This is a genomic window from Candidatus Hinthialibacter antarcticus (genome assembly GCA_030765645.1).
Classification (GTDB): domain Bacteria; phylum Hinthialibacterota; class Hinthialibacteria; order Hinthialibacterales; family Hinthialibacteraceae; genus Hinthialibacter; species Hinthialibacter antarcticus.
The window spans coordinates 1-42179 of sequence record JAVCCE010000037.1; the positions used below are offsets into that span (position 1 = coordinate 1).

Sequence of the window (42179 nt, forward strand, 5' to 3'; positions counted from 1 at the left end):
CGATTTTTGGATCAATGGATCGCCGAAGCCAAGGCATCCGACGTTCGAATGCTGTATGGAATGGCGAAGACGCTGGAACGGCATCGAGACGGCTTGTTGAACTATTACCGCTTCCCGATTTCAACCGCTCCACTCGAGGGAACCAACAATAAAATCAAAACCATGAAACGCCAAGCCTATGGATTTCGAGATCAAGAATTCTTTAAACTCAAAATCATGGCCATCCATCAATGTAGGTACTCATTTACCGGATGAACCATAAATCTAGTCTAGATTTTATCCGATATTCTAATCGCACAGCGACCTTTTAGTTGGACAATGTTATGTTAAGCAAAATTTTAATTATTGATGATGACGAAACAACCCGGCTTCTTTTGGAAAGCCACTTAGCCGGTTCGGGCTACGAAGTACGGTGTGAAGGCAGCGCAGAAGGGCTGCGGACCGCTCTGACTGAAGACGACTTCCAGGCAATCCTCCTCGATGTGCAGTTGCCTGACGGCGACGGCATAGACCTGTTGGATGAAGTGAAACAACTGTCGTCTACAACGCCAGTCATTATGATTACGGCCCACCGCAGCGTTGAAAAAGCGGTCGAGGCGATACGCAAAGGCGCGTATAATTACTGTCCGAAGCCAATCGACCTCAATCGTCTCACGGTGTCCGTCAAAAATGCGTTAGACCGCTATGACCTGCTGCAAAAGGTTACGCAATTCGAGCGGGCTAAGCGCAACCATTTTTACGAAATGATCGGCGGTAGCGCCGCCATGCAGGTCATTTATCATATTATTGAAAACGTCGCGCCAACAAAAGCAAATGTTTTAATCACGGGCGAAAGCGGCACGGGTAAAGAACTCGTCGCCCGCGCGATCCACGATTTGTCTGACCGAAAAGGCAAAGAGATCATCGACGTCAATTGCGCCGCCATCCCCAAGGATTTGCTGGAAAGTGAACTCTTTGGACATGAAAAAAGCGCATTCACCGGCGCAGCCAAACGTAACATTGGACGTTGCGAACAAGCCCACCAGTCAACGCTTTTTTTAGATGAAATCACCGACATGAATATGAATTTGCAACCGAAACTTCTTCGGTTTTTGCAAGATTATTCTTTCTATCGCGTAGGCGGAAAAGACAAAATCCAAGTGGACGTTCGCGTTGTATCAGCGAGCAACCGCGATCCCATGGAAGCGATCGAACAAAGCCGCTTACGTGAAGATTTATATTACCGATTAAATGTCGTAAATGTTCCCATTCCCCCGTTGCGTGACAGAAAAGAAGATATTCCTGAATTGGCCGAAATATTTTTACAGCGCTACTCCCAGGAAAATCAAAAATCGTTTGAGGAGTTATCATCAGACACTCTCGAAGCGCTCTGTAATTACGATTGGCCGGGCAACGTACGCCAACTCCAGAATTGCTTGCAACAATGCGTGGTGTTAGGCGATAACAAAATATTAGAAGCGGACATGCTACCTGATATAGTACGCAACTCCGCCCCCACTCATTTTTATAGCAAATCTCTCGTGGATGACGACTATAGCGATCTCGATGAAGCCTCGACCGGGCATCTCTCAACAGATGCGCCAAGACGCGGCGGCAAAATTCGTCCGCTAATAGACATGGAGCAAGAAGCCATCGACGGAGCATTGCAAATCACGCATGGAAATGTTGCCCTAGCTGCTTCTGCATTACAAATCAGCACAGCAACCTTGTACCGCAAAGTTCGCGAGTACGGCTTCCAAATTAAAAAATACAAAGATGTGGTACTCGATTAGGAATAGAGAGATTTCCCCATGAGAGTCATCGTCACCGGAGCCAGCAAAGGAATCGGGCGTGGAATCGCAACCTACTTGGCAAAACAAGGGTACAGCGTTGGCCTTTTAGCCCGTTCTCAATCCTTACTTGATGAACTCCGCAATGAAATTATTCAAGACGGCGGCAAAGCGGAATCAATTGACGCTGATTTGCGAGACCCGAACCGCGTAGAAGAAGCCATCGACGGCCTTGTGAATATCCTGGGCGGAATTGATGCGCTGATTAATAACGCGGGGCTGGTCATTCGCAAAGATGTGTTTTCACTGTCTCCGTCCGAGTGGACCGCAATGATGGAGACTAACGTCAACGGTCTGTTCTATTGCACGCAATCAGCGCTCCGATATATGAAAAAGCAACAGAGTGGTCATATCATAAACATCTCATCAATTTCAGGTTATGTCCCTCTCCCTGGTGGAAGCGGCTACGCTGCGTCTAAGTATGCCGTCACAGGGTTTTCTGAATCTCTCTTCCATGAAGTGCGCGACTTCAACATCAAAGTTTCAACCGTATTCCCCGGTTCGGTAGATTCTGAGTCACACCGCCATGACGCTGAACAAAACCATTCCTGGAAGATTTCGCCGGAAGAAGTTGGTCAAGCATGTTTTAATATCTTAAATACTGAGCCAGGCAACTGCATTAGCCGCGTAGAAATTCGTCCTTTAAAACGACCTGTCAAAAAATAAATTTTTTGATACTTTCTATTTTATCACTCCCTTTTATTTAAATTGCGGTTATTATTAATAGCCGTAATAAATTCAAATCTAATGTGGTTGTTCCCACAAATCTCGAATGATGAGAGCGCTGAATGCATACTGATAACGCACGTCCATTGATTTTAAAAGGAGCCGTAGCAATCACGCCGTTCAGGCGCGAGGAAGGCGTTACTCTTGTTCTTAAAGAAGGCAAAATTGACCAGATGGGGCGTCCCGAAGACGTCTCGATCCCCTCAAACGCCCAAGAACTCGACTTGCATGGCAAGTATATCCTGCCTGGATTTATCGACATTCACGTCCACGGCGGCAAAGGATATGACTTCTGTGATAATGATACTCAAGGGTATGAGGAAATCAGCCAGTTTCATGCCTCGCATGGAACCACTTCAATTATTGCAACCATCTACCCTCAACCGAAAGAGTCGCTGATTGAATCTGTCGTATGCCTTCGTGATTATTGCGAAGCGCAAGGCCCCGAACGAATCATTGATGGAATTCACTTGGAAGGGCCGTTTTTAAACCCAGAGATGCACGGCGCCATTCGCCCTGATTATATGTGGGAAGCAACCGAAAATTCCTACGAGGAATTGTGTAAGATAGGCGGCAGATGGATCAAGGTCATGACGATTGCGCCTGAAATTCCCGGGGCGATTGAAGTCATGCGCGCTGCCTCTCTCCGTGCGGTATCCAATGGCTCTCATCATCCGATACACTTGTCGATTGGCCATTCAAACGCCAATTATGAACAAATCGCCGAAGCCATCGATAACGGCCTCGAAGGCGTTACTCATATCTTTAACGCAATGCCGAGTATGCACCACCGCAAACCGGGCGTCTTAGGCGGAACGCTTTTGCGCGACGAACTCTTCGTCGAAGTCATCGCCGATGCGGTTCACGTACACCCGGCCATTTTGCAGTTACTGTTGAAAGTGAAAAAATATGACCGCATTATCCTCGTCAGCGACGCGATCCGCGCAGCGGGACAACCAGACGGCGTCTTCGATTTCAGCGGTCAAAAAGTCCTGATGAAAAACGGGCGCGCTTATCTAGAGCACGCTCCTGAAACATTAGCGGGAAGCACATTGACAATGGACCAAGCTTTACGCACGATGGTAGAGTTTGGCGGCGCCAAATTGGAAGAAGCAGCCCAAATGGCGTCGCTAAACGCAGCCCGTATCCTGGAATGGAAATACAAACGCGGTATCCTTGCAGTCGGTAAAGACGCCGACTTGGCGATTCTTGATGAGAATCTGTCAAACCGTATGACCATTAAATCAGGACGTATCGTGTGGAGCGCAACTGAATGAACGATGTAGACAGCACAACGGCAACTCGAATTTCATGGCTTTCACTTTTTTTCCGTTCTGACATTTTCACCTTTGGCTTCGGTATTACCGTTTCCATGTGGTCAATCGGGTATGTCTTTCACCTACCCGGGCTATCGCTGCCAAGCCCGGTGATGTTTTTCCTTTTTCTTTCTTGCCTTTTCTTTGGCGGATTCTGGGCGTCGCGTCGAACGCCTGCTGGATGGCGCGCGGGTCTGGCTTCCGGCTTTCTATCGTCCATTCTCAATCTGTTGGTGCTTGGAAGCGTACTGAGCGACGCTACGTCTAGCGCAATCGTTCCGTCTGCGGCGATTTTTATTCCCGGGTTTATCCTGGCTTCAACCCTAATCGCCGCGATTGGCGGCGTAATCGGCGCCGTCTGGGGGCTTGCTAAAGAACCAACGCTCAAAGGTGACGCGGGCATAGCAATCGTCAGTTGCCTTGCGACGTTTGTCTTATTAATCGCTGGCGGATTGGTGACCAGTTATGACGCCGGATTGGCCGTTGTTGACTGGCCTAATACGTTTGGCAACAACATGTTTCTGTATCCACTCTCGCGCATGACCGGCGGCATCTACTACGAACATACGCACCGCTTGATTGGCTCATTAGTCGGACTGACGACAATTGCGGTTTTCATCAGCGTGATTGCCCGTGATTCACGCAAGTGGATTATCAGCCTCGCGGGTTTTGCGCTACTTCTCGTCATCGTCCAGGGAATCATGGGCGGACTGCGCGTTACTGGCAATTTCACTATGAGCAATAATGAAGCCGACATGGCGCCGAGTATCGTTCTTGCCATCATTCACGGCGTAAACGGACAATTGTTCTTCGGTTTGATGATTGCCTTGTCCGCTTTTTTAAGCCTCAGATGGTTATCCGATGAGAAGCCTGCGTACCATTCATCATCCAGCATTGACCGTTGGCTAACGATTATCACCCTAATTATCATCGTCATACAATTGATCTTTGGCGCCGTGTTGCGCCATGTTTCATCGCTTTTGCTGCTTCACATAACTTGGGCGGGAATTGTTCTGACTCTCGTGTTAGTTGTTGGAATCCGCGCTTGGGGACTCTATCCACAAAAGACACTCATCACCCGGTTGGGGCTTGGGCTTATCGCAGTAACATCACTGCAACTGGCGCTTGGGTTTGTCGCTTTAATGGCGATCCATGAAAACGAAGAGACCAAGGCCTACACCGCGTTGGAAGTCATCGCGCCAACCGCTCACCAAGCCGTCGGCGCCATGGTGCTTGGAATGATTGTCTTGCTCGCTGTTTGGATTTTCCGCCTAACGACCTCAAACCAAGAAGCGTCTAGTTAGACAGCGCAGCCGTTGCATCCATTTCGACTTCAACGCCTTTCGGTAGCGCCGCAACTTCAACGGTTGCGCGCGCGGGTTTGCTTTCGCCAAAATACTCTTCATAGATGGCGTTCAGTTCGCCGAATTTCCCCAAATCGGTCACAAAAATCGTTACCTTAACGACATCGTCCAGAGAGGCGCCGCCTGCTTTGAGAACACAACGCAAGTTATCAAGCGTTTGTCTAACTTGGGCTTCGAATGAATTCAACACCAGTTCCCCGCTCTTGGGATTTAAGGGGATTTGGCCGGAGACAAACAAGAATCCGTTTGCCGCAACGGCGGGCGAATACGGGCCGACGGCGGGAGGGCCGTCTTTTGGAATAATCAATTTTTTTGACATCGAAAACACCTCACCTGTTGAAACGATAGAATCTATATTGTTTATGTTGTGATTTCTTTCTCTACGCAAAAGAGCAAAACAATTCATAATCACTCAGAATTGACAAGAATTTATGACCGTTAAACAGAGTTGTGAAAATTTATGTTTTTTTGTTTAAAACTCCCCGAGAAAGTGCTTGCAATTATATCGTTTTCATATTATAAAATATAATGTTAGGGTCGTTATTAATTGATATTTTTTCTAGACATTCTGTTTAAGTTCACATTCAATCAAACTTAACCAAAGTTTGTCATTTCATAAGATATTGGGGAAGATGACATGAGAAAAGGCTTTACACTTATCGAACTGTTGATTGTTGTTGCTATCATCGGCATACTCGCGGCGATTGCGGTACCGAATTTTTTGAATGCGCAAATGCGAGCGAAATTGGCGCAGGTTGAATCGAATTTCAAAGCCCTGGGCACGGCTTTTGAATTATACCGCGTCGACCACGGCATGTACGCCCTTCATGATCCAAACCATGTTCAAAACATTTTAGGCAATGGTCTCACGACCCCGGTTGCGTATATCGCGCGCATACCGGTAGATATCTTCCAATCGGGTTCGCTCGCGCAAACAACGTCGATGGCGACAAATGCGCCGCGTGAACTTCACCCGGAACCTTTCTACTACCCCGCATTTGGCGCACCAGATTTAGATACAATCCCACAGCGTGGATCAAATGACTTAACCTTGCGTTTTATTGATGACAAAGAGCAATATCAAAAAGCGCAGGCCATGTGGCCTTGGGGCCGTTACTGCGTTAGCGTCGGGCCGGATGAAATTCACAACTATCCCGGCGTATATCGTGTAAGTAACGGCATGAATAGTTCTGGAGACATTATAAAAGTTCTGCCTTAAAACCGAATTATCTCTAAATTCAAAACGCTCAGGCCGGTTGGTTTGAGCGTTTTTTTTAGGGTTCATCCGGTAAGTGAGTAATTACCTTGATGGATGGTCATTTTTTTGATTCAGAAACGGGCTCCGTCATATCAAAAATTGACAAACCAATCAAGCATGGGGGCAACTCTGGGAGCGCCTGTGCATAAGGGCCTGAAAGACCGCACTGAAGCGAGCAGAGTTGTACCCATGCCTGATACAGCAAAAGATCAAGGATTCACGAAAAAGCATCAAAAAACGCAATTCAATTTGTGATAAAGTACCCAAATACCAGAAGAACCTTTTTTAGTATCCTGAACAGACTTCAAATTCTAAATAATAACCAAGAAGGTTTTCGATGAAACGTAAAATCCAAATTACCACACTCTTTTCCATATTTCTCTCTCTGATGTGTGCAGCGCAAACGCCCCGAATCGAGAGCGTTGTAATGCTTGATCCTCAACCGCATGAAAATGACGACGCGGTGATCTGGTACGACGACTTTGATACAACGCAAAAATATGGCGAATCCAGCGGTACCATCACAAACGAACAACACTTCGGCGAATCAGGGCAATCAAAGCTCAGCCATTATGAAAAAGGCTCGCGCGGCAGCGGCGGCTGTAAAGTCTTTTTCGGCGACAGCCCCACCGGAAACCCAACCATTAACCGTGGCAAGACCTATCAGGATATCTACTGGCGCATCTATGTCAAACACCAGGACGGATGGCAAGGCGGCGGCCCGGCGAAACTTTCACGCGCAACCAGCCTAGTCACGCCGAATTGGGCGCAAGCCATGATCGCCCATGTCTGGAGCCAAGGCGAGTCACTAACGCTCGATCCAGCGCGAGGCGTCGATGGATCAACAATCGTTACCGAACGCTACAACGATTTTGATCATTTGAAATGGCTCGGTAATCGGCCACCGGCGAAGATGCAAATCCACAGCACGGAAGAATCCGGCTGGTGGGTGTGCGTCGAGTCACGGGCAAAATTAAACACCTCAGGCTTAAGCGACGGTCTCAACCAACTTTGGCTTGATGGACGCTTGGAAACCGAACGCAGGAATCTCAACTGGCGCGGCTCCTATACGAAACATGGAATCAACGCTGTCTTTCTTGAATCCTATTGGAACGACGGTTCGCCTGTGACCCAATCGCGCTGGCTTGATAACTTTGTTGTTTCAACGGAACCCATCGGCCCGGTCGTTTGCCCCCGCAATCCAGAACTAATGAAGACGGCGTTTCGCGGCGAAGGTGAACAGGGCGGTTGGGAACTAGAAGTGTCATCTGACGAACAAGGTAATGAAGTCGTTTGGAAATCTCAAATCATCACAGGCGGCAATCAGGTTCGCGTCAGCAATGAAACCGGGCAATTCGTCTCATCTCTATCAGGCGAAAACCAGTTGACGCCGTCGGCGGTTTATTACTCCCGCGTACGCGAACAAAGCCAGTCAGGCGCTTGGTCTGACTGGAGCGGTTGGCATCAACCCATCAAAACCACGAATGAAAATTCCAGCATCGGCTTATGGAAAGTCGATGCTGCAACAACGGAATGAGGTATCTTTTCACGCTTTAAACATCGGTTATGTTGTCCCATTGAATGTCTAATTTTCTGGCAGCGAATCCAATTTCCTTCAGGTGGTCGCCATAACACATCAACCAGTGCGAGTCGCGTACTTCATTCAATAGTTGTTTCCAGTTCCCCTGAATATGGACATCCTGCTGGGAGCGGCAGATTGGCAGAAACGGATTGTCGATAACATTGCCCCGGAACCCCACCCAACGGCCTGTCGTATATTCAGGGCTGATGAAACTCAATTCTTGTCCAATTGGAATTTCAACCTTTGGCGCGGCGCCATAGTCGGATTCTTCATGGGTCAGAACTGTTGTCGGTTCATAACGGCTTCCGTTCATGCGCCGGGGCGCGGAACAGTGCGCGCAAGTGACGGTCCCCTGATGAGGAAACGTAGAATTGTGAAGAAAAACGGGGGCGTCAACAATATGGCGCACCAGGATACCCGCTGGAATCACGACAAAGTCTGACTCGCAGAATGCAATCACGCCTTCATCGCATAATAAGCCCAATGTTAAACAGGCGGTCGTTTTTGCCATCGGAATAATGGTGCTCATGCACTCTTTGATCGTAAACGCAGGCGCATCAGCTTCGATCATCAGTTCTTTAAATAGACCATAAAGAAGAAACGCATTCACAACGAATTGCTTGTCTGTTTGCAATTTGGTATTGGGCAAATTCAGGTATTGCGCCGCCTGCTTCTCTGCGAGAGCAACTTTTTGGGTATCTTTTAATGCGCTTTGAATGCGCGGTTCGATGTGGTCATAACCAACATCAATGATTTCGATTCCATATTTTTTTCTTGCGATGTCCGGCGCATCGGCTGCGTACTTTCCCCACGGGCCGCCGACGGCGACGATACGGCTGTTCTTCATATTGCGAATGGCGTAACACGAACGCAGCCGCCAAAGCAATTCGTCATAATCATCGACGACAACGTCATCAACATGCGTTTTCCCTAACCGGGTTTTTCGTTCGGATGTATCGGTTTGCAAATAATCAACACTGAGCGCTTCATACCAGTAATAGGTGGGGCCTGAGCGATGGCGAACAAACAGCAATGCGTCGCGGTCATCTGGAACGCACGCCTGCAACAACTGCCCGGAACCAGACGCAGGATAGACTAACGCAAGATCAAATTCCCTTTTCAGCGCATTGCCCGCTTCTTCTTCCGTTTTGACTTTTTGGACATCAAGAATTTCGATTGGAAACGACGCCCTCTCTTTCAGCTGGCTTAACTCACGCTGGATGCGTTGCGCTTCTTCATTGGCGGATTCATCATCGAGAACGCCGCCCCAGGAACGCCATGAAGTCATCTCGCGAGGCTGCGCAACCTTATACTGCAAGATGGGCTGGATTCGCAGCGGTTTTCCCCATAAATGAAAAGCGCGTTCAGGGTTCCAGCCGTTGCTTTCTGCGTCAATCGCATTCGAAGTTGATGCCGCGAATGTATTTGAAGTAGAAAATGTCTTTACTCCAAACATTGATGCGACGCACAATCCCTTTTGAATAAATAGCCGTCTGTTTGGATTCGATGGTTGGTAATCGTTCATTCGATGCTCCCCCGATGATGTCTTATACTTGCAAACCGAACATTGACTATCCTCTCAATAGAACCCATGCGCTGTCAAGTCATTTTTTCTTGGATGAAACTTGAACAAAATAGTCAACAATCGCGACTCATTTATTCAAATATCTGAATTCATCCTGCTTGTCGAAACTTTCTTTACCGTAATAAAACTCTAATAAACGTATGAAATAATTTCTACTACGTTAATTACCAAAATCATTGTAGGAGATGAAATGAAACATTTAAAATATTCGTTCATGATTGCTTTACTTGCTATGATCGCCCTTCCTTCATCCGCCGCGCCGACGCCGAAAAACGTCATCATTATGATCGCCGACGGCATGGGCTTTCTTCACACCGAAGCCGCGAGTTTATATCGCTATGGCAAAACCAAAGGCCAAATCTATTGGGATTTCGACCATTACGCCGTCCAGACCAGTTCGTTAAACACAAAACAAGGTTACGACCCAAATGTCGTTTATGATGATTTTAAGAATTTACTGAAAGACCCGACCGACTCCGCCTCGTCCGCCACCGCATTATCAACCGGCGTTAAAACGCTAAACGCCATGCTAGGCATGACGCCGGATAAAAAGCACCTTCGGCACATCATGGAAGACGCCGAAGAGATGGGCAAAGCCACTGGCGTCCTGACGACGGTCTATTTTGCTCATGCAACGCCAGCGGGATTCATCGTCCACATCGACAGCCGAGGCAAATATAAGGAAGTCGCCAACCAAATGCTGTGGGACAGCAAGACGGACGTCATCATCGGCGCCGGACACCCCTGGTATAACGACGACGGCGAGAAAGTCGGCGGCTACCAACCCGACCCATTCTCTACACCGCTGAAATATGACCGCGTCGGCGGTTTGGCCAGTTGGAAGAAAATCCTCGATGGAACACCCGGAGCAGACGCAGACGGCGACGGCGAACCCGACGCATGGACGCTGGTGGATTCAAAGCAGGATTTTCGCGCCTTAGCCAGTAAAAAAAGCGGCTTGCCCAAACGCTTATTTGGTCTTGCCCCCCTCTACAGCACGCTGCAACAGAGCCGATCCGGCAACCAGTTTCTACCGCCGTATGAAGAAGCGCTGATTTCCGCCTCGCCGACGATGACCGAACTGATGGCGGCTGCGTTGAATGTTCTCAATCAGGATGAGGACGGCTTTGTCTTGATGGCGGAAGGCGGCGCGGTGGATTGGGCGTCTCACGGCAACCAACCTGGACGCATGATCGAAGAGCAAATCGACTTCGACCGCGCGATTGAATATACCGTCGCATGGGTGGAAAAACACAGCAGTTGGGACGAGACCGCGCTGCTCATCACCGCCGACCATGAATGCGGTTATTTGTGCGGCCCGGGTTCAGACCCGACCTGGCAGCCGTTGTTTTCGTATGGCGCGGGCAAAATGCCGGGCATGGAATTTCACAGCGGTGGACACACCAACCAATTGGTTCCGCTGTTCGTCAAAGGCGCCGGAACGGAAAAGTACAAAGACAAGGTCATCGGCAAAGACCCCGTCCACGGCCCCTTCATCGACAACACCAGCATCCCGACGGTTGTTCGTGAACTTTGGGAAGCAAAATAAACAGAAGTAATCACTAAAACCAAAACCGCCCTGAGATATTATTTCGGGGCGGTTTTTTTATTCACTTAATGCTGATATTGGGGTTGGGGCAGACACACAAAAAAAGACGCTAGGCGAAGCACCTAGCGTCTGGGGTTTGCTGGAGCAGGAGACGAGATTCGAACTCGCGACCTTCTCGTTGGCAACGAGAAGCTCTACCAGCTGAGCTACTCCTGCTTAAGGAGTCATACGGCTGTCAACCGAATTGTAATATTATCCCGACAATCATTCCTGTCAAGCGATTCTCGCGGGAGTGTGAGCATTTTTTTTACTTTTTCCGCCCTAACTCCTACGCCTCCGGGTATTTCCAAGGGTCACGATATTCACGCTTTAGCATCGAATTGGCCTCGTCGTCGCCGACGATCATTTCCTTGTCGCCGTCCCATTCCACACTACGCCCTAATTTGAGTGAAAGCATCCCCAACAGGCTCAAACTGGTCGAGCGGTGGCCGATCTCGATATCGCACACTGAGCGCTTATTGTTCTTGATCGAATCGAGAAAATCAGCAAACAGTTCGGGGATATTCTGCTGGTCAGGCTCATGCAACTGCGGCTGGACGTTGATGATGTCCTTGTTTTTGTTCGCCGGGTAGAAGGTTGAGCCGTCGCCGACCCAGCCGATGTGCATCGTGCCCTCGGTTCCATAAAAATAGATGCCCAGGTTGTGTTTTTCGGCGTTGTTGGCGGCGTATTGGCGATGTTCCCAAACCGCAGTAAAGGTCTCGTAATCAAACTGCGCGATTTGCGTATCGGGGGCGTCGGTGTTGTCGCGCTTGATGTGACGTCCGCCAAATGAACTGACCTTCTTCGGATACGGTTCTTCCGACCACCAGGTGATATGGTCCATCCAGTGGATGCCCCAGTCGCCCAGAGTGCCATTCGCAAAATTAAGGAACGAGCGGAAGCCTTTGGGGTGCATTCGCCGGTTATACGGAACCAACGGGCCGGGGCCGCACCACATATCCCAATCTAAATGTTCCGGCGGTTCTTCATCGGGCGTTGGCGAGCCTGCACCACCGCCGTAATGGACAAAGGCGCGGATCATACCGATTTCGCCGAGTTTGCCTTCCTTCATATAGTTAATTGCCCATTGGTTGTGCGGCGAGACGCGGCGATGGGTCCCCACCTGAACAATGCGTTCGTTTCCGCGCGCGGCGTTGACCATAGCGCGGCCTTCTTTGATGGTATGCGCGACCGGTTTTTCGACGTACACATGGGCGCCGGCGTTCATCGCGGCGATGGCGATCAGCGGATGCCAATGGTCGGGCGTACCGACGATCATGATTTCTGGTTTGATCTTTTCAATCATTTCACGGTAGTCGCCGAAGATTTGCGGGCGTTTCCCGGTCATGGTTTCGATCTCATCCGCAGCGGCTTTCGACTGGTTTGTATCGACGTCGCAAATGGCAACCACGTCGCATTCTCCCGATTGAATCGCGACGCGGGTGATGTTCATTCCCCACCAGCCAGTTCCAGCGGTGGCGGTCACATACTTCTTATCGCGCGCTTGCGTCCTGACGACAGGAGCGGTCAACGCGCCGACAGCAGCGGCGGATTGTATAAATGAGCGGCGGCGCAACATAGAATCCATTTCATTCCTCCCATGAAATTTAGCGGTTTTTTAGTATACCATATTTGATAGTCATGACTATCTCGCTTGGTCGATTATTACCAGGTAGATTGGGAAGGAAACGAAACGATGTCACAAACCTTAAACCGCCGCACGTTCATTCAATCCAGCATCGCTGCGGCAGGCGCCGCTGCGACGATCACCGCTCCAAACGTACAGGCCTTTGACCCGATCAAAAGACCGTTTGGCGCAAAGATGAAATCGAGTTGCGCGGCGTATTCGTATCGCAAGTATCTTCAAGAAGAAAAAAGCATGACGCCGCTGCAGTTCCTCGAAGAATGCGCCAAAATGGGGATCGACGCCGCCGAACCGACATCCTACTATCTTCCTGCTGATGCTCCTGATGGATATTGGACTGAATTTCGCCACAAAGCGTTTATGTTGGGATTAGACATTTCCGGCACGGCGATTGGCAATACGTTCACGTTCCCTTCCGGTCCCGACCGTGAGAAAAACCTGGAGCTCACTCGCACCTGGATCGACAATTCCGTCAAAATGGGCGCTCCAGTGATCCGCATATTCGCCGGGAAAATCCTGGACGGACAAAACAAAGAAGCTGCGGTCAAAAACACCATCGAAACCACTCAGATCGCGCTTGAATACGCCGCGAAAAAAGGCGTCTTTCTTGCGCTCGAAAACCACGGCGGCATCGTTGCAGAACCGGACGAGATGTTGGACATCATCAAGCAAATTGATTCGCCCTGGTTCGGCGTTAACTTCGACGGCGGCAACTTCCACGGAGAAGACCCGTACAAAGAATTAGAACAGATCGCGCCGTATGCCATCAACGCGCAGTTGAAGATTCATGTACGGCGTAAGGGCGGCGAGAATGAGCCTGCCGACTTTGACCGCATCATCGGCATTCTGGCGGAAAGCGACTATCGCGGTTACGTCGCGTTAGAATATGAAGGCGCCGAAGAACCGAAGGAAGCGATCCCGCGCCACATGGAAAAGATGCTGAAAGCACTGGAACGCGTATAAAAATCCACAAGTGGAGTGAGGAAAATGACGAAACGAATCGTTGTCGTTTTATTGCTTATTTTTGCATTTCAAATACAAACGTTCACGAATGAACAGATTGTATTTGGTGAATCAGTTTTCCTCACTCCAAGCCGCATTGAGTTAATCAAAGAGAGGATCGAGAAGAAGCAGGAGCCGCAGTACACGGCATTTCTCTCTTTGAAGAACTTCGTTAGCGAAAACAAAAACCGAAAACCTCATGCACCAAATGAATGGTATGTTCCTGGATATTACAGAGACGCAGAAGGACACGTCAAAGCAAAAGAAGGCTTGCAAGACGACGCCAATACTGCCTATGGCTTCGCGCTCTATTACCAACTCACGGGCGATGAGACCTATTCAGAAGCAGCAGCCCGATTGATCGACGCTTGGACGCAAACGGTCAAAACGATGAGCGATAAAGACGACTCGACGTTATCGTTCAGTTATCACTTCCCTGCTCTGATATTCGCAGCGGATTTGATTAAAACGTCTCCCCGCTGGCCGAAGAAGAACCAAATACAATTCAATGAGTTTGTCCGTAAAAAAGCCTTACCAATGAACACGATGAGCAGAGAAAACAATTGGGGCAATTGGGGATTGGTTCTCGTCATGGCTTCGGCGTCTTACTTAGACGATAAGCCATTGTTTGAGCGGGGAGTAAACCGCTGGAAAGAGTTTATTGAATCACAAATTGCAGAAGACGGTCACCTGCCTCACGAAGTAACCCGTAGCGAAGGCCAACGCGGAATCTGGTATTCGCATTTCTCTCTCATGCCGCAAACCATCGCCGCTGAAATTGCCCGCGTGAACGGCGTTGATCTGTATGAGTATGTTTCACCAAACAATCGAAATCTCAAAAGCGCTTATGCAAAAATTGCCCAATGGACGTTGAAGCCTGAAGAGTTCCCTTACTACAAAGGAAAACCGGGCGATATATTAGGCATCAACTATTATGGCTATTTTGAAATCCTGTTGCCGCATTGGGAAAACAAAAACGCGCGCGAACTGATTGCCACCAATCGCCCTCAAACCGCCCGTCATTGCACACCATTTCAAACGCTAACTCATGGGGATATTTCACCAGAACTTTGAGCCAAATATATTGCAAGACGCGATTGCAAGTTCTTATATATATAGATAGTTGTGGAGTTGCTTTTTGGAGTTTGCTTTGCTTTACTTTATGGGTAGCGGTTTCAATTTTCATTTAAACAATCATCTTAGGGGAGTCATTTGTATGAAAAAGCCGTATGGGTTTACTTTAATTGAATTGCTTATCGTTGTTGCCATTATCGGAATCTTAGCCGCAATCGCTGTCCCGAATTTTCTCAATGCTCAAATGAAAGCCCGAATCAGCCGCGTCCAAGCAGATCAAAAAGCGGTATCAACCGCCTTGGAAATGTATTTTCTCGATCATAACTCGTATGTAGAAGACCATGATTACCCTTCAGACACCTCTCAACGTGGGCTATTTCGTTTAACGCACCCAACGTCCTATATGGCGTCTTTGCCGCTTGATCCATTCCCCTCTAATGCATTTCAAACCAGCGAAGAAAATCCCAATTTCGAATTTGGGTCAGGGAACCCCCAGAACAGCGCTGAATTGCCGAATGTTGCTTATATTATCATTTCACCCGGCCCGAACCTGCAAGAAGAAGTTGATGGCAATGACAGTTTCCCTGTCGGGACAACAATTTTCAGTTTTGACGTGAGTAATGGCTTAACCAGCAGGGGCGATATTGTCCGAATGGGCGGCAACTATAATTCGGGCCGAATCTTCATGGATGGAAAAATGATTGTTGGAAATTAAAATATCTCCAAATGGTCTATGCCCGGTTGCTTTTTTCTTGTCTCAAGTATAATTAGTCGATTAGTCAACTATCTATACAGGAGATTCAAATGCCACTTCAAGCAACCGATTTAGTTTGCGATGTTCTTTCTGAACATAAAGCAGCATGGGACGTATTTGAAAAACACGGAATCTGCGCCGATTGTAAACAATCCCCGCCGCCGGTTCCGATTCAACACTTTGTTGATACCCATTGCGATGGACGTATTGATGAATTTTTAAGTGAACTCAACCAAGCAGTGAGCCTATAACACAAACGGCCCATCAAAATAGATGGGCCGTTTCTTTATTCATGCTTTCGTTTATACACTAATCAATATATTGGCGATGCCATTCTTCCAGCGTCAATAGGTTCCACAAATAAAACCCTTTGTTTTTATGGCGCTGATGTTCGTTCCACAGTGACTCGACGGCTTCCCGCTTAAAATATCCACGCTTTAAAAACCGTTCGCCAAGTAGATAGTCTTTCGCCCAACCGCTAAGCTCGCCCAAAAACCATTCGTGAATCGGAATACCGAATCCCCTCTTAGGCAAGTCGATAATCTCATTGGGAATCAAATCCCGGATCGCTTTTTTGAAAATATATTTTTTGATTCCGTTGTGTAATTTAAGTTCTGCGGGAATTTTCGCCGTTAGTTCTAAAAACTCATGGTCAAGCAATGGAGAGCGGCCCTCCATCGACTGGGACATGGTTGCAATGTCTATTTTCACCATTAAATTTTCTGGTAAGTAGGTATTGAAATCACAGTACAAGGCTTTCTCTATTATGTCGCGGCCTGATTGGGGGCAATCAAAAAACGGCTGCATGGCTTGAACAGGATCAACCAACCCAACCTGCCGCCGAAATTCATCTCCGTAATACCCTAAAAACCGCTTTGAATCAAAGCAAGTCATAAAGGTTAAATAAAAGGGCAATACATTCGGGTCGAATAAACTTTTTCCTGCTTGAATTTTCCGTTTGATATTGGCGGGAAACAAAAACTCCGGCAAGCATTTGATAAATGGCTTCAACATGCCGAGTTGCTTCCGGCGCGCAAGAAATTGATCGAGAACCGAATATCGTTCGTACCCCGCAAAATTTTCATCGCCGCCGTCGCCATTAAGCGCAACGGTTACATGTTGCTTGGTCATTTTTGAAAGAAAGTAAGTCGGCAACGCGGAACTATCGCTGTAGGGTTCTTCATATTGCCGGACAAGAAATTGAAACGTGTCCAACAGGTTGTCCGGTTCGACAATAAATTCATGGTGGTTGGTGTTATACATCTCAGCGCTTTTACGCGCTTGTGGAAGTTCATTGTATTCTTCCACGCTGAAACCAATCGAAAATGTATTAATGGGCTTGCTGCTGTTTCTAGCCGCCAGCGCTGCGATGGCGCTTGAGTCTAATCCGCCAGAAAGAAACACGCCTAAGGGCACGTCGCTAATCAAGCGAAGTCGTACGCACTCATCGAGTTTTTCGACAATCGCACGCGACCATTCCTCTTCACTGCGCTCTTCTTTTTCGGCATAAGACAATTGCCAATAACGATGAGTAGATAGGCTTCCGTTTTCCAATAACAAATAATGGGCGGCAGGCAGTTTTTGAATTCCGCGAAAGCCCGTGTACGGCGTTGGACAATAGCCGTAGTTGAGGTAGTGATGAATTGAAAGTGGGTCAACTTCGCGTGAAACGAAGGGCAACGTCAACAACGCTTTGAGTTCTGACGCGAAGGCAAAGCGCTGACCATCATAATAATATTTCAGCGGCTTTTTACCAACACGGTCGCGGGCAATAAACAAGCGTTGACGCGGGCGGTCCCAAATGGCGAATGCAAACATGCCGCGCAAATCCTGCAAGCAGTCGACGCCCTTCTCCTCATACAAACGCAGAATCACTTCGGTATCTGTGTTGGAATGAAACCGATGACCGCGTTGCTCTAACTCTGCGCGAATAGATTGAAAATTGTATATCTCGCCATTGAAAATCAGGCAGATATCGCCCGATTCATTCGACATGGGCTGGTTGCCCGAGTCAGACAAGTCGATAATCGAAAGCCGCCGATGAGCAAGCCCCACGTAGCCGTCGCGCCAAACGCCCTGATGGTTGGGGCCGCGATGCGCCAGAGATTCAGCCATACGATGCAATTGGCTTTCATCGACGGGTTGATGGTTTGTATGAAGAATGCCGCAGATTCCACACATAATTTGTTTAATAAAAAACCCTCTCTAAGAGGGTTTTGTCTGATTGATCTATGTCCATTTGACAGTCGCTATAATTATTCAATGGAGAAGAATTTCATCCCTTTTTCTACCGCCATTATCTTAAGATCAGTTGTTTTAAGATTTCCCTTTGCACTCGAATTCAGCACGATTAATACATCCGCCGATCCTTGAGACTGCAACCAGTCTAAATCCAAAATATCATGATCGACGCAACGCTCTCCCGCATTTTCCGCATCGACGATCCCATGTAAATCCATGTCCAATTCACGGATCGCAATGTACGACAACTCAGCCATTTCGCCACTGCCGATCAATATAACGCTCTTGCAGCCCTCTTTTTGAAGAGACAGTAACTGATGTTTGACTTTACGGCGTACTAACATCACATATTGATAAGAGTATTGGAGAAACTCGAAGGTCAAACGCGACTTTTCTTTGATTCCGGTTGGCGTAATCAGATATTTCAATCGCCTTCGGTCTAACTGTTTGGTTTTTACATAGCCCTTATAGATGACGCGCTTTAAATACGAATTCACCAAACCGACCGCAACGCCTAACTGGGTCGCAAGGTCTTTCTGGGTTGTGTCGGGGCTATCGTCAATTGCTTTCAGCAACGTGAGGATCATTTGATCGTCACGATCCATCATTGATGAATCTTTATCATTCGTTTCGTTTTTCACAATTTTTGTTTTTTAGAAAAGGAGGAGTAGGCAGGCTTCGCCCCTGTCAGCGGCGCCCGCTAATCAGGAACAATTAAAATTCATAATATGATTTATACGTTATATCTGCTGAAACGTCAAGCGGTTTTCACATAGAAACAATAAGGCCCCCAGCAAAAACACTGGAGGCCTTGTAAATCGTCGCTATTTTATCGAGAGATCAAACAGGCTTGCGGGATAACTGAGCGATGGATCGAGCAAGAATACCTCCAGTTTATCCACCCAAACAATAACCGGGCCTGTTGCGGCGGCGGATGCGGCGACCTGAATAATCGGCGTAACTGGAATTTCGGGGGTTTCGAGTCTTCCCGTCAGAATATTCAACCGTTCAGGGTCTGCCGGGAACATGCAGGTTACGTACATCGGCGCATCGGTGAACGCTTTGGCGCTGGCTGGATTGGTAACCACCAAGGAACCTTCAACATCAAAGGTCGCAAAATCGGCTTTCATGCCGGCAATAAACACCGCAACGTCCGGCTCGCTTGCGCGCACCGTCATTCTCATGTAGACATGCTTCCCGGTCGTTTTAACGGCATTAGCGCCGTACAAGAAGACATAGTTTACTTGTTCACCCGCTTCAGGATCAAACGGGAACACCGTCAACGCAAACCCCTTGCCATCCGCTGAGTCGGGAATAAATGAATCAATGAAATCAATGAGTTGAGTTTGTCCTGGAGGATTTTGTACGATTTCTCCCCAACCGCAAGCGGCCAAATCGGCGCCGTCAAACTCATAGACATAGTCTGGGACTAAATCTTGCGGAACCACTGGCGTTGCTGTTGGAACAACGACGATAGGAGGCGTTGGCGTCGCTGTTGGGACAACGATTGGGGGCGTCGGCGTCGCGGTTGGAACCACTACACCCGGAGTCGGCGTCGGCTGTCCTGGAACGGGAGTCGCAGTCGGTGGAACCGGCGTCGGAGTCGGCTGGTCAGGACCGTCGCTATTTGGCGTTAAATAGAGCGTCTTGCCAGCGCTCTCATTGTCAAACTTATCATAAACCGTCAGCCGAAGTTCATAGGGTACGCCATTGCTGAATTCGTGTTGACGGAAGAACAACGCCGTCCCCAAATCAAATTTATCGCCATTAATGTATAAGTTATACCCGCCGCCATCCGCCACATCCGGGCTGACCGTCGGGTCCCAGAATAAATGTAAGGTTCCATTGCCTGCGAAACCGTAGAAATGTTTGACTTCAGCAGGAGGAGTCAAATTGGCTTCCTTCAACACAACGTCCATCGTTGTTGTCTGCCCTGCGGTAATCACAAACTCATTCTGTTGTTGGTAGTATTTTGCGCCCTTGCCAATGCTTGCGATGTAACGCCCCGGAGGAAGATTGGCAAACGTATACACGCCGCCAAAGTCAGTTTTGACTGCCTGGCCATAGGCGTTTACGTCTACCTCAAATATTTCTAACTGATTTTTATCGAACACGGTACCCGTCAAAACGCCCGTCGGCGCCGCTGATTCATCGCCTACGCTAAGCGTATAAGAACCCGCGCCATTCTCACGCAAACAATAAATATAGTATGTCCCCGGCTGCAAAGTAATATCTCGACTGAACAAGTTGGAATGATAATAGACGCCGTCTGATGACAACCGGTTCAGCGAAGACGCATCAAAGATACGTACGGTAGACCATAGGGCGGTCTCGGTTTGATAGGTCAGTTTATAACTGGCCTCAGTTGTAACCGTCAATTGATACCAGTCAATAGAATCAATTGTTGTGCGGTTATTAAAGCCAAGGCTGCCTTGCATCACTTGATTGATGGCCAATGGCTGCGCCATAGGCGCGAAGTTATTCAGGTCAACATCAGGCGTCGCATTCGGAGTAAACGTAGTGAACAGGTGATATGCGCCGTACCCGTTCTGGCGTATCACGCGAATGTAATTTACACCCGCTTTGACTTGAACATTCTTCAACCGAACCGGGTTGTTGGTGTAATACGAACCAGACGACTCAAATCTCGCCTGTGCGTCGTTTCTTAGAAAATGAACGTCATACCACAGAGTCGCTTCACCCTGGGCGTACACTTCAAGCGTACCGTCAGACGGCGTGATGATTTTGTACCAATCAACAGTATCTGTATTAAAACCGCCCGTATAACCTAAATGCCCTGTTACGCCCTCTTCGGATTGAAGCGAAATCGCTTGATAGTAGTGGTTATTCGCTTCGTAATCTCCCGTCTGATTCGGCGTAAAAGATACATCAAGTTCATAGTCGCCATAACCATTTTCACGTTGAACTTGGACAAGATATGTCCCCGCTATTAAATTGGGGCTGGAAACCGTTTTAATCACTGTCTCGTCTGTGTAATAGAGACCTTCGCGTAAAGTTCTCTTCCAGGTTGAGCCGTGGTATTCAGCCATTTCCACGCTGAACCAAAGCGTCGCTTCCCCATGAAAATCAATCTTGATTGCGCCATCAGAGGGAAGGTCAATCCGGTAAGTATCAGTGGTATCAGTCCAGCGGCTATTGGTATGGCCCAGATGCCCCTGGATGAGCGTGTCTGGCGGAAGTACATCTACGGCCTCATTCCATACGTCGTTTGGTTCCGCATCATGATAAAGCGATGGCGTGACAGCGCTTTCAAAAGTAATGTTACCCTGACCGTTATCACGGGTGATCGCAAGCAGATATCTCCCGGCAAGCATGTTAGGAATCGTCACTTCTTTCGGATCATTTGTGTAATAAGTTCCAATGGTTCCTAGAGAATTCAATCCATTGGGACCATATATTCTTGCGGTAACCCACAAAGTGTCTACTGCCGACATTTTAAACCAAACGGAGCTGTCTTGCGGGATGTCGAACCAGTAGTACGCGGCGGTCGAATCGGCGTTGATGGCGATGCCGGACAAAGTCTGGCCTAATGCGTATGACCCGGCAGGCGCAGAAAACGGTTCTGGTTGGTTTTCAGGATAAAACCTTATATTCACCGTATAGGCGCCATGATTGTTGCGGCGGTATAGATTCAGATAATAGGTTCCCGCTTCAAAGGTTCCCGCGTTGAATTTAGTGCTGGTTGAACCTGTCAGATAGCGTTTTTGGGGCCCATAGATTCCATATCCCAATTCAGGAGACCCATAGTCTTGCGAATATTCAAACTCGACCCTGCTGTATTGAGGAACCTGGAACATATAACAATCACGGTCATCGCGATACTGGTTTCCAAAATACCCCGTATGCCCGCTCATAGACGTCAATAAAAAATCGCCGCTTTGAACAGCCGTGGGGAAAGAACCTGCTTGGCTGAATGAATCATTCGGTTCAGCATCATTCGGCATGGGGTCGGCGGTGAATTTACTCGAAAGCGAATAGGCGCCGTATCCGCCCACATTGTACAGCATGACAAAATATGAACCCGCCGCCAAATTTGAAACTGTGATTGCTTCAGATTGCCCCGCCCCACTATTGGTATCTTCAAGAATAATGTGGGTTCCATTTGTATCCAGCAAATGCAGCGAAAGGTCTAATGAAGCGTCTGGCGCCGCAGTCAGTTCTAACTCGCCATTCTCGGATACTTGAATTTGATAAAAATCAATCTTGTCGGTATTTAAATTGCCGTGAAATCCCAAATTGCCCGCCACATCATCATCTGCGCCAATGGTAAGGGCTTGTGAAGGTATATCATTCGGCTCAACGTCAACGGATTCTACTTGTGAATATCGAAAGCGTGCTTCATATCCTCCGGCGCCGTCGACTAGATGTACAGCACAGTAATATTCACCCGCTTTAAGGTTTGAATAAATCACGCCTTCTGTGACGCCAAGGCCGCCCGCGTTGCCCGCGCTCAATACCGAATATCCATCGCGATCAATCAACTCCGCGCGGACATCTAATTCGGGGTCGGGGACAATCCCGAATGAAAAGTAGCCATTTTCACTAATGCTAACTTTATAAATATCAATCAAATCATAGGGACTGGCTTCGGTTAGACTCCCGGTTTCATTAGAGGGCACAGCCGCTGTTTGAGCGGTTGCGATTGTATTATTTGGTTCTGTTTCCGCATTTGCTGCAAATGGGAGCAAGCATAAGAGCAGTAAGGCAAACAAACAAAAATTTACATTTACCTTCAAATTTGTATACATTTTGGACTCCTCAAGTAAATAAAATATGGATTTTCAATAGAATACTATACAAAATAAACCAGAGATAATCAATAGGTTTCTTTAGTAATTACAGTGACTTAATTTTATTTTACTTGATATGATTACTAAGGTTTTATTCAATTTACTCTAAAAGAAATCCTATGAAAATATAGTACATTATTTTACATATAAAATAATTGCCTCATTTTTTCGCCTAACATTTTGCAAATATTTGATTTATCACTAAAAATATGGTATGAGATATAGAAAGAATAAAAAGATGAATTTTCAAGAACCACTTATTGCGTTACAATTAAGGGTAAGGGATTAAGCAGGGTTTAGAGGCTCAATGCAATCAATTTTTAATGATACCGCACTCTTTGTGAACATGAGCAATTTGTTCAATTACGTGAACCTTGCATTGGGGTTTGCGATTTTGCTGTATTTGCGTCACTTTCTCTCTTACCAACAAATAGCAAGCCGAAGCAGCATCGCGACGTTTGTTCCCATTTTGACCCCAGAACAGTCGTATCTATTCGTGACCGGATTTACTCTCTGGACCGTCGTACTCTTTCTCGAAACGCTGCGTGGTTCTGATTATTTGGTTTTGCCTGGCTCCATACGCTCCTTCACAACATTTTTCCTTCACCTCACCCGCCCGATCCTACTGACCGCATCCGTGATGTACATCGGGCAAGGGCTGATGTTTTTCGCCGCCTTGCCAGTCAAAGAAGGCAAAGAGCCGCCCAATTTAGACCGCATCAATTGGATGCGCCATATCGGCGTTCTCATGCTGGGCGGTTTATGGTTGTCGGTTCTTTTCGCCGGCCCGTCGGGTTTTGATTCGGTAGCACAGTGGATTTGGCTGCAAGGGGCGCTCATTATCTGGCAATGGGGCATTATCTTGCACACGGCAATCATGATGCGCCACAGCATCCACCCCATTAAGCACATGCTGGTCTTATTGATGATCGTCTGGGCCATCAATACGCCCGCTGAAATGGCGTGGTATTCCATTCAAGATTTTGAAGGCCGTCTGCTGCCCTCTCTTCTGACTTTGAGTTCACCGGCCAGCGCTTGGAAAACCGCTGCGGTTACGACCGTCGCGCTGATGCTGTTTCTTTCGATGCTGCTGCGCGCCAATTTCTTATATGTTCAGGAAACATTCCGTCGCGCCGCCTCGTTCAAACAAGAAAAAGAAGTCATGATTTCCTTTTTACAACGCATTAGTGAACGCTCTGTTTTACATACGCAAGACGCACAATCGCCAAACGAAGTTTCTGATATTCAAGGCCATGATCTTGAACGCTTGCTGAAACTTACGCTTCAGTTTGGCAAGGAAGTCGGCGCCGCAAAATCCGGCGCCATTTTCGTACGCGACGATCTCAAAGATATGTTGCTCGAACGTACGACCGGGGTGGATAAAGGCAAGTTTCTCACCGCCCATGCGGTTTTTGGGTTGTATCCGCCCCATTTAGATATTGGCAAACTGCCAGAATCGCCTGACCAACAGCAATCATTGATCCATGAAATGGTCAAAGCAGAAAAAGTTTCTCTTGGAAAAGGCTTTGTAGGTCTGGTCGCAAAAAACGGGCGCTCTGTGTTAATTGAGGACGCTCTCGAAGACGAAGAAACGCCAGTCGTCGCCCCTTCGCCTTTCGTGATCCAAACCCAGTTGGCGATCCCGCTGAATGTGCAAAACCGAACAATTGCGGTCTTGTCATTGGTCAACAAAGAGAACGGCGATGAATTTTCATTTGAAGATGAAGCCACCTTGAACGCGCTGGCCGAACAAGCGGCGATTGCGGTAATGAACTTAATCGTGCACGGGCACTTGCGAGAAACCGAACGGCTGGAACGCCAGATTGAATTGGCGAGCGAAGTTCAAAAATGCTTGCTTCCCCACTCTTGCCCAAATACGCCGGGGTATGATTTGGCAGCGACCAGCATCCCCGCTCAAGAAGTCGGCGGCGACTACTTCGACTTTGTAAAATTGGATGAAGAGCATCTACTCATTGTCGTCGCGGACGTTTCAGACAAAGGCATCCCCGGCGCATTGAATATGGCAACGGTCCGAAGCGTGCTCCGTTCGCTATCGTCTTCCAATATGAATGCGCGCGACTTGTTGATCGCCGTCAACCAATTTATTCAACCCGATCTGCCGCGAGGCAACTTCATCAGTATGTTATTGGGGATTTTGCATATCCCCAGCGGTCAAATGGATGTCGCCCGCGCAGGCCATGAGCCGCTAATGGTTCTTAGAAATAAAGAAGAGAATTTTGAATCCTACGCACCGGCAGGGATCGCGCTCGGCCTCGTAAATGGTGATTTGTTCGCATCCAACATCGAATCGGAAACGGTCAACCTCAACCATGACGACATCGCGGTTTTATATACGGACGGCATTACCGAATCAATGAATCACAATTGGGAAGAGTTCAGCCTGCAACGCTTTGAGCAGACTTTGAAACAGTCGCGGGAATGCAATTCACAAGAGATGATCGACGCCGTCAAAGAGAGAATTTCACGCTTCACCGGCGGTACGCCGCAACATGACGACTTAACATTGGTGATCTTAAAGCGCACGGCTTTCTCACCGGATGAAATGGTATTGCAATCACAACCCGACGCGCCAGAAGGCTCGCAACCGACGTCATAGTTGCCTACCGATGCCTTCCAATTCCGTTGATATACGACGAAGCGTTTTCGATAGGTCCGCAAACAAGTCAAGATAGCGTTGATGGGCAAGTTGGCGCTCTTTCAGCGAAGCGTTGGCGCCGAACCCCGCGTCATCCCGTTTATTGACCACACTGAAATACGATCGCGGACAAAGTGAAAGGCCCAATGTGACCGCTTGTTTATGCCTCCGAAAGGCTTGCTGAAACTCTTTCATAAATTCAGCGATCTGCGCTCGGAAGCGCTCATCATTTGGATTCAGGCGTTGCAACTTCTTTTCGCTGCGACGTATGTCTTGCCGCGCATTTCGACATTCTTTGGCAATGGACGCGACTTGCTTCGCGAGCGCGTGGCGTTGCCCGTACAAGGTTGGATGAAGCGCTGATTGGATAAATGATTTATCAATGCGCCTGAAAGCATGACGCTCAATGATGCTCTGTAAAGTTTGATAAGGGCAGTTCTCAATTCGCGCGCCGCGCGACGAAGTGTTGATGACTACGCCGCGCGTTTCCTGAATCAAGTCGCGAAAGCCGTCTAAATAGATTTTATACAATCCATTGGTTTTGATGGTCCCGCCGTCGTTTGAAGCAACGTCCAATAAAGGCTCTGCGTCTCGTTCCGGCTGGTCTAAATCATTTTGCATTGCGCCGTCGGCGTAAAAGCGATTATTGGGGAACCCCAAATCATTGCCGACCAGAACAATGGGGCTGCATCCCATTAAACGGGCGAGATGATAAGCCGCATGGGCGGTCGAGCCTTGTGAAAGCAACTTGCCCAGCGGGCCTAATGTGTCCAACGCTTGAATCAGAGGGTTGGCGCCCGCCGAATCTTGAACGCCCGCATGGTCATAATAATAGGCGCGTCCTTCATATCGCGCGGGGATGCCGCGAGCAATCGCCGGGAACGCGACCAGGCAGGTTGATGGGTCGCTGATTCCTTCAAAGTGTTTTTCATTGAGATCAGTGAAGTCAATGCTGACCACCAAATCCGCATGAATACCATGCTTCAGCATAATACGATGGGCGGTATCCACCGCAATCAAAAGCACGCGATCCTGGATTTCTTTTATCAGCGGCAACGCTTCATCCAAACTCGGCCCCGGCGCAATCACCAGCGCGGTTTCTCCAACGGCTTTTGATAACAAACGGTTGACTGGCGCACCGCGAACAACCGCAGGCAAGTTGGCGATAACATTTGTGAACATGAGGTCCGCATGTTCTTCCCAGGTTTTAAATTTGACGGCCTCCATTTGAAGCGCGAGAGAAAATCCCTCTTGAAACGCCTTCACGTATTGCGGGTAGAGATGGTTTGCAAACGCGGTTGACGCCATTTTAACGCCTTGCGCTTTGATGCGGTCTGCGTGGTCGCCTACAAACAGTTGTTGCGCGGCGTTTTGTGCGGGAAGCCCCGATACAAAGTGAATGCGCGGCGATTGGAGCAAAGCGCTTAAATCGCGTACCTGTAATGCGCTGCGCAATAAGGTCAAATCCGGTTCAATGAGCCAAACGATGGTGTCATCATCAGCAATTTCATACAGCGCTTCGGCGTAATATCCATCGCCGAAACCGAGCAAAACAACGCACGCGCCTTTATGAAACGCCGCGCCGAGCGCTTGCGCCCACTTCATTGCTTCAGCCTGCGGCTGCTGAGGGTCGCTGAGAGAAACCGCGCGGCCGTCTTCCAAACGGACGCCGATTAACAGCGCTCCATTCAACGCTTGCCCTGCGATATATTGCTCCGACGTTGACGGCGTCGCGATCAAAGCGTCAGCCAAGGCGGGATTCCGGCGCCGAACAGCAGCAAGATTCGCTTCCCAAAACGATTGGGCCATATCTATTGTTTCTCCATTGAAACGGCTATGCAATCTTAGCCAAATCTCTTGTCTGATCCAACGCACATCGCTCAACCTTCATCTCAATTCGATGTACGCTACATCCTTGAAAGGTAAGCGCCATGCGGGTATTGGTCATCGACAAAACAGCCGGGCTTGATGCGTCGCATGAACGCCATCAAGCAATGGCGGGCGAAGACGGCGTCGAGTTGCATGTACTCGGCCCCCGCCATTGGGTCGAAAATGGGCGCGATATAATTTGGCGTCCGCCGATTGACGCGCGTTATCAGGCGCATCGAGGCCGCGTCGTCGGCAAGGGGCATTATGCTCGGGTTTGGTATATAAACGGCATGGCGTCAGCGATGCGCCAATCCAAGCCTGACATCATTCAGTTGCTTGAAGAACCCTGGTCGCTCACCGCGCTGCAAACCATGCTATACGCCCCCCTATTTGCGCCTCACGCCAAAATACTTTTTTATACATGGGAGAACATCTACCGCCCCTGGACTTACCCTGCGCGCGCGTCCTGTTTGTATGCAATGATTGACAAGGCCATGCACTCGCGATCTTGCGCAGCGGTTTGCGCAACCGAAGGCGCCCGCCAGGTGCTAGACCAGAAAGGATACGCGAAACCTTTCGCGGTCGTTCCGTATGGCATCCCGCACTATTTTTTTGACGACCAACCAGAACCATCGCCGCGAAAATCATTTACCATTGGCTATGTTGGACGGATGCTGGAAATGAAGGGCGTTGATCTTCTGATTCAAGCAGTGGCTCAAATTCCAGACGCGCAATTACGCCTGGTTGGAACCGGCGATGACTTTGCCTCCATTCAATCGTTATGCAAACAACTGCATGTAGCGGACCGCGTTGAATGGATTGCCGCTTTGACGGAACGAGAGGTTCCAGCCTTTATGAGCGAATTAGATGTCTTGGTTTTGCCGTCCCGTTCAACGCCCGGTTGGATGGAACAACTGGGCCGCGTGTTGATCGAAGCGATGGCGATCGGGACGCCCGTCATCGGCGCTCGTTCCGGCGCGATTCCTGAAGTGATTGGCGATGCGGGCTTGTTGTTTAATGCAGATGATTCAGATGATTTGGCGCTTCAACTTCAATGCGTAAAAGCCAACAAAGATTTAAGAACCGAATGTCGCCGACGGGGCCGCCTTCGGGCGCAGACGCAATTTACCTGGCCTCATTTCGCCAAACAGATGCTCCATTTCTATCGTTCGCTCTCAGCGGAAAGTAAAAGCACCAATGAATAAACACGCTGCGAACCCGGGCGTAGGGCGCCGAATTACGCGCTATGGCGCCATCCTCGCCTTGAGCGGCGCTTTGTGCCATGTGTTGCGGCTGGTTTATACCCTCATGGCCATTAATATTCTTGGTCAGGAACAATTTGGACGCATCGAATACTTTGTTGAGATGGCAGTGATTTTCACGGTACTGCTTGATTTTGGGCTAGAACAAACCCTGACGCGTGAAATCGCCCGGCGCAAAGAACGCCTAAAAACAGAACTCCCCTCGATCATCGGTTATCGCATCGCCGCCACCATCGCCGGCGCATTCGTCATGATTGGATTTTTGGTCGTGATAGCAAAGCCCGAACACAGTCTGGGCATCATCCTTGCAGCGGGCGTTTATTTTTGCGTCGTGTCCATGATTATGGTCGTCAAGGCGATCAGCCGAAGTTTTGAACTCATGGCGGCGGAGGGAATCGCCAACTTTCTCGACAAGTTCGCCCACATCAGCGCAGCGATTGTGTTGCTGCTGGTGTATCCAAACTTGCCGTTATTATTACTATGTTATAGTTTAGGCTCGCTGGTTTCTCTCCTCTTTTTTGCAGTGCTGCTTTACCGCCGCGTACATCTCGAATCGCGCATCGTTTCATTGGGTACGGGTTGGTCATGGCAAAAACTCGCATTCCCGATTGGGCTGTCAGCCGCATGCGTCTTGCTCTTGCATCGCCAAGACACCGCAATGGTGAATTGGATATGCGGCGATGCGGAAACGGGGTTATACCGGGCGCCGTACCGGTTTTTGGAAGGGCTGTTTCTGGTCCCGCAAGTGATCGCCGTGTCAGCCTATCCAGTCTTTTCAAAACTGTTTCACCAAAACCACCCCTTTGAGCAAACCGCCTCGGTCTTAATGCGCGGGCTGCTCATTATGAGTTTGCCGATGGCGATTGGCGGAACCATAATAGGACATGACATCATGCTATGGGCCGCGCCAGAGTTGGGGCGAATGGGCGGCGATGTGTTTGTCGTCCTGGTTTGGTCGCTGCCGTTTATCTATCTGAATTTTTTATTGGGCGCCATTCTCAACGCCACCGACCGCCAGTCGAAAAACTTCAGGGCGAGCGCGATCAGCATGATGAGCAATCTGGTTTTCAACATCCCGTTTATTATTTATTTTGGCGCGATTGGCGCTGCGGTCATGACGGTTATATCGCAAGGGTTATACGCCGTGTTGATGTTATGGCACACGCGCGATTTTCAACTCATACGTGAATTCCACCGCTACGCCGCCATTCTTTTTTCTTGCGTCGTCATGGCGGCTGTGTTGATTTTAACGCCGATGCCCTGGCTGTTGGATATAGCTGTCGGCGGGATGATTTATTTCATCGTCTTACTTCTCAGCAAGGGGCTATCTTCGAATGACCGCCAAAAATTAATGCAAGTGTTGTCTAAATCCGATCAGAAAAACGGCTGAGAAAATTAAACCTCTCAGCCGCGTGTTTGTACTTTCAGATCAGAATCACACAATTAGAATTTTGGGTTGTGTTTGAATAACGCGCAGAGTTTTTTCACGTTTTCTGGATGTCCCAGCGCTTTAGCTTGCAGGGTTTTGGTTCCATTTTTATGCTGCCAATAGTCGACGTCGCTGCCGTCAAAATAGCGCATCTCACCGCCAGCCGCTTCTAAGATGCAAGCGCCGCCCGCGATGTCCCATAAATTGATCGGTTCCATAATGCCTCCGTGCAACGTCCCCCGCGCAACAAACGCCAAGTGGGCGGCGGCGCTGCCGAATGCGAGCGCACGCCCTTCATATTCCGAGTCAAATTTACGGAAAGTAGCGCCAGGTGAAACAATGGTGCTTCCATAGTCCATATCGACGGGATCAGAGACAGTAATCACTTTGTCGTTCAGATAGGCGGGACCGCCTTTGACCGCCCAATAAAATTCGTCGATTGCAGGCAAGTAAACGAACCCGATTTGCGGCCCGTCTTTTGAAACCAATCCCACCGAAATCGCCCATACCGGCAAGTGCAAAACAAACGGTTCGGTTCCATCAATTGGATCAATCGCCCAGATGTAGTCCGCTTCTTCCAAGCGGTCTCTCGCGCTCTCTTCGCCGTACACTCCATGTTCGGGATAGCGCTCATGGATGATGTTTTGCAAAAACGCTTCGACTTCACGGTCCGCAGCGGTGACGTAAGAGCGGTCAGGTTTTCGTTCCGCTGTGACCGTCTGAAAATGCTTCAGCGCAATTTTGCCTGCATCGCGAATCACAGGCGTCATATCAGCAGCAATTTGTTGCAAATCCATTTCAATATCCTCTCTGGTCTATTGCTTACAGCGTACTTCCACTGGCGGGACATTCAATCAGCGCGGCTTCGTATAATGGTTTCAAATCAAAATCAAATGCAAACGCTTTACTGTTCGCCGCCTCGCACCCATTTCCAAACGGGTTCTCCATTGGGTAAAAGGATGACTTTTTCGGGCTGGCTGGAGGGCAATTCAAACGGGCGCGTGAGGTACATCGTGGCTTCGCCCTGAAACGTATAGGTTGAATTAACGCTTTGACCGAGTGGAAGGAACTCGACGCGATCAATGTTCCCATCAGGAAAATACCGCGCCGGAATGTAGCCCGAATAAAACAGAAAAAAGATATCAGGATTTTGCGCGATTCCAGTCACGACCACGCGCTTTTGCGGCAGCCAGTTTTCTTCCCACCAGTTAATCGCATCGCGGTAGCCATATTCCCAATCCGGCGCAGAATAGACGGGATAACGGACAAATAAGTCATATAAATAAATCGCGGGAAACAGAACAAAGACAACACCCCAAATGATCACAAGCGTTCGAACCAATTTTGGGGAAATATGCAAAGAAAAATACTCGCGCCAGCCTTTCAGCGCCAAGAGTCCATTGACTGCCATTAAATGAATCACCGGGACGGCGTAGACGCTCCGCAAGCCGTGCGGGATGCTTTCCCGCGTACAAGCGGCCGCCAGTGGAAAACAGAAAAACCAAACCAACAGAAGCACATCAATTCGATTGCGCCTCCAGATTGCTTGCACAAAACCTGCGACGAGAAGCGGCGCTATATACCAATGCACTTGTCCAAACGCCAGCGTATTGTGGCGCAAATTCGCATCGCCATTGATGAATAAAAACCCCGGGGACAAATGAGACGCGTAGTTTAAGATGAACTCCAACATCAAACTCAACAATGGCTGTCCATCAAAAATGCTGATGTCGCTTAGCCGCGAACCGCTTGCTTCAGGCTGCGAAATTAAGTGCATCGCCATAGGGATCGCACCAATGAAAAAGACGAACACAAAACATAGGGTTGGAACCAAGAGCGCTCTTTTGTCTTTTGCAAATAAAAGTAGAACGAGTAAAAACACAACCACCAGCACAGGCGCCGTTAGACGCGCCGTTGCATAGGTATAAAGCGCCAGAAGCAAGCACAGCGCCGACAAGACCGCGTCAAGCACGGTTGGCTTCTCTTTTTTGAAAAGAAAATACACGGCAAGCGGAACCCACAGCGTAAGCAAAATAGACTGGTTCGCCCAGCGGCTTAATAGCAAACTCCAGGGCGATAGGCAGACAAACGCCGCCGCCCACAGCCCGGCCCTGCTTCCCCACCAACGCCGGGCAATCCAATACCCGATCAAGACAGAAAGCGTCCCCGCCAAACAGGCGGGCAACCGAACACCCGCTTCGGTTAATCCGAAACAATAAATGAAGGGAATCGTTATATATTGGTAAAGCGACGAGGTTGTGCGTTCATGTTCTTTCACAAAGAGCGGCCAGGGCGTGGCGCTCATGTCTTGACCGGTCTTCATCAGGCAATAGGAGGTATATCCCTTGCTGGCTTCATCGCGAAAAAAGCCTGAGGGATTATCGTTCAATCCAATAGAACGCAATCCAAATGCGAATAAAATGAGTAATAGTAAACTGACAACGTGAATATGCGTTTGGAACTTTTTTCCGGTCATTATTGACAAAGTTTGTTCTACGCTCTAAATAAGATTACAGTTGCTTTCCTTCTAAGAGGATATCATGTCGCTCACCTATTCGGGAGCCGTTTCTTCCATTCATTCCCAACGTCGAATTTTTTGGTTAATCGTCGCGGCATTGGCGTTGGTTTTGTCGATTGGTCTCCCCATCGCCGGATTTTATCTGGTTGATAAATTCAGGATGATTCTGTTTCAACAAGTGCGCGTCGATAACGCCGCTCTTTCACACATGTTTGAAAATACCGTCCGCCAGCTCAAAACCCACATCAGCGACCGGGACGAATGGCTGCGCGCTGTCCAAACCAATGTTGAGAATTCATGGGACCAAGAGCGCGGCTATGTCTGCATGATCGATTCAGACCATATTTTACAAGCGGCCCCTGACCTGGAAGCGCCACGAAAAATTGACCTCGAAGAAGTTTTTATTATTCCTATTCACAACGACGGAACCAGTTTCTTGCAAGAGCGCACCATCTCGATTGCGGAACTTTTAGATTCGAATACCATCCATACCGCCGCAGGACGCATTGAAACATGGAACGGTCAAATGGCCGACATGCGTATGATTAAAATTGACGGCGAGCGCTGGTTGATCGGCGTTCATCAATACGAACAAGCCGTCCAGACCCGCCTTAAAGAGCTCATTCCTTTCATTGTTGTGATCGGCGTTATTTTATTTGCTTCTATCGTCTTCCCTTTTGGATTTTTCACGGCGTGGTTAATTCACAACCACGAGACAGAGCGGGAACAACATGTTCAGCACATCGAACAGCACTCCATCGAGTTGCAAGCTATGCAAGATCAAAAAAACCGCTTATACGCTCGAATTTCTCACGACCTTCGCGCACCGCTGAATAGCGTTGTTGGCGCCAGCGAACTGGTTGCGGAGGGCACCTACGGCGCCGTCAATGAGAAACAAAAGAAAGCAATGGCGATCATCGACCGCAATGTTTCGTCGTTATTGAAAATGATTGACGGGATTTTGGAATTGGCCCGACTGGAAAGCGGATTATTTAAACTCGATGTCAAACCGCTGCAAATTACGGAACTGCTTAGCGACCTGACCGAAAATTTGCGCCCGTTAGCGGAACGCAAATCGCTTGAACTTATTTGTTCGACAAACGGCGCCTTTCCCGCAATCAATACCGATAAAGAGAAACTCTACCTCATCCTGCAGAACCTGATTAGCAATGCAATTCAATTCACTGAAACCGGTTCCATCAAAGTGTCGGTCGAATTGAAATCAAACGATGAGTTCACCCTCTCCGTCCAGGATACGGGCTTGGGTATATCTCCAGAAGATCAAAAAAACATATTCCAGGAATTCTCGCGCAGCGCTGCGGCGTCATCCCATAGCCGCGGTTTTGGACTAGGGTTGGCGATCACAAAAGAATTGGCGCAAGCGTTAAACGGCAGGTTAGAATTGGATTCGCAATTGGGTGAAGGCGCGACTTTCCGTTTGGTCCTCCCCAGAGAATTTACGAAATAAAACGCATTTACGCTTACTGGCATTACCCATCACTCATGCTAGACTGTTGTGCAATCAAATTACTCACTCGAGAGGGACAGCATGTCAGCCGATCAAAAACAAGCATTTTATAATCAAGGATTAGAGTATTACAGCCAACAAAAATACGACGAAGCCATTGAAGAATACAAAAAAGCCATCGAAGTAGACCCCCAAGATGGAGAACTCTACCTGGCGGTTTCGATGACCTATGACCGTAAGGCCGAACTAGACAATGCGTTGGAATATGCCCGCAAAGCCGTCGATTTCATGCCGCGCGAGCCGCTTGCATATACAAACTTATCGCGCATTTTTCAGAAGAAAGGCATGATTCCCGAAGCCGAAGATGCAATGGCGATTTCAAAACAAATCGCCTCTGGAATGATGTAAACCAAAGTTAGAGCAGAAATGAAAAAGGGGCTTTGCTTAGCCCCTTTTTTTTTGAATCATTCTTATAGTTTTTAGATGAAATTGATGAGCGACTGCTGAACAATTCGGCCCGCTGCTTGCAGAGATGCATCAAACGCATTTTGCGACAACGTCAAATCCGTAATCAATTCCGCCAGGTCGGCGTCTTCAATTTGCGAGAGTTCTTCCCGCATAAAATCTTCCGTTATTTGCAAACGCGCATTGGCATTTTCAAGACGATTGATCCGGGCGCCAAGCGTCGTACGCTGGCTCAAAATGGCTTCCAGGTCGATGTCGATGTCTTCCAATGCTTGGGTGATGCCTTCGGTATTGTCAGCGCGCAATGCGAGTTCGAGCTTTTCCAAAGTCAGAAACACATTGTGTTCTTCTTCTTCGTTAATGACTCCCACCGAATCAACGCCTAAGATGCTGGCGGTGTTCTGCTGGCTGATATAAGGCACCGCAGGATCAACCGCGCCCTCGGTCACGACGGTGTATCCATCTATGCCGAGAAGACGCGTGAACTGACGGGTGGGGTCGGTTTCCGTGGTGTCATTCGCCGGATCAATCACGATATTATGCGCGTCGTTATTGCCCAAAACATTGATGACGCCGCCAACGAGGTTTGCAGTAATCAAGCCGCCTCCGGGGCCTGGCTTTCCATCGGCCTCATCAATTCGGCGAACGATATCGTCTAACGTATCGTTTGGATCGACGGCGATTGAATACGTTTCCAATGTCGCGCCAGCCCCATCCCGAACTTCGATCTTAAATTCCCCGGCGTTCGCGTCCGGCGCCACGTCAGACACGAAGTCGGTTCCAGCAAAACCCGGATCAGACCGTAAGCGCATTGGCCCGGGCGGATCAAACAACCCCAAATCGCGGGCGATGGTTCCGTCATTCAAATCAACGATGCTCAGTATTTCATTTGAACCAGTCAGCGAGGTGACGGTAATCCCGGTTCTAGAAGGATTAATTTCGGCGATAACGCCTACTTTCGCATCGTTGAATGCGTCTAAAACATCTTGAATGGTTTCAGCGTCCCGCAAGTCAATCGTGTCGCTGCGCCCATCGTTATGAATTGAGATCAGGCCTTCGTTCGTGTTACGCGGCTGCCCTGCCGGCGGCGGAACCGGTTGGCGTATGCCGAGGCTGCCGGTGATCGGGTCAATCAAAGCGCCCGGCAAGTCTGCGAGTAATGTTTCGGTGGTAATGGGTTCCGTTCGCGTGGTTGAAATGTCGCCCGTGATTGCATCAACGGCCACGCGGGTCGTGACATCGCGTCCAAATAACGCGCGGACGTTTTCAACTTTGAAAACATCGGTGCTGCCCACAGCGGTAAACCCGATGCCCGTTTGGTCTTCGTTGATAAAGGCGGTTGCGCGCCCTTTTAACTCAGGATTGTTGTTAATCAGTTCCAACAAATCTTCGAGAGTCGAACCGGGCACGTCGTCCCCGTTCCCTAAGGTGCCGTCAAAATCGAGACCTTGCGTCAATGCGCGAAGATCAATGTCAATGACGTCATCATCAATCGTAATACGTATCGCTTCGAGATCATTGATAAATTCAGGCGTATCGGCGTCAACAAACACTTCTTCGCCGTTCTCGTCTACATTGGTTAGCGAGAGGTTGTCGCCGAATGGGTTCGCGGGGTTCGTTGAGGGGCCGCTGTTGGATACGGCAAATAGAAACGAGCTGTTCTCAACTCGAACGATGCCGCGCGCAGGCGTTGGATCCAGCGTCGAATCCGTCAATGGATTGTTTGCCGGATACCCCAGCGCCAAAGAGCGTCCGTTTTCGACGCGCCGATGCAAGCCCAGCGCCCCCAATAGATTCAGGCCTTGCGGCGGGTCTGGCTCAAAACCGACTGAATGAACGCCGTCTTGTAAATCAAGCGCATCCGAACGGTTCGACTGAATGACAAGTTGGTTGCGGTCATTAATCGTCGCGGTGACGTCTTTCACTTTGGCATTGATGCGGTCTCGAACGTCGGTCAACGAATCGACTGTAATATCAACTTTAATTTCGACGCCGTGTACAGTGAAACTGGCAAGATTATTGGGGCTGGAGCCAGGATAGTTATCGGGGTTCGGCGAGGGGCTTACCTGAGCGCCCGGCGTCTTGTCCGGCACAATCGGCAAGTTGGGAAAATCAGGATGCGCTAAGGCGATCTGTTCAATTAAAGGGCGATCAATGTCTTCAATTGAAGTGGAACCCGTGATTGTGTTGGGAGAATGAATAAAGGTATCAAGCCCCGTCAGATTTGAAGCGAGCGTTTGCGCTTCGCTGATCGAAACGGCGCGTTGAAAGTCGTCGCCCTGAAATATGATGGCGCCGTCTTTATTAATAAAACTTTGTTCGCGCGTTTGACTGCCGCCAAAAATGTATTGCCCGTTATAATTTGCGTTGGCCAAGTCAAAGACTTCGCCGCGTAATACTTTTATTTGTTCTGCGATTGCCAAACGGGCTCCTGAATCAAAGTCGCTGGCGCCTTGTACGGTAAGAGTGCGAATTTGTTGCAACACATCCGTTACGCTGCTGAGCGTTGTCTCTGTTAATTCCAAATTGCTTTGCGCTCCTTCAACATTGCGGGTATAACTGCGGCCGCGTTGAATTGATGCGCGCAATCCTAAATCAGTTGGAAAATCAACCGGGTCATCGGCGGCGCGGTTGATGCGGCGACCCGTTGATAGTTTTTCTTGCAGGAGCGCAACTTGCGCCATGTTGTTCTGCAAGTTATACAACGTCCGGTCATTGAGCATATTGAGCGTAACTCTCATGCCGAAATCTCCAATTTACTGTCCAATTTGGTTAATCACGATGCTAATCATTTCGTCGACGGCTTGAATGATTTTCGCCGAAGCCTGAAACGCCTGCTGATATCGAATGATGTTGACCGATTCTTCATCAAGCGATACGCCGGATTTCTGTTCTTGAAAATTCACGAGTTCACGAAGTATTGCATCATTGGTTTTAAAGAATTGATTGGCGCGACTGCTTTCGATTCCCAGCGTTGAAATGGATGAACGGTAGAATTCACTCAGCGTTCGTCCATTCAGTACGCGATTACTTTCAAGTTGGGCCATCAGCGCAGCGCCTTGGTTGTCGCCCGGCAGGCCGCTTTTTGAAGTGGCTAATAGATCGTTATCTTCTATGATTTCACTGTTCATTCGCATACTTCGCGCATCGCTGCCCTGGAACAATCCGTTAATTCCCGCAGCGGCGAGGAAGAAACTGTCGTCATTCGTGAAGGTAATTCTCTCATTGTCTGAAGTTGATATTGTCAACTGGCGGCCATCGACGATCTCCGCGCGGACCAACGCGCCAATGTTGTCGCCAAGCGCCACAGGAAATTCCGCGCCCTGGATTGGATTATCGCCGGTTGGGTCTAATACTGCCCCCGCCGTGAATCCCAACGCAGACAAGATGGAACTATCGTCGCTGCGAAACGTGAATTCAAAATCGCCCAGCGATTCAATCTTTAAAATATCCCGCGAATCATCTTTGGGGTCGCGTTCAATCGAAGCCAAAATCGGCACATTCGAGCCGCCGGTCGCCTGATTGATTTGGTCAACGATTCCCTGCAATGTGAGGACGCCGCCGACCGTCGATGGATCAGCCGCGATGGGGACTTCAACAATGTGCGTCACCGTGCCCGAGTCATTCGCGACGACGATTTCAAAACTGCCTTCGCTAAAGGGTTGCCCGCCAATTTGCCCAAAGCCGTTAATATCTTGAAGTCCCAGCCCTTTGATCAATCCCGTCTGGTCATTTTGAATAAAGAATTGACGGTTATTGCTGGATGAAATGATTAATTCATTATTCGCATTCACCGAGGCGGACAAATTCGGGTCCGCCGCTTCGATTTCAGCGATAACGTCGTCGATGGTTTCAACGGTCCCCGCCTGTATGGTGATTGTCGAAATCGTCGGGATATTGTTATTGTCTAAAACGACCAACTCAAAACTTCCCCCACGAACGACAGATGGAGGCGGCCCGGGAAACGCGGGTGAGAACGCAGGCGTTCCTCCGCCGAGAAACGATGTGTCCGAACGTCCAAAAAATCGCCCGACTGCACGCTCCGTCACTCCGCCTGCAAGCGGGATGGTGGGGTCAGTAATCGGGTAATCAAATGCTTTCATAATCCCCGATGTATCGTTGCGAATCGAAAACGATTCGCTCTCATTGATTGCAGAGAGTTGCAATACAGAAATGCCGGGATTCGCCTTGCTTGGCACCACAACCGCGCGCACCGTTTGATTGCTGGCATTCTGAATTGCGTTCGCGAATTGGTTTAAAGTCATCGTGTCATCGAAGGTGACAGTGACCGGGTCGATATCCGGCGTTGTCGGGTCTGCGTCCACTAAGCCGCCGCCTGTGTTGCGAACGTCAATCTCCAGGGTGTAGACGCCGGGCGTTTCTGAGATCGGCGTTCCAGCCACTGACGCCAAGGCGCCGATTGCCGTCCCTGCTGTAAGTTCCGCCGCAGTCGCCCCAATCGTTGCAGTGGTGCGTTCAACAAATACGGGGTCAAACGTCAACGCCGAACGGACGCTACTGACAATGCCGTCGCTGCGATCAATACGTTCCGCAATCTCAAACAAGGTATCATCCATGTTAACTTGCACGTCGTATGTATCACGGGTTTGATTGTCTTCATCCGCTACGCGAACAGTAAATGAACCGTTCTGCACTCCAAACGGATAGTCGCCAAGAGGAGCGTCACTCTGCAAGCGTGGGTTATTAAACACTTCGCCTAAAGTCTGTACGGTATCGGGGGCTGTTGAACCACTTGGCATCACGAAGTGACTATCAATTTCGATATACCCATCCAAACCAGTGGATGCGCTATGAATTTTATTGACTTCATAAATGACGCCGCGCGACAGAGTATCAATTTCATCACTAAAGAACGGAACAATTTCATCACGCGCTTGCAACACTGCGCCCAACTCTCCGCCGCGAATCAATTCATCTTTTACGTCTAAACCTGTCTCATCAATTCGTAAACGGAAAATTTCCAAATCATCCGGCGATTCGGTTGACTCTTTCAGAATTTCACGGCTGCTTACGCCGTCAACAATACGCTCGCCCGCCAAATTCACGTCAATCGCGCCGTTTGATTGTTCTTCAGTAGTGATTGGGATAATTTCTGACAACTGCGAGAGCAACAAATCGCGCTGGTCGCGCAAATCATTCGCGTTTACCGTGCCGCCGACTTCCGACACGGCGATTCTGCGATTCAAACCGGCGATCTCATTGGTCATCCGGTTCACTTCATCAACTAGGCGCGAAGCCTGACCATTCAGGTCCGTTCGCAAAGTGCGTAGTTGATCGCCGACCAGATTAAAGGTTTGCGCAAGCGACAGCCCGCTCTCGATAGCCGCCGAACGAACTTCCGGCGCTTCGGGATTCAACGAAAGATCATTCATCGACCGAAAGAAGCGCGAAAGCAGATTATTCAAACCGCTGCTTGAAGAGTTATCCAACGTGTCCGAAATTGGGGCCAGCGGATCATTGATTATGGTTTCAATTTGAACGTAGATGCTATCAAGTTGTTCATTAAATTTGGTATCGCTGCGAGATTCCCGAATCTGCGATTCAATAAAGCGGTCTCTCAGGCGCTCAACGGAGATAATTTCGACGCCTTGCCCGTAGGCGCCGCTTGTCGTCACCAATGGGGTGGTTGCCTGCTGATCTATGCGCTGACGGGTATAGCCTTCCGTATTCGCATTGGCAATATTCTGACCAGTGATGTTGATCCCCGCCTGAGCAGCGCTAACGCCTCTTACGCCTAAATTAAGGATCCCATACAAGGAAACCATCGCTTCGCCTCATCGATCCAGCACTATTTTTCCAGGATCGGCAAAATTTTCCGGGAAAAGCCTCATTATCACCCAGATTCCTCTATATTGTGCAATCACCGTGCCGAAGACGCAGAGTCTTGAGTCATTGTGTGATTTTCTGAATCCGTGTTAAATCCAAAAGCACATTTTATATTGCTACCCTCAAAGTAAAACGATCAATCAACAAAGGATTCCCTCCTTATGGATTTAAGTTTTTGGCTCTTGGCCGCGTCAGGCGTCATTTTAATTGGAATCGCAAAAGCCGGGTTTGGCGGTGGAGTCGGAATTGCAGCGGTTCCTCTGTTTATTTATGCCGTTGGTGATAGTAAGGCGGCTGTTGGGATGATGCTTCCTATTTTGTGCGCCTGCGATCTTTTTTCACTGATTCACTACCGCAAAACCTTTGATATCAAAAACTTAATACACCTTTTGCCCGGCGTTGTCATAGGAATCACCTTGGCAAGTTTCTTTATTGGACGTTTTTCAAATGAGCAAATGAAATTTGGCATCGGCGTCATTTCGATTTTATTTGTCGTCTACCAATTAGGCAAAGCCTGGATTATGAAAGAGTTAACCGACTATAAACCCAAAGCATGGCACGGCTGGCTCTTCGGAGCGGGCGTCGGTCTCACGTCAACCTTTGCACACGCAGCCGGTCCTGTCGCCACCATGTATCTTTTCCCTCAAAACCTTGGACGCCAACTGTATGTTGGAACAACCGTGGTTCTATTCACCATCGTGAACGCGTTAAAACTGGTTCCATTTGCCATTATGGGCTTGATTAGCCTGGATGGACTGTCTACAAGCGCAATGCTGTTGCCCATTGTCCCCATCGGAACGCTTTTGGGCGTCTGGATGAACAAGCACATGAACGAAACCGCTTTTAATTCAGTGATATACGTCGTGCTATTTCTTGTAGGACTTCAATACACGACCGGCTTCAATTTTGTCGGCAAACTGTTGGGAGTGTAATCAAATGCCATTGTTTGACAGTCACCTTCATTTGAACTCGCCCCAATTTGACGGGCGCGTCGATGAAACCTGGGCCGAAGCGCAACAAGCGGACGTAACTCGCGCCGTTGTCATTGGTTATGATCTGGAAACCAGCAAAAAAGCCATTGAAATCGCAGAACAGCACAAATATTTATATGCAGCGGTTGGCGTATCGCCGCACGATATCTGCAAAACTCCAAAAGGCTACATTGATCAGATTCGCGACTTCGCCGCACATGAAAAAGTAGTCGCAATTGGTGAAGCCGGGTTAGAATATCATTACCCTGTTGGACCAAAAGAAGAGCAAATTGAAGGGTTTAAACAACAAATCCAATTGGCCAACGAACTGAATAAGCCAATTGTCATTCATCTGAGGGATGCGGACGACGATTTCATCCAGATCATGAATGAAGAGCCGCCGAATTCAGCAATTTTGCATTGTTTCACAGCAACCATGCGATTGATGGAAGCAGCGGTGGATAAAGGCTATTTTGTTTCATTTTCAGGGATTGTGACGTTCAAAAAGGCGGTAGAAATCCAACAAGCGGCGGCGGCGGTTCCAAATGAGAGCCTCCTGATTGAAACGGACGCTCCCTACCTGGCGCCAACCCCTCACCGGGGAAAGCAATGCGAACCCAAAATGGTTATTCATACAGCCGAAAAAATTGCGCAACTACGCCACAAGACGCTTGAAGACATATCAGAATTAACCTACCAAAACGCCTGCAAAGTTTTCTGTCTTTAATATCTAAATAAAGGTTCATCCGGTAAGTGAGTACTTACCTTGATGGATGGCCATTTTTTTGATTCAGAAACGGGCTCCGGCATATCAAAAATTGACAAACCAATCAAGCATAGGTGCAACTCTGGGAGCGCCTGTGCATAAGGGCTTGAAAGCCCGCACTGAAGCGAGCAGAGTTGTACCCATGCCTGA

Annotated in this window: 31 protein-coding genes and 1 tRNA gene; 19 read left to right on the forward strand and 13 right to left on the reverse strand. The window is 48.8% G+C overall.

Annotated features, from left to right (window positions below; translation table 11 throughout):
- The 5 genes from P9L94_09185 to P9L94_09205 all read left to right on the forward strand — a co-directional run.
- Positions 1-255: transposase (locus tag P9L94_09185; protein ID MDP8244240.1), on the forward strand; the 255-nt coding region annotated here is incomplete at its 5' end.
- Positions 256-323: 68 nt separating this feature from the next.
- Complete coding sequence (locus P9L94_09190) at positions 324-1772, forward strand: sigma-54 dependent transcriptional regulator (GenBank protein ID MDP8244241.1); 1449 nt, start codon at positions 324-326, stop codon at positions 1770-1772.
- Between the two features lie 18 nt (positions 1773-1790).
- Entirely contained in the window at positions 1791-2495 is a 705-nt protein-coding gene (locus tag P9L94_09195; GenBank protein MDP8244242.1) for an SDR family NAD(P)-dependent oxidoreductase, read from the forward strand.
- A gap of 122 nt (positions 2496-2617) precedes the next feature.
- The gene (gene nagA / locus P9L94_09200; protein ID MDP8244243.1) at positions 2618-3832 is read left to right on the forward strand and encodes an N-acetylglucosamine-6-phosphate deacetylase; all 1215 of its coding nucleotides are present in this window, start codon (positions 2618-2620) and stop codon (positions 3830-3832) included.
- Positions 3829-5175 (forward strand): COX15/CtaA family protein, encoded by a 1347-nt coding sequence (locus P9L94_09205; protein MDP8244244.1) that lies wholly within the window; start codon positions 3829-3831, stop codon positions 5173-5175. Before nagA ends, P9L94_09205 begins: the two co-directional genes overlap by 4 nt.
- Here P9L94_09205 and P9L94_09210 read toward each other — a convergent pair.
- Positions 5168-5554, reverse strand: a complete 387-nt coding sequence (locus tag P9L94_09210; protein ID MDP8244245.1) for a RidA family protein — start codon at positions 5552-5554, stop codon at positions 5168-5170. The two genes, P9L94_09205 and P9L94_09210, sit on opposite strands and share 8 nt — an antisense overlap.
- Positions 5555-5872: 318 nt before the next feature.
- Between P9L94_09210 and P9L94_09215 the strand changes: the two genes are divergently transcribed.
- Together P9L94_09215 and P9L94_09220 are read left to right on the forward strand one after the other, a co-directional pair.
- The gene (locus P9L94_09215) at positions 5873-6454 is read left to right on the forward strand and encodes a prepilin-type N-terminal cleavage/methylation domain-containing protein (protein ID MDP8244246.1); all 582 of its coding nucleotides are present in this window, start codon (positions 5873-5875) and stop codon (positions 6452-6454) included.
- A 376-nt stretch (positions 6455-6830) separates the two neighbouring features.
- Positions 6831-8030: a hypothetical protein gene (locus P9L94_09220; GenBank protein MDP8244247.1), complete on the forward strand. Its 1200-nt coding sequence runs from the start codon at positions 6831-6833 to the stop codon at positions 8028-8030.
- A 16-nt stretch (positions 8031-8046) separates the two neighbouring features.
- On the opposite strand, the gene P9L94_09225 is transcribed toward P9L94_09220, so the two are convergent.
- Positions 8047-9600, reverse strand: a complete 1554-nt coding sequence (locus P9L94_09225; protein MDP8244248.1) for a hypothetical protein — start codon at positions 9598-9600, stop codon at positions 8047-8049.
- A 250-nt stretch (positions 9601-9850) separates the two neighbouring features.
- Here P9L94_09225 and P9L94_09230 point away from each other — a divergent pair, with 250 nt between their 5' ends.
- Complete coding sequence (locus P9L94_09230) at positions 9851-11209, forward strand: alkaline phosphatase (protein ID MDP8244249.1); 1359 nt, start codon at positions 9851-9853, stop codon at positions 11207-11209.
- A gap of 140 nt (positions 11210-11349) precedes the next feature.
- Here P9L94_09230 and P9L94_09235 read toward each other — a convergent pair.
- Together P9L94_09235 and P9L94_09240 are read right to left on the reverse strand one after the other, a co-directional pair.
- Positions 11350-11425: transfer RNA gene (locus P9L94_09235), tRNA-Gly, on the reverse strand.
- Positions 11426-11537: 112 nt separating this feature from the next.
- On the reverse strand, positions 11538-12839 hold the full coding sequence (locus P9L94_09240) for a Gfo/Idh/MocA family oxidoreductase (protein ID MDP8244250.1): 1302 nt from the start codon (positions 12837-12839) through the stop codon (positions 11538-11540).
- A 108-nt stretch (positions 12840-12947) separates the two neighbouring features.
- Here P9L94_09240 and P9L94_09245 point away from each other — a divergent pair, with 108 nt between their 5' ends.
- From P9L94_09245 to P9L94_09260, 4 genes are all read left to right on the forward strand, one after another.
- On the forward strand, positions 12948-13859 hold the full coding sequence (locus tag P9L94_09245; GenBank protein ID MDP8244251.1) for a sugar phosphate isomerase/epimerase family protein: 912 nt from the start codon (positions 12948-12950) through the stop codon (positions 13857-13859).
- Between the two features lie 24 nt (positions 13860-13883).
- The gene (locus tag P9L94_09250; protein MDP8244252.1) at positions 13884-14972 is read left to right on the forward strand and encodes an alginate lyase family protein; all 1089 of its coding nucleotides are present in this window, start codon (positions 13884-13886) and stop codon (positions 14970-14972) included.
- 64 nt (positions 14973-15036) lie between these two features.
- Positions 15037-15687 carry a prepilin-type N-terminal cleavage/methylation domain-containing protein gene (locus P9L94_09255; protein ID MDP8244253.1) on the forward strand — a complete coding sequence of 217 codons (651 nt, stop codon included), beginning with the start codon at positions 15037-15039 and terminating at the stop codon, positions 15685-15687.
- 89 nt (positions 15688-15776) lie between these two features.
- Complete coding sequence (locus tag P9L94_09260) at positions 15777-15977, forward strand: hypothetical protein (GenBank protein ID MDP8244254.1); 201 nt, start codon at positions 15777-15779, stop codon at positions 15975-15977.
- Positions 15978-16035: 58 nt separating this feature from the next.
- On the opposite strand, the gene asnB is transcribed toward P9L94_09260, so the two are convergent.
- From asnB to P9L94_09275, 3 genes are all read right to left on the reverse strand, one after another.
- On the reverse strand, positions 16036-17907 hold the full coding sequence (gene asnB, locus P9L94_09265) for an asparagine synthase (glutamine-hydrolyzing) (protein MDP8244255.1): 1872 nt from the start codon (positions 17905-17907) through the stop codon (positions 16036-16038).
- A gap of 74 nt (positions 17908-17981) precedes the next feature.
- Positions 17982-18575: a MarR family winged helix-turn-helix transcriptional regulator gene (locus P9L94_09270; GenBank protein ID MDP8244256.1), complete on the reverse strand. Its 594-nt coding sequence runs from the start codon at positions 18573-18575 to the stop codon at positions 17982-17984.
- A 216-nt stretch (positions 18576-18791) separates the two neighbouring features.
- On the reverse strand, positions 18792-22736 hold the full coding sequence (locus P9L94_09275; GenBank protein ID MDP8244257.1) for a carboxypeptidase-like regulatory domain-containing protein: 3945 nt from the start codon (positions 22734-22736) through the stop codon (positions 18792-18794).
- A gap of 349 nt (positions 22737-23085) precedes the next feature.
- Here P9L94_09275 and P9L94_09280 point away from each other — a divergent pair, with 349 nt between their 5' ends.
- Positions 23086-25395 (forward strand): SpoIIE family protein phosphatase, encoded by a 2310-nt coding sequence (locus P9L94_09280; protein MDP8244258.1) that lies wholly within the window; start codon positions 23086-23088, stop codon positions 25393-25395.
- On the opposite strand, the gene P9L94_09285 is transcribed toward P9L94_09280, so the two are convergent.
- Positions 25390-27243, reverse strand: a complete 1854-nt coding sequence (locus P9L94_09285) for a DUF115 domain-containing protein (protein MDP8244259.1) — start codon at positions 27241-27243, stop codon at positions 25390-25392. The genes P9L94_09280 and P9L94_09285 overlap by 6 nt on opposite strands.
- A 122-nt stretch (positions 27244-27365) precedes the next feature.
- Between P9L94_09285 and P9L94_09290 the strand changes: the two genes are divergently transcribed.
- On the forward strand, positions 27366-28508 hold the full coding sequence (locus P9L94_09290) for a glycosyltransferase (GenBank protein MDP8244260.1): 1143 nt from the start codon (positions 27366-27368) through the stop codon (positions 28506-28508).
- Positions 28501-29955, forward strand: coding sequence for a flippase (locus P9L94_09295; GenBank protein MDP8244261.1), 1455 nt, complete (start codon positions 28501-28503; stop codon positions 29953-29955). Before P9L94_09290 ends, P9L94_09295 begins: the two co-directional genes overlap by 8 nt.
- A gap of 53 nt (positions 29956-30008) precedes the next feature.
- Here P9L94_09295 and P9L94_09300 read toward each other — a convergent pair whose 3' ends face one another.
- Entirely contained in the window at positions 30009-30791 is a 783-nt protein-coding gene (locus tag P9L94_09300) for an inositol monophosphatase (protein MDP8244262.1), read from the reverse strand.
- 107 nt (positions 30792-30898) lie between these two features.
- Positions 30899-32383 carry a glycosyltransferase family 39 protein gene (locus P9L94_09305; protein MDP8244263.1) on the reverse strand — a complete coding sequence of 495 codons (1485 nt, stop codon included), beginning with the start codon at positions 32381-32383 and terminating at the stop codon, positions 30899-30901.
- A gap of 151 nt (positions 32384-32534) precedes the next feature.
- Here P9L94_09305 and P9L94_09310 point away from each other — a divergent pair, with 151 nt between their 5' ends.
- Positions 32535-33980 carry a HAMP domain-containing sensor histidine kinase gene (locus tag P9L94_09310; protein ID MDP8244264.1) on the forward strand — a complete coding sequence of 482 codons (1446 nt, stop codon included), beginning with the start codon at positions 32535-32537 and terminating at the stop codon, positions 33978-33980.
- A gap of 81 nt (positions 33981-34061) precedes the next feature.
- Positions 34062-34388, forward strand: a complete 327-nt coding sequence (locus P9L94_09315; GenBank protein MDP8244265.1) for a tetratricopeptide repeat protein — start codon at positions 34062-34064, stop codon at positions 34386-34388.
- 71 nt (positions 34389-34459) lie between these two features.
- On the opposite strand, the gene flgL is transcribed toward P9L94_09315, so the two are convergent.
- Positions 34460-37186, reverse strand: coding sequence for a flagellar hook-associated protein FlgL (gene flgL, locus P9L94_09320; GenBank protein ID MDP8244266.1), 2727 nt, complete (start codon positions 37184-37186; stop codon positions 34460-34462).
- A gap of 15 nt (positions 37187-37201) precedes the next feature.
- Positions 37202-40231, reverse strand: coding sequence for a flagellar hook-associated protein FlgK (gene flgK / locus P9L94_09325; GenBank protein ID MDP8244267.1), 3030 nt, complete (start codon positions 40229-40231; stop codon positions 37202-37204).
- Between the two features lie 222 nt (positions 40232-40453).
- On the opposite strand from flgK, the gene P9L94_09330 reads away from it, so the two are divergent.
- Both P9L94_09330 and P9L94_09335 read left to right on the forward strand, forming a co-directional pair.
- Positions 40454-41224 carry a sulfite exporter TauE/SafE family protein gene (locus P9L94_09330; GenBank protein MDP8244268.1) on the forward strand — a complete coding sequence of 257 codons (771 nt, stop codon included), beginning with the start codon at positions 40454-40456 and terminating at the stop codon, positions 41222-41224.
- Positions 41225-41228: 4 nt separating this feature from the next.
- Positions 41229-41990, forward strand: coding sequence for a TatD family hydrolase (locus P9L94_09335; protein MDP8244269.1), 762 nt, complete (start codon positions 41229-41231; stop codon positions 41988-41990).
- Here the strand turns inward: P9L94_09335 and P9L94_09340 are convergent.
- A partial coding sequence (locus P9L94_09340) for a hypothetical protein (GenBank protein MDP8244270.1) occupies positions 41987-42179 on the reverse strand: 193 nt, incomplete at its 5' end. The two genes, P9L94_09335 and P9L94_09340, sit on opposite strands and share 4 nt — an antisense overlap.

Coding starts and splice junctions, on each gene's coding strand:
- nagA (MDP8244243.1), top strand. CDS start 2,618: ATGCATACTGATAACGCACGTCCATTGATTTTAAAAGGAGCCGTAGCA.
- P9L94_09280 (MDP8244258.1), top strand. CDS start 23,086: ATGCAATCAATTTTTAATGATACCGCACTCTTTGTGAACATGAGCAAT.
- P9L94_09195 (MDP8244242.1), top strand. CDS start 1,791: ATGAGAGTCATCGTCACCGGAGCCAGCAAAGGAATCGGGCGTGGAATC.
- P9L94_09290 (MDP8244260.1), top strand. CDS start 27,366: ATGCGGGTATTGGTCATCGACAAAACAGCCGGGCTTGATGCGTCGCAT.
- P9L94_09240 (MDP8244250.1), bottom strand. CDS start 12,839: ATGGATTCTATGTTGCGCCGCCGCTCATTTATACAATCCGCCGCTGCT.
- P9L94_09220 (MDP8244247.1), top strand. CDS start 6,831: ATGAAACGTAAAATCCAAATTACCACACTCTTTTCCATATTTCTCTCT.
- flgK (MDP8244267.1), bottom strand. CDS start 40,231: ATGGTTTCCTTGTATGGGATCCTTAATTTAGGCGTAAGAGGCGTTAGC.
- P9L94_09215 (MDP8244246.1), top strand. CDS start 5,873: ATGAGAAAAGGCTTTACACTTATCGAACTGTTGATTGTTGTTGCTATC.
- P9L94_09260 (MDP8244254.1), top strand. CDS start 15,777: ATGCCACTTCAAGCAACCGATTTAGTTTGCGATGTTCTTTCTGAACAT.
- P9L94_09285 (MDP8244259.1), bottom strand. CDS start 27,243: ATGGCCCAATCGTTTTGGGAAGCGAATCTTGCTGCTGTTCGGCGCCGG.
- P9L94_09210 (MDP8244245.1), bottom strand. CDS start 5,554: ATGTCAAAAAAATTGATTATTCCAAAAGACGGCCCTCCCGCCGTCGGC.
- P9L94_09300 (MDP8244262.1), bottom strand. CDS start 30,791: ATGGATTTGCAACAAATTGCTGCTGATATGACGCCTGTGATTCGCGAT.
- P9L94_09245 (MDP8244251.1), top strand. CDS start 12,948: ATGTCACAAACCTTAAACCGCCGCACGTTCATTCAATCCAGCATCGCT.
- P9L94_09315 (MDP8244265.1), top strand. CDS start 34,062: ATGTCAGCCGATCAAAAACAAGCATTTTATAATCAAGGATTAGAGTAT.
- P9L94_09225 (MDP8244248.1), bottom strand. CDS start 9,600: ATGAACGATTACCAACCATCGAATCCAAACAGACGGCTATTTATTCAA.
- P9L94_09250 (MDP8244252.1), top strand. CDS start 13,884: ATGACGAAACGAATCGTTGTCGTTTTATTGCTTATTTTTGCATTTCAA.
- P9L94_09330 (MDP8244268.1), top strand. CDS start 40,454: ATGGATTTAAGTTTTTGGCTCTTGGCCGCGTCAGGCGTCATTTTAATT.
- P9L94_09205 (MDP8244244.1), top strand. CDS start 3,829: ATGAACGATGTAGACAGCACAACGGCAACTCGAATTTCATGGCTTTCA.
- P9L94_09190 (MDP8244241.1), top strand. CDS start 324: ATGTTAAGCAAAATTTTAATTATTGATGATGACGAAACAACCCGGCTT.
- asnB (MDP8244255.1), bottom strand. CDS start 17,907: ATGTGTGGAATCTGCGGCATTCTTCATACAAACCATCAACCCGTCGAT.
- P9L94_09275 (MDP8244257.1), bottom strand. CDS start 22,736: ATGTATACAAATTTGAAGGTAAATGTAAATTTTTGTTTGTTTGCCTTA.
- P9L94_09310 (MDP8244264.1), top strand. CDS start 32,535: ATGTCGCTCACCTATTCGGGAGCCGTTTCTTCCATTCATTCCCAACGT.
- P9L94_09295 (MDP8244261.1), top strand. CDS start 28,501: ATGAATAAACACGCTGCGAACCCGGGCGTAGGGCGCCGAATTACGCGC.
- flgL (MDP8244266.1), bottom strand. CDS start 37,186: ATGAGAGTTACGCTCAATATGCTCAATGACCGGACGTTGTATAACTTG.
- P9L94_09270 (MDP8244256.1), bottom strand. CDS start 18,575: ATGATGGATCGTGACGATCAAATGATCCTCACGTTGCTGAAAGCAATT.
- P9L94_09230 (MDP8244249.1), top strand. CDS start 9,851: ATGAAACATTTAAAATATTCGTTCATGATTGCTTTACTTGCTATGATC.
- P9L94_09335 (MDP8244269.1), top strand. CDS start 41,229: ATGCCATTGTTTGACAGTCACCTTCATTTGAACTCGCCCCAATTTGAC.